General features: G+C 59.1%; 54 protein-coding genes and 1 tRNA gene (1 of these 55 cut by a window edge). 30 read left to right on the top strand and 25 right to left on the bottom strand.

Annotated features, from left to right (window positions below; translation table 11 throughout):
- The 6 genes in view from AAE029_RS05245 to AAE029_RS05220 are tightly spaced (at most 60 nt apart) and all read right to left on the bottom strand, a layout consistent with a single transcriptional unit that may run on beyond the window.
- Window positions 1-968 carry the 5' portion of an aliphatic sulfonate ABC transporter substrate-binding protein gene (locus tag AAE029_RS05245; RefSeq protein WP_371071747.1) on the bottom strand. Its footprint begins 61 nt before the window's first position, so 968 of the gene's 1,029 nt are visible here — the first part of the coding sequence; the start codon lies at window positions 966-968; its stop codon lies beyond the left edge, outside the window.
- A 29-nt stretch (window positions 969-997) separates the two neighbouring features.
- The gene (locus tag AAE029_RS05240) at window positions 998-1,861 is read right to left on the bottom strand and encodes an ABC transporter permease (protein WP_371071746.1); all 864 of its coding nucleotides are present in this window, start codon (window positions 1,859-1,861) and stop codon (window positions 998-1,000) included.
- Between the two features lie 14 nt (window positions 1,862-1,875).
- Window positions 1,876-2,712, bottom strand: coding sequence for an ABC transporter ATP-binding protein (locus AAE029_RS05235; protein WP_371071745.1), 837 nt, complete (start codon window positions 2,710-2,712; stop codon window positions 1,876-1,878).
- A gap of 23 nt (window positions 2,713-2,735) precedes the next feature.
- Complete coding sequence (locus AAE029_RS05230) at window positions 2,736-3,062, bottom strand: 4Fe-4S dicluster domain-containing protein (protein WP_371071744.1); 327 nt, start codon at window positions 3,060-3,062, stop codon at window positions 2,736-2,738.
- Complete coding sequence (locus AAE029_RS05225) at window positions 3,059-4,690, bottom strand: FAD-dependent oxidoreductase (protein WP_371071743.1); 1,632 nt, start codon at window positions 4,688-4,690, stop codon at window positions 3,059-3,061. Before AAE029_RS05225 ends, AAE029_RS05230 begins: the two co-directional genes overlap by 4 nt.
- Window positions 4,691-4,750: 60 nt before the next feature.
- A complete protein-coding gene (locus tag AAE029_RS05220) occupies window positions 4,751-5,338 on the bottom strand; it encodes a thioredoxin family protein (protein ID WP_371071742.1) in 588 nt (195 codons plus the stop codon).
- Window positions 5,339-5,657: 319 nt separating this feature from the next.
- Here AAE029_RS05220 and AAE029_RS05215 point away from each other — a divergent pair, with 319 nt between their 5' ends.
- The 15 genes from AAE029_RS05215 (at window position 5,658) to AAE029_RS05145 (ending at window position 20,196) form a co-directional block, all read left to right on the top strand.
- Window positions 5,658-5,933: a hypothetical protein gene (locus AAE029_RS05215; protein WP_371071741.1), complete on the top strand. Its 276-nt coding sequence runs from the start codon at window positions 5,658-5,660 to the stop codon at window positions 5,931-5,933.
- Between the two features lie 118 nt (window positions 5,934-6,051).
- Complete coding sequence (locus tag AAE029_RS05210) at window positions 6,052-6,426, top strand: VanZ family protein (protein ID WP_371071740.1); 375 nt, start codon at window positions 6,052-6,054, stop codon at window positions 6,424-6,426.
- Between the two features lie 107 nt (window positions 6,427-6,533).
- On the top strand, window positions 6,534-7,136 hold the full coding sequence (locus AAE029_RS05205; protein ID WP_371071739.1) for an ANTAR domain-containing response regulator: 603 nt from the start codon (window positions 6,534-6,536) through the stop codon (window positions 7,134-7,136).
- Complete coding sequence (locus tag AAE029_RS05200) at window positions 7,133-8,347, top strand: CmpA/NrtA family ABC transporter substrate-binding protein (RefSeq protein WP_371071738.1); 1,215 nt, start codon at window positions 7,133-7,135, stop codon at window positions 8,345-8,347. Before AAE029_RS05205 ends, AAE029_RS05200 begins: the two co-directional genes overlap by 4 nt.
- A 305-nt stretch (window positions 8,348-8,652) precedes the next feature.
- Window positions 8,653-9,903 (top strand): nitrate/nitrite transporter, encoded by a 1,251-nt coding sequence (locus AAE029_RS05195; protein ID WP_371071737.1) that lies wholly within the window; start codon window positions 8,653-8,655, stop codon window positions 9,901-9,903.
- 19 nt (window positions 9,904-9,922) lie between these two features.
- Window positions 9,923-12,373 carry a nitrite reductase large subunit NirB gene (gene nirB / locus AAE029_RS05190; RefSeq protein ID WP_371071736.1) on the top strand — a complete coding sequence of 817 codons (2,451 nt, stop codon included), beginning with the start codon at window positions 9,923-9,925 and terminating at the stop codon, window positions 12,371-12,373.
- A 4-nt stretch (window positions 12,374-12,377) separates the two neighbouring features.
- Entirely contained in the window at window positions 12,378-12,713 is a 336-nt protein-coding gene (gene nirD / locus AAE029_RS05185) for a nitrite reductase small subunit NirD (RefSeq protein ID WP_371071735.1), read from the top strand.
- A complete protein-coding gene (locus tag AAE029_RS05180; RefSeq protein ID WP_371071734.1) occupies window positions 12,714-15,371 on the top strand; it encodes a molybdopterin-dependent oxidoreductase in 2,658 nt (885 codons plus the stop codon).
- Window positions 15,372-15,517: 146 nt separating this feature from the next.
- Entirely contained in the window at window positions 15,518-16,219 is a 702-nt protein-coding gene (locus AAE029_RS05175) for an RNA polymerase sigma factor (RefSeq protein WP_371071733.1), read from the top strand.
- A gap of 71 nt (window positions 16,220-16,290) precedes the next feature.
- Entirely contained in the window at window positions 16,291-16,812 is a 522-nt protein-coding gene (locus AAE029_RS05170; protein WP_371072101.1) for a DUF4142 domain-containing protein, read from the top strand.
- Window positions 16,813-16,865: 53 nt separating this feature from the next.
- Window positions 16,866-17,144 (top strand): cupredoxin domain-containing protein, encoded by a 279-nt coding sequence (locus AAE029_RS05165; RefSeq protein WP_371071732.1) that lies wholly within the window; start codon window positions 16,866-16,868, stop codon window positions 17,142-17,144.
- Window positions 17,145-17,261: 117 nt separating this feature from the next.
- Entirely contained in the window at window positions 17,262-17,897 is a 636-nt protein-coding gene (locus AAE029_RS05160) for a TerC family protein (protein ID WP_371071731.1), read from the top strand.
- A 325-nt stretch (window positions 17,898-18,222) separates the two neighbouring features.
- The gene (locus AAE029_RS05155) at window positions 18,223-18,543 is read left to right on the top strand and encodes a hypothetical protein (protein WP_371071730.1); all 321 of its coding nucleotides are present in this window, start codon (window positions 18,223-18,225) and stop codon (window positions 18,541-18,543) included.
- A 518-nt stretch (window positions 18,544-19,061) separates the two neighbouring features.
- On the top strand, window positions 19,062-19,349 hold the full coding sequence (locus tag AAE029_RS05150) for a GCG_CRPN prefix-to-repeats domain-containing protein (RefSeq protein WP_371071729.1): 288 nt from the start codon (window positions 19,062-19,064) through the stop codon (window positions 19,347-19,349).
- Window positions 19,350-19,644: 295 nt separating this feature from the next.
- Window positions 19,645-20,196, top strand: a complete 552-nt coding sequence (locus tag AAE029_RS05145) for an NUDIX domain-containing protein (protein ID WP_371071728.1) — start codon at window positions 19,645-19,647, stop codon at window positions 20,194-20,196.
- A gap of 62 nt (window positions 20,197-20,258) precedes the next feature.
- Here AAE029_RS05145 and AAE029_RS05140 read toward each other — a convergent pair whose 3' ends face one another.
- Window positions 20,259-20,507: a hypothetical protein gene (locus AAE029_RS05140; RefSeq protein WP_371071727.1), complete on the bottom strand. Its 249-nt coding sequence runs from the start codon at window positions 20,505-20,507 to the stop codon at window positions 20,259-20,261.
- A gap of 290 nt (window positions 20,508-20,797) precedes the next feature.
- Between AAE029_RS05140 and AAE029_RS05135 the strand changes: the two genes are divergently transcribed.
- The gene (locus AAE029_RS05135) at window positions 20,798-22,633 is read left to right on the top strand and encodes a methyl-accepting chemotaxis protein (RefSeq protein ID WP_371071726.1); all 1,836 of its coding nucleotides are present in this window, start codon (window positions 20,798-20,800) and stop codon (window positions 22,631-22,633) included.
- 129 nt (window positions 22,634-22,762) lie between these two features.
- Here the strand turns inward: AAE029_RS05135 and AAE029_RS05130 are convergent, their stop codons facing one another.
- From AAE029_RS05130 to AAE029_RS05115, 4 genes are all read right to left on the bottom strand, one after another.
- Window positions 22,763-23,812, bottom strand: a complete 1,050-nt coding sequence (locus AAE029_RS05130; RefSeq protein WP_371071725.1) for an HlyD family secretion protein — start codon at window positions 23,810-23,812, stop codon at window positions 22,763-22,765.
- Between the two features lie 48 nt (window positions 23,813-23,860).
- Window positions 23,861-25,042: an ABC transporter permease gene (locus tag AAE029_RS05125; RefSeq protein ID WP_371071724.1), complete on the bottom strand. Its 1,182-nt coding sequence runs from the start codon at window positions 25,040-25,042 to the stop codon at window positions 23,861-23,863.
- A gap of 1 nt (window position 25,043) precedes the next feature.
- Window positions 25,044-27,797 (bottom strand): ribosome-associated ATPase/putative transporter RbbA, encoded by a 2,754-nt coding sequence (rbbA, locus tag AAE029_RS05120; protein WP_371071723.1) that lies wholly within the window; start codon window positions 27,795-27,797, stop codon window positions 25,044-25,046.
- 250 nt (window positions 27,798-28,047) lie between these two features.
- Window positions 28,048-28,857 carry a MerR family transcriptional regulator gene (locus AAE029_RS05115; protein WP_371071722.1) on the bottom strand — a complete coding sequence of 270 codons (810 nt, stop codon included), beginning with the start codon at window positions 28,855-28,857 and terminating at the stop codon, window positions 28,048-28,050.
- 165 nt (window positions 28,858-29,022) lie between these two features.
- Between AAE029_RS05115 and AAE029_RS05110 the strand changes: the two genes are divergently transcribed.
- The 6 genes from AAE029_RS05110 to AAE029_RS05085 all read left to right on the top strand — a co-directional run bounded on the left by AAE029_RS05110 (window position 29,023) and on the right by AAE029_RS05085 (window position 35,477).
- Window positions 29,023-30,303, top strand: coding sequence for a 4-aminobutyrate--2-oxoglutarate transaminase (locus AAE029_RS05110; protein WP_371071721.1), 1,281 nt, complete (start codon window positions 29,023-29,025; stop codon window positions 30,301-30,303).
- 66 nt (window positions 30,304-30,369) lie between these two features.
- Window positions 30,370-31,851 carry an NAD-dependent succinate-semialdehyde dehydrogenase gene (locus tag AAE029_RS05105; protein ID WP_371071720.1) on the top strand — a complete coding sequence of 494 codons (1,482 nt, stop codon included), beginning with the start codon at window positions 30,370-30,372 and terminating at the stop codon, window positions 31,849-31,851.
- A gap of 287 nt (window positions 31,852-32,138) precedes the next feature.
- Window positions 32,139-32,558 carry a hypothetical protein gene (locus tag AAE029_RS05100; protein WP_371071719.1) on the top strand — a complete coding sequence of 140 codons (420 nt, stop codon included), beginning with the start codon at window positions 32,139-32,141 and terminating at the stop codon, window positions 32,556-32,558.
- A 43-nt stretch (window positions 32,559-32,601) separates the two neighbouring features.
- Window positions 32,602-33,036: a hypothetical protein gene (locus tag AAE029_RS05095; RefSeq protein WP_371071718.1), complete on the top strand. Its 435-nt coding sequence runs from the start codon at window positions 32,602-32,604 to the stop codon at window positions 33,034-33,036.
- An 863-nt stretch (window positions 33,037-33,899) separates the two neighbouring features.
- Window positions 33,900-35,111, top strand: coding sequence for a transporter substrate-binding domain-containing protein (locus AAE029_RS05090; protein ID WP_371071717.1), 1,212 nt, complete (start codon window positions 33,900-33,902; stop codon window positions 35,109-35,111).
- Window positions 35,112-35,234: 123 nt separating this feature from the next.
- Window positions 35,235-35,477, top strand: coding sequence for a hypothetical protein (locus AAE029_RS05085; protein WP_371071716.1), 243 nt, complete (start codon window positions 35,235-35,237; stop codon window positions 35,475-35,477).
- A 245-nt stretch (window positions 35,478-35,722) separates the two neighbouring features.
- On the opposite strand, the gene AAE029_RS05080 is transcribed toward AAE029_RS05085, so the two are convergent.
- The 7 genes from AAE029_RS05080 to AAE029_RS05050 form a co-directional block, all read right to left on the bottom strand.
- Window positions 35,723-35,798: transfer RNA gene (locus AAE029_RS05080), tRNA-Lys, on the bottom strand.
- Window positions 35,799-35,924: 126 nt separating this feature from the next.
- The gene (locus AAE029_RS05075) at window positions 35,925-36,842 is read right to left on the bottom strand and encodes a PhzF family phenazine biosynthesis protein (RefSeq protein WP_371071715.1); all 918 of its coding nucleotides are present in this window, start codon (window positions 36,840-36,842) and stop codon (window positions 35,925-35,927) included.
- Window positions 36,843-36,914: 72 nt separating this feature from the next.
- Window positions 36,915-37,655 (bottom strand): NUDIX hydrolase, encoded by a 741-nt coding sequence (locus AAE029_RS05070; protein ID WP_371071714.1) that lies wholly within the window; start codon window positions 37,653-37,655, stop codon window positions 36,915-36,917.
- On the bottom strand, window positions 37,652-38,761 hold the full coding sequence (locus tag AAE029_RS05065) for an endonuclease/exonuclease/phosphatase family protein (RefSeq protein WP_371071713.1): 1,110 nt from the start codon (window positions 38,759-38,761) through the stop codon (window positions 37,652-37,654). Before AAE029_RS05065 ends, AAE029_RS05070 begins: the two co-directional genes overlap by 4 nt.
- 67 nt (window positions 38,762-38,828) lie before the next feature.
- A complete protein-coding gene (locus AAE029_RS05060; RefSeq protein WP_371071712.1) occupies window positions 38,829-39,857 on the bottom strand; it encodes an ABC transporter ATP-binding protein in 1,029 nt (342 codons plus the stop codon).
- Entirely contained in the window at window positions 39,845-41,539 is a 1,695-nt protein-coding gene (locus AAE029_RS05055) for an ABC transporter permease (RefSeq protein WP_371071711.1), read from the bottom strand. Before AAE029_RS05055 ends, AAE029_RS05060 begins: the two co-directional genes overlap by 13 nt.
- 6 nt (window positions 41,540-41,545) lie before the next feature.
- A complete protein-coding gene (locus AAE029_RS05050; RefSeq protein ID WP_371071710.1) occupies window positions 41,546-42,526 on the bottom strand; it encodes an ABC transporter substrate-binding protein in 981 nt (326 codons plus the stop codon).
- A 273-nt stretch (window positions 42,527-42,799) separates the two neighbouring features.
- Here AAE029_RS05050 and AAE029_RS05045 point away from each other — a divergent pair, with 273 nt between their 5' ends.
- Together AAE029_RS05045 and AAE029_RS05040 are read left to right on the top strand one after the other, a co-directional pair.
- The gene (locus AAE029_RS05045) at window positions 42,800-43,849 is read left to right on the top strand and encodes an aldo/keto reductase (RefSeq protein WP_371071709.1); all 1,050 of its coding nucleotides are present in this window, start codon (window positions 42,800-42,802) and stop codon (window positions 43,847-43,849) included.
- 150 nt (window positions 43,850-43,999) lie between these two features.
- A complete protein-coding gene (locus AAE029_RS05040) occupies window positions 44,000-44,383 on the top strand; it encodes a cupin domain-containing protein (RefSeq protein ID WP_371071708.1) in 384 nt (127 codons plus the stop codon).
- Window positions 44,384-44,405: 22 nt separating this feature from the next.
- On the opposite strand, the gene AAE029_RS05035 is transcribed toward AAE029_RS05040, so the two are convergent.
- Window positions 44,406-45,629 (bottom strand): PLP-dependent aminotransferase family protein, encoded by a 1,224-nt coding sequence (locus tag AAE029_RS05035; RefSeq protein WP_371071707.1) that lies wholly within the window; start codon window positions 45,627-45,629, stop codon window positions 44,406-44,408.
- A 150-nt stretch (window positions 45,630-45,779) separates the two neighbouring features.
- Here AAE029_RS05035 and AAE029_RS05030 point away from each other — a divergent pair, with 150 nt between their 5' ends.
- On the top strand, window positions 45,780-46,367 hold the full coding sequence (locus AAE029_RS05030) for a class I SAM-dependent methyltransferase (RefSeq protein ID WP_371072100.1): 588 nt from the start codon (window positions 45,780-45,782) through the stop codon (window positions 46,365-46,367).
- Between the two features lie 50 nt (window positions 46,368-46,417).
- Here AAE029_RS05030 and ilvC read toward each other — a convergent pair whose 3' ends face one another.
- The 3 genes from ilvC to AAE029_RS05015 form a co-directional block, all read right to left on the bottom strand.
- Entirely contained in the window at window positions 46,418-47,437 is a 1,020-nt protein-coding gene (ilvC, locus tag AAE029_RS05025; RefSeq protein ID WP_371071706.1) for a ketol-acid reductoisomerase, read from the bottom strand.
- Between the two features lie 43 nt (window positions 47,438-47,480).
- The gene (locus AAE029_RS05020) at window positions 47,481-48,131 is read right to left on the bottom strand and encodes a TetR/AcrR family transcriptional regulator C-terminal domain-containing protein (protein WP_371071705.1); all 651 of its coding nucleotides are present in this window, start codon (window positions 48,129-48,131) and stop codon (window positions 47,481-47,483) included.
- Between the two features lie 125 nt (window positions 48,132-48,256).
- Window positions 48,257-49,153, bottom strand: a complete 897-nt coding sequence (locus AAE029_RS05015) for an AraC family transcriptional regulator N-terminal domain-containing protein (protein WP_371072099.1) — start codon at window positions 49,151-49,153, stop codon at window positions 48,257-48,259.
- A gap of 182 nt (window positions 49,154-49,335) precedes the next feature.
- Here AAE029_RS05015 and AAE029_RS05010 point away from each other — a divergent pair, with 182 nt between their 5' ends.
- Window positions 49,336-50,382 (top strand): NAD(P)-dependent alcohol dehydrogenase, encoded by a 1,047-nt coding sequence (locus tag AAE029_RS05010; protein ID WP_371071704.1) that lies wholly within the window; start codon window positions 49,336-49,338, stop codon window positions 50,380-50,382.
- Between the two features lie 31 nt (window positions 50,383-50,413).
- On the opposite strand, the gene AAE029_RS05005 is transcribed toward AAE029_RS05010, so the two are convergent.
- A complete protein-coding gene (locus AAE029_RS05005) occupies window positions 50,414-51,679 on the bottom strand; it encodes an NAD(P)/FAD-dependent oxidoreductase (RefSeq protein WP_371071703.1) in 1,266 nt (421 codons plus the stop codon).
- A 108-nt stretch (window positions 51,680-51,787) separates the two neighbouring features.
- Window positions 51,788-52,252 (bottom strand): Lrp/AsnC family transcriptional regulator, encoded by a 465-nt coding sequence (locus tag AAE029_RS05000; RefSeq protein WP_371072098.1) that lies wholly within the window; start codon window positions 52,250-52,252, stop codon window positions 51,788-51,790.
- A gap of 161 nt (window positions 52,253-52,413) precedes the next feature.
- On the opposite strand from AAE029_RS05000, the gene AAE029_RS04995 reads away from it, so the two are divergent.
- The 4 genes from AAE029_RS04995 to AAE029_RS04980 all read left to right on the top strand — a co-directional run bounded on the left by AAE029_RS04995 (window position 52,414) and on the right by AAE029_RS04980 (window position 56,181).
- Window positions 52,414-53,133, top strand: coding sequence for an aspartate/glutamate racemase family protein (locus AAE029_RS04995; protein ID WP_371071702.1), 720 nt, complete (start codon window positions 52,414-52,416; stop codon window positions 53,131-53,133).
- A gap of 60 nt (window positions 53,134-53,193) precedes the next feature.
- Window positions 53,194-54,126 carry a GNAT family N-acetyltransferase gene (locus tag AAE029_RS04990; RefSeq protein ID WP_371071701.1) on the top strand — a complete coding sequence of 311 codons (933 nt, stop codon included), beginning with the start codon at window positions 53,194-53,196 and terminating at the stop codon, window positions 54,124-54,126.
- A gap of 180 nt (window positions 54,127-54,306) precedes the next feature.
- Complete coding sequence (locus AAE029_RS04985) at window positions 54,307-54,921, top strand: TetR/AcrR family transcriptional regulator (protein ID WP_371071700.1); 615 nt, start codon at window positions 54,307-54,309, stop codon at window positions 54,919-54,921.
- 51 nt (window positions 54,922-54,972) lie between these two features.
- Window positions 54,973-56,181, top strand: a complete 1,209-nt coding sequence (locus AAE029_RS04980; protein ID WP_371071699.1) for an MFS transporter — start codon at window positions 54,973-54,975, stop codon at window positions 56,179-56,181.
- Window positions 56,182-56,236: 55 nt separating this feature from the next.
- Here AAE029_RS04980 and AAE029_RS04975 read toward each other — a convergent pair whose 3' ends face one another.
- Window positions 56,237-56,653, bottom strand: a complete 417-nt coding sequence (locus tag AAE029_RS04975; RefSeq protein WP_371071698.1) for a winged helix-turn-helix transcriptional regulator — start codon at window positions 56,651-56,653, stop codon at window positions 56,237-56,239.
- Window positions 56,654-56,734: the final 81 nt, after the last annotated feature.

The raw sequence follows: 56,734 nt of genomic DNA, 5'->3' as shown, positions 1-56,734 counted from the left end.
TCGTAGTCGACCGAACCCTTCAACAGCTTGGCTTCCGCCATGAACTGTTCTTCGCCCCTCAGCGATCGCAGCGCCTCCGGCGTGATCCGTGGGTCCTGATGGAAGACGTTGTCCTTATAGCTCTGACGCACCGATTTTTCCGAGGACTTGGTTTCGTCGACGAAGATCCTGATCGTCTCCTCCGGGTGCGCGTCGGCCCACCGCGCGGTCTCGATATCGACCTTCAGAATACGCTTGACGATATCAGGATATTTACGGGCGAATTCGCCGTTGACGGAGATCAGGAACGGTGCAGACCATTCGGGATGCGAGCTCGCGTCAAGGATGACACGGGCCTGTCCGGTTTCCACCAGCTTTGCGGCCACGTCGCCGCTTTCGACCACGGCGTCGACGTCACCGCGCACAAGGGCCGGGCCGGATGCGTCGAAGGCAAGGTTCAGGGATTCGACGTCGGCGAGCGTCAGGCCTATCGATTTCAGCGCCTTGGCGAAGGTTGAATGGCGGACGGTCCCAGTCAGATAGGCGACCTTCTTGCCTTTCAGATCCTCCAGCGTCTCGATCGGAGAATCTGCGCGCACGATGACTGCCGAGCCATTCTCCTTGACGAAGCTGGAGAGACCGATCGCCTTTACGTCCGCGCCGGCAGCCGCCACGCGCAGGGCCGGATTATTGCCGGTATAGATGACCTCGACGGCGCCCGTCGCAAGCGCCGTGGTTGCTTCCGAGCCGCCATTGGTAAACGCGATGAACTCGACCTTGATACCGTCCTTCTCGAATTCCTTTGCGAGCGTGCCGTTATGACGCTCGAGGATGAACTTGAGGTGGCCGGGAGCGGTACTGCCGACGCGAATGACATCCGGCTTCTCTTCCGCAAAAGCCGAAGCAGAGAAAATCGCCGTACCTATTGCGGCCACCGCAAGGCCCTTGACCAAAGAACGTCGTAGCAAGGTGAGGTTGATGTTTGTCATGAATGGTCCCCTTGGAGAAGATGAATGGATCAGGCGTGCGAGATTTCGGAATGGCCCTTCCAGGCCGTGGCCCAGCGCTCGAACCAGACGAGCATGTAGTTCACCAGGAGGCCGATTGCCGTCATGGTGAGGATGCCGGCATACATGTCCGCTGCTTCCATCATGAGTTGCGATTGCTGGATCAGGAATCCGAGACCGGATTTGGCGGCGAGCATTTCAGCGCCGATGACGGCGAAGATCGAGGATTTGACCGCCAGCCGGGCGCCGGAGACGATCGAGGGAATGCTCGCCGGAAGGATGACCTTGCGGAAGAGATCGAGATCGGACGTACCCATCGAACGAGCAGCCTTGAGCAACAGCGGATCGACGGATTTGACGCCGCTGATCGTATTGATCAGCAGGAAGAAAACCGAGGAATAAAAGGTGATGGCGATTTTGGATGCCTCACCGATGCCGAGCAAGAGGATGAACACCGGAAGCAGCGCGAATTGCGATGTGTTGCGCAATGTCTGGACCAGAAGATCGGAAACCTTTTCGAAGAGTGTATAGCGCCCCATCAGAAACCCGAGCGGCACCGCGACGACGGTCGCGAGCAGAAAGCCAATCGCCGCGCGCTGCAGGCTGATGCCGATATTGGCCGAGAGCGTCCCGTCGAGAAGCATCGCGTACCAGGCCTCGCAGACTTCGGTGAGCGGCGGAAAGAAGATACGGTTCAGCCAGCCTGAACGCGGCGCGATTTCCCAGAGCGCAAAGAAGATCACGAGCAGCGGCAAGCCATAGGTAAAGGTGCCGAATTCAAGGCTATGCCCGCCCCTGCTTCTGGCGGGCGCACGCCTGCGCCAAAGCGGCCAAAACCCTGCGCCGAGGCCTGTTTTGTCACTGACATATGCCATGGTCTACTCCGATTTCAGTGAGCGTAGGCGGGCGAAAGCGCCCAGTCCTTCTGCGCCTTGTTGACTTCGTCCCGCAGCGCTTCCCAGACGCGGCCGCGATGGGCATTGAATTCCGTGCTGGCGCGAATGTCGCCGTCTCGTGGGCGTGGGAGGTCGATATCGATGATTTCCTTGACTGTGCCTGGACGAGCGGTCATGACCACGATCCGATCGGCAAGATAGATCGCCTCGTCGATCGAATGGGTGACGAAGATCACCGTCGTGTTGATCTTCTCCCATATCCGCAGCAGCTCGGCCTGAAGGATCTCGCGCGTCTGCGCGTCCAACGCTGCGAAGGGCTCATCCATCAGCAGCACTTCCGGATCGGTTGCAAGCGCGCGGGCGATCGCCACGCGCTGCTGCATGCCGCCGGAAAGCTGGTTGGGAAAGCGATCCTCGAAGCCGGAAAGGCCGAAGAGCGAAAGGAAATAGCGCGCCTTCTCCGTGCGCTCACGCTTCTGCACGCCACGCACTTCCAGCGCATATTCGATATTGGCAAGCGCCGTGCGCCATGGAAATAGCGCATATTGCTGGAAGACATAACCGGTTTTCGGATCAGGCCGGACGATCTTTGCGCCGTCGATATGAACGACGCCCTCCGACGCCTGGGTCAGTCCGCCGATGATGTCCAGAAGCACCGACTTGCCGCTTCCACTTGGACCGACAAGGGTAATGAATTCGCCCTTGCGGATCGTCAGGTCAACGCCATCCAGGACGGTGATTTGATTGGATTCACGGCCATCGATGTTGACGTATTGGCCAGGTTTGAGCTGAAACGTCTTGTGGACGTCAGTGACTGTGATGCGGTCCATTTCCTGCTCCATGCTTTCCGGCTTTAGACCTGTGCGACGCGAATGCGATGGGTCGGATCCCGCTCTGAACCACCGGGTTTGCCACGCTTCCACCCAAGCGCTCTCGAATAACTGCCGAAGAGCCCGCGCCTCTCGACTTCCTCCTCGCTGATCGCAATCGGGCCGTCCGCCCGTTCGGCCACGTAAAGCGCGTCCGTCGGACAGTAGATTTCGCAAAGGAAGCAGGTCTGGCAGTCGTCCTGCCGCGCGATAACGGGCACGCCATCGGCAAAATCGAAGACATTCGCAGGACAGACTTTGACGCAGATATCGCACTCGATGCAGCGCCCTGCGGAAATGATCTCGATCATGATGCGAGCTCCTCGCGGCGCTCGGCCTCGCCGCCCACACGCACGTCGTCGACGCCGGTCAGAACGATACGGCGCGTGAAGGCGGGGTCGTTGCCCTTGAAATCGGAACGGCGATGCATACCGCGGCTTTCTTTGCGCGCGAGTGCGGCCATTAGCGACCAGCGTCCGGAGGCGGCTATGGCGGCAGCCTCACGGCTACGCAGCCGATCAGCACCATCGCCGGCCAGATGGTTTCTTACATCGCTCCAGAGAGCATCGAGACGATCGTAGCTCGCCTGAAGCCGTGAACCTTCGCGGAAATAGTTCCTTTCAAGTGGAATAACCTCGGCACGAACGGCATCGATGACATCCCCGGCCGTGAGATCTTTCCTAACGGCGCCGGAGGCGCGCAATCCGGCTTCGCCGAGCGGTCTGGATAACGCACGGAAAGCCTTGTCTTCGCGCCGCTTCGCATGGCTCGATGCACCCTGCCCGGCCCACCAGCCGCTGGCGATCGCCCAGGAGGAATTGACCGCGCCGCCACCGGACACCGCACCCGTCATATTCTCCCGGCTGGCCGCATCACCCGACACGTAAAGACCCGCGACACCGGTACCGCAATCGGAAGTCGCTACGCGAATGCCGCCGGTACCACGCACCGTGCCTTCAGCCTTGAAGGTGACGCGGAACATCTCCTTGAACGGATCGATCGGGGCGCGATCATAGGGAACGAAACAGTTCGGCTGGCCCCGACGAAGCCATTCCTGCAGGGCCGGTTCAGCCTGGTCGAGGATGGCATAAACCGGAGCCTCGATCATCGCCCTGGCGATCTCTTTTTCCCGCTCGCCAATGCCGTTCGAAAGATGATTGCCGTCGCTGTCGAGGATCGGTGTACCATCCTGGCGATAAAAGGATGCCCAACGGAACGGCAACCCTTTGTTTAGCGACGAACCATAGGGCGCCAGCGTGTACTTGCCGGTGAATTCCATGCCGGAAAGGCTGGCACCGGCCTCCGCCGCCATCAGATAGCCGTCACCGGTCAGTGACGTTGCGCCGAGAATGCGCTCATGAAAGGCGCAGCCACCCGTTGCAAGCACGACAGCATGGGCATCGACGCGCCAATCGCGATTGCGCTGGCGGTCGATGCCTGCCGCCCCAGTCACAGCCTCTCCGTCGGAATAAAGTTCAAGAGCCGGATGATGATCGAGGACGGTAACACCCGCGAGCAGCACGCGACGACGCATAAAGGCCATGTAGTCTGGTCCACGCAGATTGGCGATATAAAGCTTGCTTTCGTCGTCGCTCGGGAAGGGATAGCCCCATTCGGCGAGCTTCAGCAGGTTCTCGTAGGCGCGGTCGACACAACGCAGCATCCAGCGTTGGTCGCCAAGATTGCCGGTACGCTGCCAGCGCCGCTCGACGATCTGCTGCCGGTTCTCGCCGGACGGTACGCACCATGTGCCGGTATTGGAAGGGGCGGTTGCGCCACTGGTTCCAAGATAGCCCTTATCCGCAAGGATAACACGCGCGCCGTTCTCGGCCGCCGCAAGCGCCGCCCAGGCGCCTGAGGGGCCACCCCCGATCACAAGCACGTCCGCCTGAAGATGCAGGGGATCGCTGCCCGCCGAGTCTCTACGCTTCAGCGACATTCGATGTCTCACAAAAATGCAAGGGAAAAGGCGGCTGCAGTCAGCCGCCGCGACAGCCCGTCACGCAGCCTTGGAGGACCAGGACGGTTCGTTGCCGGGCTCCCACTTGATGTTGCAGCCGATCGAGGGGATCTGATCTTCGGCGGGCTTCGCACCGGCGATAACGGCGTCCGCGGCAGCACGGAGATCCGCTCCCGTCACTTCCTTGCCGTTGCCCGGACGGGCATCATCGAACTGTCCGTGATAGACAAGCCGGCGATTGCCGTCGAAGAGGAAGAAGTCCGGTGTGCAGGCAGCGCCATAGGCCTTGGCGACGCTTTGAGACGCATCCTTGAGATAAGGGAAGGAATAACCGACCTTTTCGACCTCTTCGCCGATTTTGGCAAGCGATTCCTCGGGATGCGCCTTTGCGTCGTTGCTATTGATTGCCACAATCCGCAGGCCTTTTGGGGCATATTCACGGGCAAATGCTGCAAGCTGTTCACGGATCAGGAGAACGAAGGGGCAGCGGTTCGAGATGAAGGCGACGAGCAAAGCCGGTGTCCCATCGAAATTGGAAAGCTTATGAAGCGCACCGTGAGCATCGGACAGGATGAAATCCGCGGCCTGGGTTCCCAGGGAAATTGCATTGGATTCGGTCTTTGGCATTTAAATCCCCTACGTGGAGCAATTCGCCGGCCGGAGGCCGGTTGTGGAATGATGAACTCCTTAAATCTATAAATTTTATCGTTTATTTACAGGAAGATTTTTCTGCCATTTGGCGAAATGGTGAAATTTTCGCCTGATCTAGGGGTAAAACAGAATTGACGCAGTTGTTGGCATCGGAGCTTGGCGAAATCGATAGAACCGTGATGTCGCGTGAGCGATCGGATCTATCCTCACGATCACTTGATAGTTTCGCGATGGAACCGTGATGAGCCGATGGAAGTTTTCGCGCCGTTAGCAACATGCTCACAGAGAGGATCAAATGTTTACCCGCATTCTCGCAATCTCCACACTTTCCCTCCTCATGGCCTCCGGTGCTTTCGCTGCAGGCACCAAACTGTCAGCCGACATGTCGGACCCGAATGCGCATGAAGCCACCGGCCCCTGGACCACGCTTCACAAGACTTCCGCTGGCGTGGATCGGACCGTCACCAACAGCATAACCCCTGACCATCGCAACTGCAGGGATATGCCCGGCCCGCAGAACGTCACGAGCCTCGCTGACTCGCATACAACCCAGAGTCGCAACTGCGACTGATACGGAACGACGCAGTAAACGAAGGCCGGGGTCCCCCCTCCCCGGCCTTTTGATTTATCGGTTGCATTGCAACCGATTCCCTCATGTCTTCCTCAAAGACACGTGATAAGAGGAACCCATGAGAACAGCGCCCGCCCTCAAATTCGTCGCCTGGATTATTCTTGCGGCGATCTTCATCGTTTCAATCGCTCCGGTATGGGTCGAGCCCACACTGGTGATCTCCGAAAATACCGATCGCGCCCTGGGCTTCCTGATGGCGGCCTTCGCATTCATTCTGGCCTATCCCCAAAGACCTATCCGGCTCGCGGCTCTTCTGATCTGCGCAGCCGTCATCTCGGAGCTGCCTGAATTTTTGTGGCCAGGAAAGCATGCGCTCGTCGAGGACGCTATGGCAAAGTCTGGCGGTGTCGTCCTGGGCGTCACCTTCGGTTGGCTCTTCAACCATATAAGGCCAGGCCTCAAGCGCCACTTTCCCAGCCCCTACGACCAATGAGCTTACAACCTGCCTCAAAGCCGGTTGGCGGGGTCGCATTTGCGCTATAAGGATGTCTCGCGAGTCTTAACCCGGTCCGTTCATCCATGGTTATCCTGCGACGTTAAATGAGACCAAATCCCCTTGCCGTTTTGGTCATCGATGAAAACCGCCTCCGCGCCTCGATCATTGAGGCGGGCCTGCGTGAGGCCGGTTATGAAAACGTCACTCTCATCCATGACATCAACGGAATCGCCCGCAAGATCGGAGAGATCAATCCCGATGTGATCGTCATCGATCTGGAAAACCCCAATCGCGACATGCTCGAAAACATGTTTCAACTGTCGCGCGCCGTAAAGCGGCCGATCGCCATGTTCGTCGACAGGTCCGACGAGGCGTCGATCGAGGCGGCCGTGGAGGCAGGTGTTTCCGCCTATATCGTCGATGGTTTGAAACAGGAGCGGGTCCGGCCGATCCTGCGCATGGCGATCAGTCGCTTCAACGCCTTCGCCCGCCTTAACCGCGAGCTCGAGGAGACACGCGGCGAACTGGAAAACCGGAAGGTGATCGATCGCGCCAAGGGACTGCTGATGAAATCAAGGGGACTTTCGGAAGAGGAAGCCTACGCCCTGATGCGCAAGACGGCCATGAACCAGAACCGCAAAGTCATTGAAATCGCGCAGAGCCTCCTCACCGCTGCCAGCCTGCTCGATCCGGGAGGGAACACATGACGACGCACGCGATCACGGCCGGGTTTCTTCCCCTGCTCGACAGCGCCCTCCTGGTCGTAGCCAGAGAAAAGGGCTTTGCCGCGGAGGAGACGGTCGATCTCGTGCTGGTCCGCGAAACCTCCTGGGCCAATATTCGCGATCGCATTGCCGTCGGCCATTTCAACGCCGCCCATATGCTGGCGCCCATGCCGATTGCCGGGAATCTCGGGCTGACGCCTCTTGCATCACGCATGATCGCGCCTCTGGCGCTCGGCCTCGGCGGGAATGCCGTCACGGTCTCGAACGGCCTTTGGTCCCAGATGGCAGCCCATGGTGCGAGCGATGATCTCGACGCTGCCCGAAATGGCGCAGCGCTCAAGGCAGTTGTCAGCGACCGCAGACGGGCGCCCTTGCAATTCGCTGTCGTCCATCCGCATTCAGGACATAACTACGAGCTGCGCTATTGGCTCGCCGCATGCGGCATTGATCCCGACCGCGACATCGAGATCATCATCTTGCCGCCGTCCGAAATGGCCGATGCGCTCGGTGCCGGAAAGATCGACGGCTACTGCGTCGGCGAACCCTGGAACACGGCTGCTGTTGCCGGCGATCACGGGCACATAGCGACAGTGAAGGCAGCGATCTGGAAATCCAGTCCGGAGAAAGTGCTCGGCACCCACGCCGATTGGGCCGATAGCCATCCTGAGGCGCTGGCCGCCCTCCTGCGGGCGCTCTATCGCGCAGCCCTCTGGTGCGCGAACCCCGGCAATCGCGAGGCTTTGGCCGAAATTCTGGCCAAACCTGCCTATATCGGACGTCCTGTCGAGTGGCTGCTGCCGGCGCTTTCGGGCGAGTTGCGGGTCGGTGGAGGCAAGATCGTCAAGATCACCGATTTCTTCGTTCCCCAGGCCAAGGCGGCGACCTTTCCCTGGAAGAGCCATGCGCTGTGGTTCTATACCCAGATGGTGCGGTGGGGACAGGTCGCACACAATGCACGAAACGAAGCTATTGCGCGCGATACCTATCGGCCCGACCTGTATCGCTCGGCGCTGAAGCCGCTCGGCGTGCCCCTTCCGGGCGCCAGCGCCAAGGTGGAGGGCGCATTGCGGACGGAGACTCCTGTCGGTTCCTCGGACGCCAGCTTGACACTTGGCCCGGACGGCTTCTTTGACGATGGCCTGTTCGATCCGGACAAGGTCGATGACTATATCACAGCGCAGACCAACACTTGAGCACTCTGGATTGCTGCACGATTATTGTGCATAGCAGCAACACCAGCTCATTGTTTGGTCAGCCGACGTGTCTGCTACAAGCCTATCCCTTAATATTGCTATCTATTTTCATTTGGCACGGACCTTGCTTCCATTAATCTGAGGCCAAGAGGGCCGCATAATTCGACGTCCAACGCCGGGCGTCCCAAGCAAAGCCGCTGATCAGGACGAACGAGCACAGTGCTGTGCGCGAACCCTGAGCAGCGGCTTCTTTGTTTCATCGCCAACGACTGAATGGCGCGGCCAGGATCGCGCACGGAGAACCTATGTCTGCTTACCAGCCATCACAGCCGATATCGGCGGAGGCGCCAAACCGGGCCCTCTGGATTTCAACCGTCGCCTTCACGATCTGTTTTGCGGTCTGGACGATCTTCTCGATCATCGGCATCCGCATCAAGCAGGAGCTCAATCTGAATGAATCGGAGTTTGGCCTGCTCATCGGGATGCCGGTGCTGACAGGATCACTCATCCGTATCGTGCTCGGCGTATGGACCAGCCGATATGGTGGGAGGCTCGTTTATACGGTGACGATGCTTGCCGCCGCGCTGGCCACATTTCTTCTCGCCTACGCCAGAACGTATCCGGAAATGTTGATCGCAGGGCTTGGCGTGGGCATTGCAGGTGGGTCCTTTGCCGTCGGGGTCGCCTATGTTTCACCCTTCTTCCCTGCAAGCAAGCAGGGTACCGCGCTAGGCATCTTCGGCGCCGGCAATGTGGGAGCCGCACTGACCAAATTCGTGGCACCATTGGTGATGGTCGCACTCGGCTGGCAGGCGGTTGCGCAGATATGGGCTGCCGCGCTTGTCATCATGGCGATCGTCTTCTGGTTCTCGACCACCGACGATCCGGATTTTCGCGAACGGCGCCTCCGTCAGGCAGCACCGAAAAGCTTCCTGCGCGAGCTGGAACCGCTGAAGAATCTCCAGGTCTGGCGCTTCTCGCTTTACTATTTCTTCGCTTTCGGCGGCTTCGTTGCCCTTTCGCTGTGGCTGCCGCGCTATCTCGTCGGCGTCTATGACTTCCGCATAGAAACGGCCGGGATGCTGGCTGCAGCCTATTCGATCCCCGGCAGCATTTTCCGTGCCTATGGCGGCGTACTCTCCGACAGAATCGGTGCACGGAAGGTCATGTACGCGACCCTGATCGTTGCGGCCCTGACAACGCTCATTCTGTCCTTTCCCCCGCACCTGATCACCCCGACGATCTTCGTGGCCGTGATCTTCATCCTCGGCTTCTTCATGAGCCTCGGCAAGGCGGCCGTCTACAAGCACATCCCCGCCTATTATCCCGGCAGTGTCGGCGCTGTCGGCGGCGTAGTCGGCATGATGGGCGGTCTCGGTGGCTTCGTTCTTCCGATCGCCTTTGGCATTCTCAAGGACGTGACCGGCCTCCCGTCGAGCTGCTTCATGCTGCTTTTTCTGATCGTCGCCCTGTCCCTGGCATGGATGCATGTCTCCATCCTGCAGTTGCAGAAACGCAACCCTGCCCCAGCCGGCGAAAACGTCTTTGCGCAATAATCGAGATCGGAGCGAGATAATGCCCCAGAAACTTGTCATCATCGGCAACGGCATGGCGCCAGGACGGATGCTCGAGCATCTGTTTGAAAAGGCGCCGGGACTTTACCAGGTCACGATCTTCAATGCCGAACCGCGTGTGAATTACGACCGAATCATGCTCTCCCCGGTTCTGTCCGGAGAAAAGGACTATGAGCAGATCATCATCCACGGAGACGGCTGGTACATCAAGAATGGCATCACGCTCTACAAGGGCCACAGGATCGTCTCGATCGATCGTGTGGCCAAGACGGTCACTTCCGACCACGGCGTCGTCGAAAGCTACGACAAGCTGGTGATCGCCACAGGTTCCGTGCCTTTCATCATTCCCGTTCCGGGCACGGATCTGCCAGGCGTATTGACCTACCGCGATCTCGACGATGTCAACGCCATGCTCCTTGCCGCGCAATCGCGGGCAAAGGCCGTGGTCATCGGCGGCGGCCTGCTCGGCCTGGAAGCGGCGGCTGGCCTTAGTTCACAGGGCATGGATGTGACCGTCCTTCACGTCATGCCGACGTTGATGGAACGCCAGCTCGACCCCGCCGCCGGCTATCTGCTGCAGAAGGCCGTCGAGGAACGCGGCATCAAGGTCATGACCAAGGCCAACACCAAGGCGATTGTCGGGAATGGCAAGGTTGAAGGCGTCGAGCTTGCCGATGGAACAATTGTGCCTGCTACGCTCGTCGTCATGGCCGTTGGTATCCGGCCGAGCGCTTCGCTGGCGAAGGATGCCGGTCTCGCCGTCAATCGCGGCATTGTCGTCGATGACGGCATGGGCACGTCCGATGGCGATATTCTCGCGCTCGGCGAATGCGCGGAGGTTGGCGGTCAAGTCTACGGCCTGGTAGCGCCGCTCTATGAAATGGCTCGCGTTGCGGCTGCGCAGCTTGCCGGCGACAGCACCGCGGCATTCGTCCATTCGGATACGCCGACGAAACTCAAGGTCACGGGCATCGATCTCTTCTCGCTCGGCGATTTCGCCGATGGCGACGATCGCGAGGAAATCGTGCTGCGAGATGCCAGCGCCGGCGTCTACAAGCGCCTGGTCCTGAAGGATAATCGCATCATAGGAACCGTGCTCTATGGTGAGACCGGCGACGGTGCCTGGTTCAACGACCTCAAGAAGAAGGCGACCGACATTTCCGAGATGCGCGAGACGCTGATCTTCGGCCAGGCCTACCAGGGAGGATCGCCGCTGGACCCTATGGCGGCCGTTGCAGCCTTGCCGGATGATGCGGAAATCTGCGGCTGCAACGGCGTCTGTAAGGGCAAGATCGTTTCGACGATCACCAGCAAGGGGCTGACGTCGCTGGACGACGTCCGCGCGCACACCAAGGCGTCTGCCTCCTGTGGTTCCTGCACCGGGCTCGTCGAGCAGCTGATGTCGCTGACACTCGGCGACAGCTACAATCCGAAAGCTGTCCAGCCGATGTGCACCTGTACCGAACTCGGCCACGATGACGTTCGCCGCCTGATCAAGGCCAAGGGCCTGAAGACCATACCGGCCGTCATGCAGGAGCTCGAATGGAAGACGTCCTGCGGCTGCGCCAAATGCCGACCTGCCCTCAACTACTACCTCGTCTGCGACTGGCCGGACGAATATGCCGATGACTATCAGTCGCGCTTCATCAACGAGCGTGTCCACGCCAATATCCAGAAGGACGGTACCTATTCCGTCGTGCCTCGCATGTGGGGCGGCGTCACCAACTCGAAGGAATTGCGAGCCATCGCAGATGTTGTCGACAAGTTCGACATTCCGATGGTGAAGGTGACCGGCGGCCAGCGCATCGACCTTCTGGGGGTCGAGAAGGAAGATCTTCCCGCCGTCTGGGCCGATCTCGGCCAGGCCGGCTTCATTTCCGGCCAGGCCTATGCCAAGGGGTTGCGCACCGTGAAGACCTGTGTCGGCTCCGACTGGTGCCGTTTCGGCACACAGGATTCGACCGGCCTCGGCATCCGCATCGAGAAATTTATGTGGGGTTCCTGGACGCCCGCGAAGCTGAAAATGGCGGTCTCCGGCTGTCCGCGCAATTGCGCGGAGGCGACCTGCAAGGATATCGGCGTCATCTGCGTCGATTCAGGTTTCGAGATTCATTTCGCCGGTGCGGCCGGCCTCGACATCAAGGGCACGGAAGTCCTTGGTCTCGTCAAGACGGAGGACGAGGCGCTGGAGCATATCGTGGCGCTGACGCAGATGTACCGCGAGCAGGCCCGCTATCTCGAGCGCATCTACAAATGGGCCAAACGCATCGGCCTCGACGAGATCCGCCGCCAGATTATGGAGGATGCGGACAAGCGCAAGGCCTATTTCGACCGCTTCGTCTTCAGCCAGAAATTCGCCCAGGTGGACCCCTGGTCGGAGCGCGTTTCCGGCAAGGACAAGCATGAATTCCGGCCGATGGCGACTGTCGGCTTTCCCGAGGCGGCAGAGTGAGATCATGGATATGAACTGGATTGCGATCGGCAATATCTCCGACATCCCGCTGCGCGGCGCGCGTTGCGTAAAAACCCCTCAGGGCAAGATCGCCGTTTTCCGGACGGCCGAAAACGAGGTTTTCGCCATTGAGGATCACTGCCCGCATAAGGGCGGGCCGCTCAGCCAGGGCATCGTTCACGGTACGGCCGTCACCTGCCCGCTGCACAACTGGGTGATATCGCTGGAGACCGGCAAGGCCCTCGGCGCCGACAGCGGCGAGGTCCGCACAATCCCGGTTCGCAATGAGAACGGCGCCCTGTCCATCGCCCTCGAAAGTCTGTTGATGGCAGCGGAATAGATGGCACGCGAGGTCAAGACCACCTGTCCCTACTGTGGCGTCGGCTGTGGCGTCATCTCAAAGACCAGCGATGACGGCACGATTACGGTCAGAGGCGACCCGGATCATCCGTCGAATTTCGGCCGGTTGTGCTCCAAAGGATCGGCGCTTGCCGAAACAGTCGATCTCGACGGGCGGCTCCTCTACCCCGAGATCGGCGGCCGCCGGGCAAGCTGGAATGATGCTCTCGATCTCGTCGCCAGGCGCTTTTCGGAAGCCATCGCCGAGCATGGCCCGGATTCCGTCGCCTTCTATGTTTCCGGTCAGCTTTTGACCGAAGATTATTATCTCGCCAACAAGCTGATGAAAGGCTTTATCGGATCGGCCAATATCGACACCAATTCCAGGCTCTGCATGTCGTCCTCGGTGGCCGGGCACCGCCGCGCTTTCGGCTCCGATACCGTACCGGGGGTCTATGAGGATCTTGAGCTTGCCGATCTGATAATTTTGACCGGGTCCAATCTCGCCTGGTGCCACCCGGTCCTCTACCAGCGCATTGCGGCCGCCAAAGCAGCTCGCCCGGACATGAAGGTGGTCGTCATCGATCCCCGGCGAACGATGACGGCCGATATAGCGGACCTGCATCTGGCAATCCGTCCCGATGGTGACGTCGCCCTGTTCATGGGCCTGCTCAGCCATCTCTCGGGCGCGGATGCAATCGACCGGCAGTATGTGTCCCGACATACTCATGGGTTTGCCGAAGCTCTCGAAACTGCGAGCACATTGAACTTCGACGACCTGCTGGAGCGCACCGGCCTGCCGGCTGCGCAATTGCGTGAATTCTTCCGTCTGTTCGAAACGACCGAGAAGGTCGTGACCTGCTACAGCCAGGGCGTCAACCAGTCGACCTCGGGCACCGACAAGGTGAATGCAATCATCAATTGCCACCTGGCCACCGGCCGCATCGGCCGGGCGGGTATGGGGCCGTTTTCCCTGACCGGACAGCCGAATGCAATGGGAGGCCGCGAAGTCGGCGGTCTCGCAAACATGCTTGCCGCCCATATGGCAATCGAAAGTTCTGAGGACCGGGATCGGGTGCAACGTTTCTGGCAATCGCCGCGGATCGCCGAGAAGCCGGGCCTGAAGGCCGTTGACATATTCCGAGCCGCAGCTGACGGCCGTATCAAGGCCCTCTGGATCATGGCGACCAATCCCGTCGTCTCGCTGCCGGACGCGGACGCCGTTGAAGCGGCAATCAGGGCCTGCCCTTTCGTTGTCGTCTCCGACATCCAGAAGGAGACCGACACTACGCGTCATGCCCATGTCCTCCTGCCATCGCTCGGTTGGGGAGAGAAGGACGGGACGGTTACCAACTCGGAGCGTCGGATCTCCCGCCAGCGCCCGTTCCTCGGTAATCCCGGAGAGGCAAAGCCCGATTGGTGGCAGATAGCGGAAGTCGCCCGCCGCATGGGATTTGCCACGGCCTTCGATTTCGACTCTCCGGCCGATATCTTCCTGGAACACGCGGCCCTCTCCGGTTTTGAAAACAACGGTAGCCGTGATTTCGATATCGGCGGCCTCGCGGCAATGGATGAGGCCGCCTACGAGGCTATATCCCCTTTCCAGTGGCCGCAGCCGGCAGGACCGGTGCCAGGCGCCCGCCGTTTCTTCGCTGATGGTGGCTATTTCCACCCGGATCGCAAGGCACGTTTCGTGCCTGTTCTACCGCCCTTGTCGAATCGCACCAACCCGGATATCCCGTACACGCTGAATACCGGTCGTATCCGTGATCAATGGCATACCATGACCCGGACCGGCAAAAGCGCCCGGCTGTCCGCCCACATCGCCGAACCCTTCGCAGAAATCCATCCGCGCGACGCCGCAGCAATTGGTGTTGGCGATGCGGATCTCGTCGAAATCGAAAGCCCGCATGGCAAGGCAATCGTCCGCACACTGGTGACCGAGCGCCAGGCGCGCGGCAGCATCTTTGCCCCAATGCATTGGAATGATCAGTTTGCCGCCAAGGCCCGCATTGATGCGGTCGTGGCCCCATTGACGGACCCGATTTCCGGCCAGCCTGCATCGAAGAATGTCGCCGTTGCCGCACGGCCTTTCCAGGCAACGCATTACGGCTTTGCCGTCTCGATCGCCAAGCCCGACCGGTTAAGCGCGGCCTATTGGGCCCTGGCGAAAGCCGCAGGCGGCTGGCGCGTCGAACTGGCATTCGAACGCTCGATGGATGATTGGGCAGCCTGGTGTCGGAACGCCTTCGATATTCCGGAACATATCGAGCCGCTCGGTTATGCCGATCCGCAATCCGGCGATCTGCGGCTGGCCTTTTTCGATGGGGACAAACTGCTAGGCGCCCTGTTTCTTGCACGGCAGCCTGTGGCCGTCGCCCGCAACTGGGCGATCTCACAGCTTTCCGTGCCCCATACGGATCTCAGAAAGCGCTTCGCAATCGTTGCGGGCCGCCCCGGCGCTGGCAGACCGGACCCGGGCGCAACCGTCTGTTCCTGCTTCGGCGTCGGCGTCAACCAGATCGTCGCCGCCGTTCGTGGAGGTTGCCGCAGCGTCGAAGCGATAGGCAAGGAGTTGAATGCGGGGACAAATTGCGGCTCTTGCCGAGCCGAGATCAGGGGGATTATCGAGGGCTGTGTTGTCGCTGCAGCGGAATGAAGTGAGCCTGCAGAACACAGTCTGAATCCATTCTTCGTATCCAATGGTCCTTGTCTTGCCAACGGCAGAGACCAGCCATTGCTTTTTTCGAATTTCCGGGAACGTTATCCGTCTATCGTCATCCAATCATGGATTGGAGGTGAAACGTGAAGACAACGCTCCCCGGCAAACAGGCGAAACATGCGTCTGCCGATCTCGCGAGTGATGCCGAGCTGGTTGAACGCGCCCGCGGCAATGATCCAGACGCGTTTCGGTCGATCATGCGAAGGCACAACCAGCGCCTGTTTCGCATAGCGCGCGGCATCGTTCGCAACGACGATTCCGCTGAAGACATCGTTCAGGAAGCCTATTTTCGTGCGTTTACCCATCTGGATCATTTCCGGGGCGAATCGTCTCTTTCAACATGGCTATGCCGCATTGTCATGAACGAAGCACTTGGGAGACTTCGCGCGTCATCGAGAATATCGGAAATCTCTTTTTCCGCGGATGAACGCGGCGCGGAGATATTGCGATTTCCGGGCGGCGCAGCACTGGACGACCCGGAAAAAACAATGGCGCAACGACAGATACTACAGCTTGTCGAGCAGGCGACGGATGCCTTGCCCGATGATTTTCGTCTCGTTTTCATTGCACGGATCATCGAAGGGATGAGCGTCGAGGAGACGGCAGAACTTCTCGCAATCAAACCCGAGACCGTCCGAACAAGGCTCCATCGGGCTCGAGCGTTATTGCGAAAGCAAATCGACAGCCAGATCGGTCCGGTGCTGCTCAATGCCTTTCCATTCGCGGGACGACGCTGCGAAGGACTGTCAGCCCGTGTCATGCTTCGGCTGGGCTTCGAGAAATGATTGACAGTTCCGGGAACGTTTCGGCCGGATTGGCATCCAACGGGTGTCAGTTCTCAAAAGGAGACCGTTCCATGTTCGCCCGTTTAAGCACCGTAGTCGCCGCCATCTGCCTTTTAAGCCCTGCTGCTTATGCCGCGGGTACAGCTCCAACAGATCCGCAGATTGCTCATATCGCCTATACCGCCGGCGAAATCGATATCGAGGCGGCCAAACAGGCAATCAAGATTTCGAAAAATGAGGATGTTGTCGCCTTTGCAAAGGACATGATCCGCGACCACGAAGCGGTCAACAAGCAGGCGCTGGATCTCGTGAAGAAACTCAAGGTGAAGCCTGAAGACAATGATACCAGCAAATCCCTGGTCAAGGCTGCAAAGGCAGAACACGATCGTCTCTCCAAACTCAAGGGAGCGGCGTTCGACAAGGCCTATGTGGATAACGAGGTCGCTTATCATAAACAGGTGAACAAAGCGCTCGAAACCCAGCTCATACCGTCCGCACAGAATCCGGATTTGAAGGATCTGCTCGAAACCGGACTTAAGGTGTTCCAGGGCCATGAGCAGCACGCCGAACACGTCGCGGCCGAGCTGAAATAGGCACCTGCGCGATGCCGGTAAAACGCTTTTTGTTAAAGCTGTGCGGGGTGGCAATGACATTGGTCGCCCTGCCCGCTCAATCCGCCACGATTCAGGTCACGATGGAAAAACTGGAGTTCAAACCCGCCCAGATCGTCGCCGCAGTGGGAGACACGATCGAATGGGTAAACAAGGATATCATGATCCATTCCGCGACCGCCGATGGCGTTTTCGATGTCGTGACGCAGCCGCATAAGACGGCTTCGATTCAGATCACGAAGGCGGGAACCTATAACTACTATTGTCGGTTTCATCCCAACATGCGCGCGCGAATCGAGATACAGCCGAAGTGAGCAGAGCTAAACGATTCTTCCGTTGCCGCAGAAATGAATAAAGGGATCCCGTCGGCGGTTGACGCCGACCTTCCGAGACGTTAGCAGACGTTCGTCCGCAGGGGGGATCGTTCTCGCATGGAAATATTTACGGCCGCAGGTTTTTCAGCTTTTCTACAAGTTGTTGCCATCGATCTTGTCCTTGCCGGTGACAACGCCGTAGTCATCGGTTTGGCGGCCGCAGGTCTTCGCCCGGATCAGCGCAAGAAAGCAATTTTGGTCGGCATCCTTGCCGCGACGATCCTGCGCATTCTCTTCGCCACTGTCGCCGTTCATCTTCTCAATATCATTGGCCTGCTCTTGGCAGGCGGTCTGCTGCTCTTGTGGGTGTGCTGGAAAATGTGGATCGAGATTCGAGCGACCCATGCAACGGCCCCCGCCACCGCTTCGGATGCCGGCTCCACCGAACCCGCGTTTAAAAAGACCTTTTTCCAGGCGGCAACCCAGATCGTCGTTGCCGACGTGTCGATGTCGCTCGACAACGTTCTGGCTGTGGCCGGCGCGGCTCGGGAGCACCCAGCCGTTCTGATTATCGGCCTTGCACTGTCTATCGCGATGATGGGGTTCGCAGCGAATTTTATCGCGCGGCTGCTCAGCCGTCACCATTGGATTGCCTATATCGGCCTGGCGATCATTGTCTATGTCTCGCTCAACATGATTTATCATGGCTGGCTCGAGGTCTGGCCGCAAATGGCTTCGCTGGCTGCGGCCTGACGTCTCGGCAGTACGTTCAAGCCCACCGAATTCTCGATAGGTCGGAATATTTCGGTTGAATTTAATGTGAGATTCAATCAACCATTCCGCGTAGAAGCGGAGTGGGTGACCCATGCGATGTAACGATCATATCAGTACTACGTTGTCTAGAAAATTCTTGTTTTCGCTCTCATTAATAGTGAGCATATGCTCGAATTCGCATGCGGAGGAGAAGTATCCCGCCTTCTGGCGCAAAACCATGACCAATGATCCTGCAACCAATATCTACTTGGCAAAGTTTACGCGATCACTGGGTAACCCCGCAGCTGAAACTCTTCGAAATGTGATGCTTTCCCTTGTGATCGGACATCTTTGCGAGGGCGCGTCGGTGAACAAGCAGGTCGCCAACGCCTATCTTCAACAAACGGGATACTTCGCACTCAAGGGCAAGGCGTGGGATGACGCCACCTTCCTCGCCCAAAGTGAATTCTCCTATTTCGACGTCAGAGCACTCGCGCATCTTTGCGCTGGAACCGACTATCTCTTTGGAAAATACGGGAAGCTGGCCACGAACCTTCTGAAATCCGGGTCGGGCGAGCCCAAATTGCCCTACGATCCGGCCAATCCCTATATAAAGGTTCCCCCGCTACCAAAGCCAAAGAGCTAATCACGGGGCTTGCTCGAATCAGCTGTCCCGATTTGCGATTAGATCGTGGATTAACCACGTCTATTAGGCTCCCATTAAGCCTCAGCCCTCAGTTTGCGTCGCCGTGGCTGGGAACCACTCATTGAGGATCGAACCGATGACCTATGGTGCCGTTTTCATTGCCGGCTTATTTGCATTCGTGATCACGATCATGGCGATCGGCAGCAAGCCGGCATCCGATTTTGAATCCGCTGCCTCTTCACCTTGGCCTCAGGTCGAGGCCACGAAAACCGATCGAATCATAACGGGAAGTGTACCCGCACGTTGAAGGCCGCTTGCGGACGACAGGCCGTCGGCGCTTGCGTTGACGGGCGGGTCTCGTCCTATAATTCCGCTCGTCATGCAAATGACAGTGAATCGCCCTGCCCTGCAAGGAAAGCATAGGCCAGCCAAGATGAACAAATGGCTTCTGCCGAGTTCATCGTCGGTTCAGTCTCAATACATCATCCTGATCTTGGCTGGGCTTCAGGAGGCTCTTTATGAGAATGATGATCATCGCGGCAGCGCTTATCGGCGGCTTTGTCGCAACAAACGCAAATGCGATGCCGATTGCTCCCGTCAACGTCCAATCGCAAGTGATCAAGGTAGATTATGAATGCGGCCGAGGCTGGCATCTGACGCGCTGGGGCGAGTGCAGGCCCAACAGATGGGATCGGCGGCCACCACCCAGATATTCCTGGCACCGCCCGCCGCCTCCGCGCTGGGCCTGGGATGGCCCGAGGTGGCGGGACCGCGAACGGGGCTACTACGACGGATACAGATACTGACAGCACTTGAAGCCGATGTCAGACGCCATATCTTCTGTGTGGATCGCTTCTGATCGTTGACCACGGAGGAACTGGCAGCGGTTGTCGAGGTGAGTCAAGAAAGGCCGGAACGAATGTCGTCCCGGCCTTTTCCTTTGCTCTGAGCAAGAGCCTGTGCATATCATCTATCGTTGAGCGATACGGCCGGATTTGGTTTGTCGCGAACCAGGTTCGATAGTGATGTATATGATTTGAAAACCGGTTGACGTGCATGGGCAGCGCCAGTCATGGTCGAGGCATTTTATTGGGATTTGCAATGACGAAAGACAATGCGGACATCGTGACGGTGGCCAGCCGGGTGGTATATGAGAACCGCTGGATGAGAGTGCGCGAGGACAATATTCAGCGAAGCGACGGCTCGCCTGGCATCTACGGTGTTATAGAGAAGCCGGATTTCGTCATTATCCTACCGGTCCAGGACGGCATCGTGCACCTGGTGGAGCAATTTCGCTATCCGATCAAACGCCGGCTATGGGAACTGCCGCAAGGTAGCTGGCAGGGCATCCCCAATGCCGATCCCGAGGATCTGGCACGCGGCGAACTTGAGGAGGAAACCGGCCTGATCGCCGGCAGGATTCACGCGATAGGCGAACTCTATCCGCTCTATGGGATGGTTACCCAGAAAGGCCGTGTTTTCTTTGCAACCGAACTGCAGTCGGGCAAGCGCCGACCGGACCCTGAGGAACAGGATCTTGTAACGCAGGCCTTCGAGCTATCCGCTGTCGAGGCAATGATTCTCAACGGTGAAATTCAGGACGCGGGCACAGTAGCCGCAATAGGACTGGCACGCCTAAGGAAATTGATCTGAGAAAAGACATATGAAGCGCTTACGCGAAGAAGCGCTCGTGGCTACTCGAGGATAATTCGGTCTCAGCTGCGGTGGTGGTGGTCTCGGTGGCTGCGCAGCCGGATGACACGCTGATCACGCTGGCCTTGGTTACAGACACCATCTCCATAGTCGCAGCCATTAAAATAACGCGGGTCCGTGTTGAGGCAGCCGCTCAGCAGCACACTGGCGAGCAGAATGACAGCGGTTGAAAAAACGGCTTTTGGCATGACCAGTTTTTCTCCTTCGGAGGGATATGTTGCCGACAAGCCGATTGGGCAAGCCATCTTCATGAAATCGCCTCGGGAAGTTGGTCCGCCATTTTGCCCATATCGACTTCGCTCACCGACGCACTGAGGACTGCTGTCCGCATTCGGACGCGTCTCGATTTCGCATTTAGATCCTCGGATACAAACCCCTGATAGAAGGCCGCGCAGGCCTTGCTATGTATCGTTTGTAAGCAGCACAGATAATCCAAGTATCGAAGGCGGGATCAAATAACGTTAAATATAAATTAGCAAATCAGGCGAATTCTTGCAGTTATCCGACCGGCGCGATCGCTCTTGTGGAAGAGGAGACCCGAATGAAACGCCCGAGTGTCAAGCAGGCACTAATTGCAGTTTTGTCCGTAATCTGTGTCTTCCTCGTCGTCTTGTCCTACACTTCGCTCAGCACGATTTCGACGCTGAATGGCAATACTCAGCAGATTGGTGGCTTTTGGACGAAGCGCCTCGTCACCGCCAGGGATATCAAGGGAAATTTCTCTGATCTGAAACTGGCTTATGCGCGCTCCCTGTTGGAGGCGACGCCAGAAAAGCGAGCTGCAGAAGCGAAGCTGGTCGACGATGCGAACACAGCCCTTGATCGCGCGATCGATGAATATGTGAAAGGCGTGCGCACTGAGCGAGGCCGCGAGTTGATCAACGAGGTCAAGTCTGAACTCGAAAAATACGGGAAGCTTGCCGCGCAAATGATCCGATTGCAGGATAGCGGAAAGAGCGCCGAGGCGATTAGCTTCTTTCGGCAGAATATGGAGCCGCAAGCTGATCTTATGAACAAGCAGATTGCGGACTTGGTGGCTTTCATTCTGGGGCAGACCGAAACATATGTGGCCACAAGCAGCGCCGCGGCCAGCTACGCGTTCACCGTGACAGCAGTGATTGCAACGCTCGCAATTCTCGTCGCTATAGCCGGGACCATGTTCACCGTTGTCGGTATCGCAAATCCGATCCGCCGGATCGCCTCGGCGATGAAGATCTTGTCCGACGGTGACCTGCAAAGCGAGATTCCCTATGCTGGCCGCGCCGACGAAATCGGCGCGATGGCGGGAGCTGTGGAAGTGTTCAGACAGAACGCCATCAACGTGCTTCGATTGGAGCAGGAAGCATCGATGTCACGGAGCCAGTCGGAAGCGGCTCGTGCGGCAGCACAGGAGCGTGCCGAGCGAGAAGCACAACAATTGCGGTTTGCGACGACAACGCTCGGCGATGGATTGAGACGCTTGGCCGGCGGCGACGTCTCTTTCCAGCTGGCGGAGCCATTCGCTGCGGAGTACGAGCGATTGCGTGAGGATTTCAATGCCTCGCTCAAACAGCTCGGTACGACGATCGGCGCTGTACTGCAGACGGTGCGCAGCATCGACAACGGAACAAGCGAAATCGCTTTGGGCGCGCAAGATCTGTCTAAACGTACGGAGCAGCAGGCCGCCTCTCTGGAGGAGACGGCGGCAGCCCTCGATGAGATCACCGCCAATGTTGCGACGGCCTCCAAGCGCACCGACGAGGCTCGCAATGTCGCACAGGTGGCCAATGTCAATGCAGAGCGCTCCGCTTCGGTCGTATCTCAGACCGAACAGGCGATGCGGCGAATTGAGGAAAGCTCAGAGCAGATCTCCAACATCATTGGCGTAATCGACGAAATCGCTTTCCAGACCAACCTTCTGGCGCTGAACGCTGGCGTCGAGGCCGCCCGAGCAGGAGAAGCCGGCAAAGGCTTTGCGGTTGTCGCTCAGGAGGTTCGCGAGCTTGCTCAACGCGCTGCAAAAGCGGCGAAGGAGATCAAGGGGCTCATTGAAAAGTCCTCTGCCGAAGTCGGCACCGGCGTGAAGCTGGTTCTTGAGACTGGCCAGTCGCTGAAGTCGATCGGCGAGCACGTGTCCCAGATCAATCAGCTGATGGTGGCGATTGCGACGTCTGCGCGTGAGCAGTCTACCGGCCTTGCCGAGATCAACGCCGCCGTCAATCAGATGGATCAATCAACTCAGCAGAATGCAGCGATGGTCGAGCAATCCACGGCGGCGGCCGCGTCCTTGTCGACTGAGGCGAGCAGGCTGCGCGATCTAGTCAACCAGTTTCGTCTCGACAGCCAAACCGCGCAATTGGATGCACTTAGAGGTACCATGCGGATCATGGCGGCATAGTTGACGATCAAATGTGCGCGGCGTTGTGGATGAGCAGCTTCGACCTAAAAGCCGGATGATCGGGAGGACCTACCGGCTATTGATCAGAAAGTGCGAGGCGATTTTCGTTCGAGATTGATCTGCGGCGACCTACTTCGCCGGAAGCTTGACGACGAGATCGCTGGGCCATGATCTTGTTGCATCTGTTCGCACGAAGCCCATGCCGCGCACACCAGTCTTGACCTGCCTGTGATACGCCTCCAGCACGTCGGGATCGATCTGCAGCCTGACGCGGAACATCAATTTTTCGCGCTCGTCAGCCGTCTCAACGCTTTTCGGAGTGAATTGTGCATCGGCAGAGACGAAGCTGATCGTCGCTGGAACGACATATTGCGGCGCAGGATCGAAAATGACGCGGGCCTCATCCCCAAGCGCGAGCATTCCGGCCTGCGCTGCCGGGAGAAAGATCGTCATATAGACATCGGTCAGGTCCAGAATGGTCAGAATCCGGGCACCTGCGGAGACCACTTCGCCCTCTCTCAGGAGTAGGTATTGCACGCGTCCGCTTCGCGGCGCCACGAGTACTAGGTCCACAAGGATTGCTTCGATCCTGTCCACCTCGGCCTCGGATGTCTTGATGGCGAACTGTGCGCTGTCGCGCTGTGCTGCCGCAGCCTTGAGAGCAGCCTCCGCCGAGGCGACGGCCGCGATGCGCTGATCCAGGACCTGCTTCGCGAGAACACCGCGCGCCGAAAGCTGCTTGCCGCGGTCGAGATCGATATTGGCAAGCTGCAGATCGCTGATGCGCTGCGCGATCAGGGCTTCGGCTTCCGCCAAAGACTGCTTGGCGACGAGCACCTGCGCCTGGGCGCTCCGCAATTGCGCCTCGGTCTCTGGCGAAGAAAGGCGTCCGATGACCTGGCCGGCCGTGACCTCGTCGCCTTCCCGGACTTTCATTTCGACCACCCTGCCCGCATATTTGGCGGCGACGTCCACCTGGGTGGCCTCTACCCTGCCGTTGGATTTCACAATGCCGTCGGGCATCGCGGTTCCGCGCAAGCGGTCGATGAGAGAGCGGAGCCGTGACTGGGCATAGGCCTCGGAGACAAAGACCCCTCGCGGCGAGAAGCCGTTCGGCGAAAGGCCGCTGAAAAGGAAGACTGCAGTGGCAAGGATCAACGCGCCTGGACGAACGTGCATCTCAATCTCCTTTATCGATAGAGCGGGTTCCAGATGGAACGCATGGGGTCAGTCTCCGAAGATGACACGTCGGAAACGCCCGAGCGCGAAAGTGAAGTATACGGCAGCGATGGTTGCAACCGCCAGCAGTTGCGGCCACACGATCTGGAAGCCCGAACCGCGATAAAGCACCGCCTGCGAGAAGGCGACAAAATGCGGTGTGGGGCTTATGATGAGCATCACGTACTGAAGCCAGACCGGCATACTCTCCATGGGTGTACTGCTGCCGGAGAGAAGCTGCATGATGACAAGGACCGGAATGGCGAGAAGCCCGAACTGTCCCATGGTGGCCGCAACGGTTCCCAGCATGATGCCGAGCGTCGCGACCGAGAAGGCATAGAGGGTGGTGCCGGCGAGAAAGAGCAGCAGCGAGCCTGCGATCGGCACATTGAGCAGTCCCTCCACGATCAACACGAGCGACAGCGCCGCGCCGACGAGAATGACGAGCCCATTGGCGAAGATTTTCGCGAGCATGATCTCAGCCGGCACAATGGGCATGACGAGAAGATGCTCGACAGTGCCTTGCTCCCGTTCGCGAATGAGCGCGGCTCCCGTCAGGATCACCGTAAGAAGCGTGATGCTGTTGATGACCTGCATCACCGAGGTGAACCAGGTGGAGGTCAGGTTGGGATTGAATTTCGAGCGTATGACCACGTTCACCGGCAGGGTCGACGCCGCCTCGGACCGCGCCACGAAATTCGCCACCTCCTGAGCGACGATGTTCTGGATGTAGCCCGCGCCGTTGCCCGCCTGCGTCATCGCGGTCGCATCGACGTTCAATTGCACCGAAGTCTGCCGGCCCGACAGGATGTCGGACTGGAAGGAAGGTGGGATCTCCAGCACGAAAACGAGCCTTCCATGGTCCATTTCCGGATCGATGTCGGACGCAGCTATCGTGATGACGCGCTTGAACAGCGGTGGATTGAAAGCGTTAAAAATCTGGCGCGACAGACTGGAATGATCTTCGTCCACGATTCCGACGGTAAGATCCTTCGCCTCCGTCGAAGCGCCTGTGGAGACCGTGTAAACGGCGACGGTGAAGGAATAGACGACCAGGATGAGCATGACGGGATCGCCGCGGATGCTTCTCAGTTCCTTGACGAACAGCCGGTAGATGTTGACGAGATGGAGGAACAGCCCCGAATGCCTCCGGGAAGAGACGTCGGCGGGCGCGGAAGGTTCCTGTGGCATCTCAGACCTCCTGCTTCCGGACGATGAGCTGCGAAACGATCATGAAGAGCACGGCGAAGCCGGCAAGAACCAGAAGATTGCCGTAGAGCTCCGCAAAACCCAGGCCCTTGGTGAAGGCGCCGACGCTGATCGGCTGATACCACGCCGGCGGAAAGCCGAGGCCGATAAGGCGGGCGCCTCCGGAAAGCGAGGACACCGGCACCAGGAGGCCGGAGAAGTTCACCGCCGGCACGATCGAGAGAATCGCGGTCGCAAAGACTGCTGAAACCTGCGTGCGCGTGAAAGTCGATATGAACTGCCCGAACCCGGTCGTCGCAGCGGTGTAGAGGAGTGTCCCGAGGACGAGGACGCCGACGGAACCCCGGATGGGCACTCCGAAGACGAAGATCGACAGCGCCACCAGAAGGATGAAACTGATCATTGCAACGCCGATATAGGGAAGCTGCTTGCCGAGCAGGAATTCGAACTTGGTGATCGGAGTCGACCGGAAATTGGCGATCGAGCCTGTCTCCTTTTCCCGCACGACTGCAACGGCAGACATGATGGCCGGAATGAGGATCAGCATCAGCATGATCACGCCGGGCACCATGGCATTGACGCTTTGAAAGGACTGGTTGTAGCGAAACCGCGTTTCGAAATCGACAGTGGTGGCGGCATTGACGGTTGCGGCCGAGCTCTCCCGGGAAGCAATCTCCTGTCCAAATTGCGTCATCAGCTGGGTTACATAGCCTCTTGTCGTTTCCGCGCGAAACGGCATGGCGCCGTCGAGCTGCACGGAAATCTCAGGAACCCGGCCGCCCTTGAGATCGCGTCCGAAGCCCGGGGGAATTTCGATTGCGAGTTGCAGTTCGCCGCTCCTGAAGCGCTGATCGAGCTCCGCCGTCGTCGTGATCGGCTGCCGCTCTTCGAAATATCGCGAGCTGGAGAAAGCCTCGATGACCTGCCGGCTCTCCGGCGTATCGTCCTGATCGAAGGCGGCAAAGCGCAGGTTCTCCACATCGAAGGAAATACCGAAGCCGAAGGCGATCATCAGGATGAGCGGACCGAGAAAGGCGAAGGTAAGACGGATCGGATCGCGAAGCAGTTCCATCGTTTCGCGCCGCGCATAGGCCCAGAGCCGGCGTGGATCGAAGCGGCGCACTGGCTGCAGTGGTTCTACTGCCAGACCGGTCTGCTCGCCGGCGGCCGGTGCGGGGGCCTCCACCCTCTCGGTGCGCTCTATGCCCGCCGCCTCCGCCAGATAATCCACGAAGGTGTCTTCCAGCGAGGAGCTCCTGCGTTCGCGGACGAGATCTTCAGGGGTGCCGAGAGCGAGCACCTTGCCGGCATGCATCAGCGAAATGCGATCGCAGCGCTCCGCCTCGTTCATGAAGTGAGTAGAAATGAAGATAGTCACGCCGTCGTCGCGCGAAAGATCGATCAGCGTCTGCCAGAAGGCGTCGCGGGCGATCGGATCGACGCCCGAGGTCGGCTCGTCCAGGATGAGCATGGACGGCCGATGAAGAACAGCGACCGCAAGCTGCAGACGCTGCTTGATTCCAAGGGCCAGGCTCTCCGGCCGGGCATCTACCACATCTTCGAGATCGTAGCGCTTGAGCAACTCCGCGATGCGGGGCTCGACCTCGTCGCTCGGCAGATGATAGAGCTGCGCGTGCAGATCCAGGTTCTGCCGGACAGTGAGCTCGTTGTAGAGCGAGAACGCCTGCGACATGTAGCCGACGTTGCGGCGCATCTCCATATCATTCTTACCCATCGGCGTCCCGAAGAGCTTCGCCCAGCCCTCAGTGGCAGGCAGCAGGCCGGTGAGCATCTTCATCGTCGTCGACTTGCCGCAGCCGTTGGAGCCGAGAAATCCGAAAATCTCGCCGCGTCCGATGCGCATGCTTACATGGTCGACGGCGACGAAATCGCCGAACTTTCGGGTGAGCCCCTCGGCTTCGATGGCAGGCACATCGTCACCGCTCGTCGTGCGTGGGCGGACAATAACCTTCTGGTGCCGGGCGCGCTTCTCTTCGGGCAGCAGCGCGATGAAGGCCGCTTCGAGCGAGGTTTCGCCCGCCTTCGCCAGCACTTCGGATGTTGGCCCGGCGGCGATGATCTTTCCGTCATCCATCGCGGCGAGCCAGTCGAATCCCTGTGCCTCGTCCATATATGCGGTGGCAATCAGCACGCTCATATTGGGGCGGCGCCCGCGAATGGTGTTGATGAGGTCCCAAAACTGGCCGCGCGACAGCGGGTCGACGCCGGTCGTCGGCTCGTCCAGGATGAGAAGGTCCGGATCATGGATCAAGGCGCAGCAGAGGCTAAGCTTCTGCTTCATCCCGCCGGAGAGCTTGCCGGCCGGCCGGTCCTCGAACGGATCGAGGCTGGTCGCCTTCAGAAGCTCGTCAATCCGTCGGCGACGCTCCGCCTCGCCCTGCCCGAACAGGCGCCCGTGGAAATCGATATTCTCAAACACGCTGAGCGTCGGGTAGAGATTGCGGCCGAGCCCCTGAGGCATATAGGCAATGCGTCCGCTGTGAAGGGTGCGATGGGCCTTGTCGGCCATATCGCCGCCGAATACCGTGACCTTGCCCTGCTGAATGATCCGCACGCCGGCGATGAGAGCAAGGAGCGTGGATTTTCCGACGCCGTCCGGCCCGATGATGCCGACCATGCGACCGGCCGGAAGCGCGATCGACACATTGTTGAGCGCATTGATTTTTCCGTAGCGATGGGACAGGTCTTCTATCGTGGCGATAATCTCTTCGGCCATCAGTCAACCTCTGCCAACAGTCAGCAGAGGGCCTTCGAGGCTTGAAGCTGAAAGAGCACACCCGTTGCTCCCCGTGCCGCCCCGGACGACCCGTCCGCTTTGCTTACTCTACCCTTCGTTTTAACACGCAAAGGTTTTCAATGCATGCGTCAGGGAACGACCTGCGGGACTTTCAACCGATAGTCATCTTGTGTCATTGACCCTTGTCAAAGACGAGCCAGGCTATAGGCGCAGATCACAATCGTCCGCGTCAGAACGTCGGTGGCGTGTTGATCCAGAGAAGCACCGTCTCTCCATCATGACGATTGCGCCATGAATGATAACGACGGCTTTCGAAATAGAGAGAGTCGCCGGGGCCAAGGTCGAAGAACTGGTCGTTGTCGAGCACCAGTTCCAACCGGCCGGACAGCACATGCATGAACTCCTCGCCCTCATGACGATAGGCGCCTTCGCTTGCCGCACCCGGCGCGAGCACAAAACGGTGGCAATCCATCATGCGCCGGCCTTCAGCCAAAAGCTGTACGGTGACTCCAGGCGTCGTTTCGGGCCATGTGCGCCATTCGCCAGAGCGGACGAGCGCTGGCACATATTCATCCTCCTCGCCGGAGAGGCGGGAAACCGTGGTGCCATAATATTCGGCCAGCTCGTGCAGGGTCTTGAAGCTCACGCCCTGCGAGGTCCGCTCCAGCGTGGAGAGAGTCGACGCCGTGATCCCGACATCACCGGCAACCTGATCCAGCGTCTTTCCGGCGGCATGCCGCAGGCTGCGCAGCTTGCGGCCGACGCCGGAATCAGCGCTTGCCTCCGGGCCGTCGGCCGCCGGCTCTTCACTTTCCAATGCCTCGCGGATCGCCGCCGGATTTAGGCCGCGTTCGATACGATACCAGGAAATGCGTTTCAGCCGCGCCACGTCATCGGCGCTATATTGCCGATGTCCCGTTTCAGACCGGCCTGGAACGACGAGGCCCTGGCTTTCCCAAAGGCGCAACGTCGAGGCCGAAACACCGGCCAGACGCGCCGCTTCAGCCACCTTGTAGCGTACCGGGCCGTGATCACTCATTCGCCAATCAATCCCTGATTCAGTCTTTGGAAGATCCATCAAAAGCAGTGATGTTTGAAGCAAAAAATCAAACTTGATTTCCTACAGGAAAAATGTAGGACTTTTATAAATATCCTACAGAAGTTCTGCAAGATATTTCCAATCCTTTCAGCGCAGGAGCGCAAGATGAACGCGATTACCCTTACGGACAGGAAGAATGCGGCAATTTCCCGCGGCGTCGGCATGACGACGCAGATTTACGCTGAACGTGCGGAAAATGCCGAGATCTGGGACAAAGAGGGTCGTCGCTATATCGATTTCGCGGCTGGTATCGCCGTCCTGAACACTGGCCATCGCCACCCGAAGATTATTGCCGCGGTCAAGGACCAGCTCGACCATTTTACCCATACCTGCCATCAGGTCGTGCCCTATGAGAGCTACGTTCATCTCGCCGAGCGACTGAACCGGGTCACGCCCGGCAATTTCGCGAAGAAGACCATCTTCGTGACGACAGGTGCGGAAGCGGTCGAGAATGCGGTGAAGATCGCCCGCGCCGCCACGGGCCGTTCCGCCGTGATCGCCTTCGGTGGCGGCTTTCACGGCCGCACCTTCATGGGCATGGCGCTGACCGGCAAGGTCGTGCCTTACAAAGTCGGCTTCGGGGCCATGCCGGGCGATGTCTTCCATGTTCCCTTCCCGGTCGAACTGCATGGCACAACCCCGGATCAGTCCCTTGCGGCGCTAAAGAAGCTCTTTGCCGCGGACGTCGATCCGCAGCGTGTCGCGGCGATCATCATCGAGCCGGTGCAGGGTGAAGGCGGCTTCTATCCGGCGCCGATCTCCTTCATGAAGTCGCTTCGCGAAATCTGCGACCAGCACGGCATCCTATTGATCGCCGACGAAGTGCAGACCGGCTTTGCCCGCACCGGTCAGATGTTTGCGATGGACCATCACGAGGTCGCGCCGGATCTGATGACGATGGCGAAAAGCCTTGCCGGCGGTTTCCCGCTTGCCGCCGTCACCGGTCGCGCCGAAGTCATGGACGCCCCCGGCCCCGGCGGGCTCGGCGGCACCTATGGCGGCAATCCGCTCGGCATCGCCGCCGCCCATGCCGTCCTCGACGTCATCGAGGAGGAAGGCCTCTGCGACCGCGCCAACCAGCTCGGCAACCGCCTCAAGCAGCGGCTGCAATCGCTGCGCGACAGAGTGCCGGAAATCGTCGATATCCGCGGCCCCGGCTTCATGAATGCCGTCGAGTTCAACGACAGGGTCACCAAGCTGCCGAGCGCCGAATTCGCCAACAAGGTCCGCCTGATCGCGCTGGAAAAGGGGCTGATCCTGCTCACCTGCGGCGTTCACGGCAACGTCATCCGCTTCCTCTCGCCGATCACGATCCAGGACGACGTCTTCGGCGAGGCGCTCGATATCCTCGAAGCTTCGCTCGTCGAGGCAAGCGCCGGCAGGTAAGCAAAGCAATTCAAATCGTGATGACCGTCAGTCAATGGCGGCCGCTTCTTCCATGGAGAATAAGACATGGCATTCACCACTGCATTGACCAAACACGTCGCCTTCTCTTCGCCCTTCCTGCGCGATGTCGGCTATATCGACGGCGCCTGGACGGCGGGCAATGCGACGAAGACCTTCGACGTCGTCAATCCCGCGACCGGCGAAGTGCTCGCCTCGCTGCCCGATATGGGCGCCGATGAAACCCGCGTCGCGATCGACGCCGCCTATGCCGCTCAGCCCGCCTGGGCCGCTCGCCCGGCCAAGGAACGCAGCGCTATTCTGCGCAAGTGGGCCGATCTCATGGTCGCCAATGCCGACGACCTTGGGGCGATCCTGACGGCCGAAATGGGCAAGCCCTTCCCGGAAGCGCGCGGCGAGATCCTCTATGCCGCCGCCTACATCGAATGGTTTGCCGAAGAGGCCAAGCGCATCTACGGCGAGACGATCCCCGCAGCGACCACTGACAAGCGCATGGTCGTCATCAGGCAGCCGGTCGGCGTCGTCGGCACGATCACGCCCTGGAACTTTCCGGCGGCAATGATCACCCGCAAAATCGCCCCTGCCCTTGCCGTTGGTTGCACGGTCGTCTCCAAGCCCGCCGAGCAGACACCGCTTTCGGCGCTCGCCCTTGCAGTCCTCGCCGAGCAGGCGGGCGTACCGGCTGGCGCATTCAACGTCATCGTCGGGCTCGACGGTCCGGCGATCGGCAAGGAACTCTGCGGCAACGAGAAGGTGCGCAAGATCAGCTTCACCGGCTCGACCGAAGTCGGCCGCATCCTGATGCGCCAGTGCGCCGATCAGATCAAGAAGGTCAGCCTGGAACTCGGCGGCAACGCTCCCTTCATCGTCTTCGACGACGCCGATCTCGATGCCGCCGTTGAGGGAGCGATCGCTTCCAAGTATCGCAACGCCGGACAGACCTGCGTCTGCGCCAACCGGCTCTATGTGCAGTCGAACGTCTATGACGCCTTTGCCGCCAAACTTGCCGCCAAGGTGGAAAACATGAAGGTCGGCGATGGCTTCAAGGCCGATGTGACGATCGGACCGCTGATCGACGAACAGGGTCTCGCCAAGGTCTCCGACCACGTCAGCGATGCGCTCTCCAAGGGCGCCAGGATCCTGACTGGCGGCAAGCGCATCGACGGCGCCGGTACCTTCTTTGCGCCGACGGTTCTGACCGGCGTCGACCGGACAATGAAGGTCGCGCGCGAGGAAACCTTCGGCCCGGTCGCACCGCTCTTCCGCTTCGACACGGTCGAAGACGTAATCCGGCAGGCAAACGACACCGAATTCGGCCTCGCCGCCTACTTCTTTGCCGGCGACCTCAAGAAGGTCTGGCGCGTGGCGGAAGCGCTCGAATATGGGATGATCGGTATCAACACCGGCATCATCTCCGCCGAGACGGCACCCTTCGGCGGCATCAAACAATCCGGCCTCGGCCGCGAAGGCTCGCGCCACGGCGTCGACGACTACCTGGAAATGAAATACCTCTGCATGGGCAATGTCTGAGCAGACGTCGGCAATCACGGGCGACTGAAAGCTTGCCCGTTGGCCGGCCCTCGAATGGATCGGGGCCGGTCGCCCTCGGAAGTGCATCGAGCCATGGGGTCGCTCTGCCTCGTGCTGCTCAACAGCGCGGCTCAGAAGAATCGAAACCAAAAAGGCTCCGCTGAGTGGCAGAGAGGGCGGCATGAGCCCGCCCTTCCTCCCAGTTTTCATTTGAAACTTGCACCTCGACACAATTTTGGCGTGAAACTTCAAGAGAAAGAGCGCTCATATTGCCGGGAGCTCGGTCTTTGGTCAAAATATTCGCCCTCCTTGTTGCCGTTCTCACCTTGCTTTTCCAATATGTAACAGCAGCCTCGGCTGAGGAACCGCCGATAGAACGGACGGTGCGCTATGCTGTTCTCATGGAAAACGCCGATCCGTTCTTTGCCGAGGTGAGGTGCAGGACTGATCGCCGTTGCGAGCTGGTCGATCATAAAAATCCAGATATCCAGCTGTCACTTGAGGACGGATATATGAGCGGCAAATTGCGGCTGAGCGCATCTTGCAACGGCTTGTCCCATTGCTTTGTTTCGCCGGAGGCTAACACAATCGATCTTCGGCAAGGAGGGAACCTGCTCAAGTTTGGACTGTCGGAAGGCCCTCATCCAGGACGTCATGCCGTTTTGCTAAACAGTCGCCTCATAGGGCAAATCATCATCGCCTATTGAGATTCGAGAACCGCAGAGGTCCAATAGTTGGGAGGAAAGTGGCTTGTTTCGTTATCTCTGGGGCGCAATATTAGCTTGCGTGCCGCTCGTTGCCGCCAATGCTGAATCTCCAAATTTTTGCAGAAACAGTTTCAAGCCTAATGAACCAATCGAGTCGCGCTTCATGGGACTTGAGTACGCGCTGACCATGCATGTCCTCGCGGAGAGATATTGCAGGGCAGAGCCGAAGCCGATGCGTCCACGATTTTTGGGATATATCGAGAAGCAAGGGTGTGGTCCAGGTACTGAGATATACACAGATGTTGAGAAAGCTATCGCAAAAATGGAGGGCGCTAGCCTGAAGCTGCTCGCTCAAGATGGAAACCCAAAGTTAACAATGTCCAACAAACAGGTACAGAAATGGGCATCGACTGCTGCGAAAGAGTTTGGAGGATGCGACGCGCTGAAAAAGGCTCACGACGCCGAGCTTGAACAGTAACCGCCCAGCGTGACTGCGGTACTACTGACCGCTAAGGCCGAATGCTGCCCCTACGCTGTTGGCGTTTGCTCCCTAGCCTAGAAAAACATTTGTGAACTAATGACCATAGAGGGCGATTGATGGAGGCGGTTGAGTCTAGCCAGGTTTATGCATTTGGGATGGACGGAGGCGCGAGTACCTCTGGGGATTGGGTAATCTATTTTACCGAAGCTCAAACTGCACCAGGAGTTCTGCACCAGGAGTTCCCCTGGTTATTACGCTTATGGCGAATTAACATCAGTATGGCGTTCCAAAACCTGAGCATTACAAATCCCCAGTCACACCATCCAGAGGCAATAGGGCATAAATAAAGGTATTTTGAAATTGAAAAATTGGCCAAAGGAAGTGAAAGTCTCTGCTCTTATGGCTTATTTGCGCGCCTATTTCTGCGGCACTCATGATTTTCAGCATTAAGAACACCAGCTCGAATCACCTCGGATAGGATTTCATTATTCCGATGTTTGTATTTGGCGGTGCGTCAGGGTTTCTCGCGCTCGAGTTGCGCGCATATTACTCTGATGGCATTGGTTTTTGGAGTGAGTGGCGACATATTGTTGAAAAGCGCTATTTAGACGAACGCGATTAAGGTCTGAAAAATGGCTGAGCCAAATAAAGTTGGCGGAGGCACTTAGCAGATGGCCCGCTTTGCGGCGGGCTTTGCTGGTCATACGTGATCCTGCGCTGCGGAATGATGCGTACGCCGTCGAGCAAGGCAAGAAGCGCGGATTTCCGACGCCATCCGGCCCGATGCATTTATTCTACCATTCGTTTTATTAGATAAATTCTTTAAAGGCATGCGTCGGTTCGGCTTCGAAGGTTGGAGCATGATGGTGAGAGGGCATCGCACTGGAAACGGCCAGCATCAGGGAATGCCGATCCTTTGTTTCATTGTCGTCGCGTTCGGGATCATTGTCGCGGCTTCGCTTTTCTCCGGGGCCGCCGCGCAGGAAAGCAGTGCGGCTCAGGACCCGGCCGCCGCCGGGCAGGATGCCGCGAGCCCCACGCTCGCCCGTGATTTCTCCAAGGATTTTCCAGACCGCGAACTCGTCGTAGGCACCAAGGAGGCGCCGCCTTTCGCGATGAAGGAGCCGGACGGAACCTGGACCGGCATCTCGATTGATTTATGGCGGCAGATTGCAGACAAACTTGGGCTGAAATATCGGCTCGCGGAGGAGCCGACTGTACAGAGCCTCGTAGAGGCGACCGCGCGCAACAGCTACGACCTCTCAATCGCGGCGATTACGATTACCGCGGAGCGAGAGCGGAATATCGACTTCTCCCAACCCTTTTACGACACGGGCCTCGGCATCGCGGTGTCGACCAGGAGCTTTTCGGTGTGGCATGAGATCATCCGCACCTTGACGTCGTTCGGCTTCCTGCAGGCAGCACTCGCTCTCATCGGCATTTCGCTTTTGGTGGGCGTGCTCATTTGGATTTTCGAACACCGCCACAACGAAGATTTCGGCGGCGCCGCCGGCAGAGGGCTCGGCGCCAGCATCTGGTGGTCGGCAGAAGTAATGACTCAGGCCAGTACCGGACATAGAGGCCCGAAGACCCTGGCAGGGCGGATGCTTGCAATCATCTGGATGGTCGTCTCCATCATCACGCTCGCCGTGTTTACGGCAAGCGTCACTTCCGCGCTGACCACGCGCCAGATCCGTGGACTTGTGGAGGGCGTCGACGACCTGCCGAAAGTGCGCGTCGGCGCGCTTGCCGGTTCTGCGACGACGGGATTTCTCAACGGACAACGCATCAAGCACCGCGAATTTGCGAGCCTGCAGGATGGTTTGCGGGCGGTGGAAAATGGTAGCATCGACGCATTCGTCTACGATAAACCATTGCTCGCCTGGATTACCGCGCAGCAATTCTCCAGCACGATAAAGATCCTTGACGGGGTCTTCGATCCGCAAAGCTACGGCGTGGCGATGCCGAGAGGAAGTCCCTATCGCAAAGCAATCGACATCGCTCTGCTCGAGACGATACACGACAGAAGCTGGGACCAGGCGCTCTTCCGGTATCTCGGAGAGAAGAGGTGAAGGCGCGCCGATGGGCATGCGTTTCATTGCCCTGCTTGGGCACTTTGAACTCTTCACATTGCAATTGTATCCTGAGGTTCGACTCATTGCGTGTCTCAGGTAATTAGAGAAAAGGCGATACCAATGAAGCGCATGTTTTTTCTGGGCGCTGCGCTATGTGCGGTCGCGGCGCTAGCCGGCTGTCGCAGTGCGACTCCTGATGCCGACGTGAAACGGTCGGAAATTCCCGCGGGGAGTGCAACGGTGAGAGCCGGCATGCTCGACGCGAAGCGGCAGCAACAAAAACAAGAGCGGCCGCTCAACAATTTCCAGACCAGTTGCCGCCCAACGAACGGCACTTTTCATTGCCAGACCACGTCGAACTGAGCATCGATCATGGGTGGCTAACACGGGTATCAGCGGCCCGGCGCGCTTTTGGTGTAGGCGCACCGGCCACAGTCTGGAAGGACCTCGAGTCGATCCTTGATGCTCACTATCTGGGCGGCAAAATCGAGCTCGCCGAGCAAGCCATCTTAAAGCTGCAACAGCATCAGTCGTGAACAGATTTTGCAACCCCAAGGCAGATTTCTAAAAACTGCCTTTTCCAAACTGCCCGTAAGTCGCTGATTTTATGGTGGGTGATGTAGGGCTCGAACCTACGACCCGCTGATTAAGAGTCAGCTGCTCTACCAACTGAGCTAATCACCCGTTCGCGCTGTCTGCGCGGTGTGACCGGGCGTATAAACAGGATCGTCTTCATTGTCCAGCGGCATGGTGAAATTTCTTTGGTTAATCGTCAAAAAAATTTCAAAACCGCCGGAAAGGCCAATGAAATCAGAGATCCAGCTCGCCCGAGGCGATGCGAACCGCCTGCCCGCCGATGCGCGCGTTCGAGATCGTTCCGCCGTCGACATCGATATGGAGGTGGATCAGAGACGGCCGTCCCATCTCGACGCCCTGCTCCACTACGATCGGAAAATGGCCATCCGGCAGGCGGTCGAAATGGTGGATCGCGCCCGAGAGGGCCGCAACCGCCGAGCCCGTCGCCGGATCCTCGACGAGACCCATGCCGGATGCGAACATGCGGGCGTGAAACTTTGCCACGTGATTGATAGCGCCGCGACAGTAAATGTAGGCGGAGGCCAATGCGCCGTCGACGAAGGGGACGGTCTTTTCCCAGAGCTGCGGATCGAATTCCATCCGCTCGCAGCATCCGACATCGTGCACCGGCACAAGAAGGAAAGGAACGCCGGCGCTCCAGATCGAAGGGACGTGGTTTTCGAAGCCGATCTCGCTGACCTTCAGGCCCAGCGCATTGGCGATGTCCGCCTTGTCGAGCGGCAAGGTGATCTGATGCGACTTTCTTGGCAGGTCGAATTCGGCAAAGCTCGGATGCCGCTGACGCAGCCGCACGGCACAGCGCACCGGCCCTACTCTTTCCTCCAGAACGGAAACGAGATCGATGTCTCCGCCGCGCGTGCTGTGCGCGCGTTCCGCCAATGCGATCGCCGTCCCGACCGTCGGGTGACCGGCGAAGGGCAATTCGCGCCCTGGCGTGAAAATTCTGAGGCTCGCCGTATGGGCCGGATTTTGCGAGGGGACCACGAAGACTGTCTCCGACAGGTTCATCTCTTTCGCGATTGCCTGCATCGCATCATCGCTCAGGCCGTCGCCGTCGAAGATCACCGCGAGCGGGTTGCCCGCCAGTTTGCTGCCGGTGAACACATCATAGACCCCGTAGCTGCGTGCCACGCCCTACCCTCCTTGAATCGGTCATGGAAACGTCAACCTGCCCGACCGTGCGCTGGAGTGCAAGGCGATAAGTCAGCGCTCTCTGCCGAAGTACCAATCGATAACGGGCAGCATGGCCACATTGTAGGGATGGGCACTGTGGTCGGCTGAACGTATGGCGACCGCTCCGGCAATTTCCTTGTCTTCGGCAACAAGCATATGCCGCTCGATCCGTTCGATCAGTTCCTGCGCCGTCAGGTCGAAACGAAAAAGCCTGAAGATGGTGACAACGCGCTGATACTGGGTGGCGAAATAGCCTTCTCCCGCAACCGCATCCCGCAGATCGAGGCCCGTCTCTTCCAAAACCTCGCGGCGCATATTGCCCTCAATGTCGCATCGTCCGTCGACGACATCGATTTCCTCGAGCGAGCCTGCCGCGAAATAGACCTGCCCGGCATTGACTGTATGCGCGCCCATGCGGATTGCGACCAGCGCACCATCGCAGGCTTCAAGCACGGGATAGGCAAAGAGGTGAAAGCCGTCTCTTCGCTGGGCCTGTTTCCGCCACCACATGAAGGTGGAAAATGGAATGACATAGCCTTCGCCGAGGATACCCTTTTCACTTATCGAGAGCCGGTGCTGAAGGATCATGCGCCCGTCGAAGAGCGCGGGATTGGCAGCAATCTCCCTCGCCCAGTTCTCCCGCGCAGCGGGCTTCTGGGTCTCATGAAAGGGATGCTCGCCGTCCAGGATCCGCAAATCGATATGCGTGACGGGAAAGACGGTGCGCTCCGGCGGCCATCCGGCGGAATGATCGGAGAGTTCAAAAGTCATATGAGATCCAATGTCATGACAACGGGGCAATGGTCGGATGCTTTCGGACGATCCCACCCGGTCCGCGGATAGCGCTCGACTTCCTGCCCGGGCGGAAACACCGTGCGGTAAGGTTGCCCGCCACGGATGACGTCGGGCACCTGCGTCGCGTTGACGCGTGCGAGTGCCGGCGAAAGCCAGAGATAATCGAGCTGGCAGAGCCATTGTTCCTCCGGACCGCGCGCGTGGTAGAGCGTCCAGCGATCGAGAGGATCGCGGCGGCGCATGACGTTTTCCGCAAAACCGTCATGGCTGAAGACGTCGAGTGCGCTTTCCGTCTCGTCCTGGTGCTCGAAGCGATATCCGCTGCGGCGGTTGCCGATCACGTCGACGCGTTCCTGATAGTCGTTCATGTCGCCGCAGATGACGAAGTTCTTTTTGGCAGCATGTTCGACGCCGAAGCGCTGCTCGATGATGCGGCGCACTGCGCGCGCCTCGGCGATGCGAATGGCCATTGTGGACTGGCGTCCGTCGAGCCCTTCCCTCGGACTGCCCATCGATTTGAAATGCACCACATAGAGCGTCAGCGGCACGCCGCCGATGCGCAGGTCGATTTCCAGGCAATCGCGCTTGAAGATCTTGTCGTCCGGAAGAGCTGTCAAGGCCAGATCGTCGTTGAAAAGGTCAAGATCACGATAGGTCAGCGGCGCATGGCTCTTGATGTCCCGAAGTTCGATCTTCTGCCCGTCATGCGTCTCCTCACGCATGAGCACGGCAACATCGATACCGCGGCTGTCATTGCCCTCGACCAGATATTTCTGCCGATAGCCGCTGCCGACCATGCGGAAGAGATAGCCGTATTCGAAGGCCTGCAGGGCGGCCATGTTGTCGACTTCCTGCAGACAGAGGATATCGGCGGCCGCGTCGGCGATGGCAAGCGCCGTCATCTGACGGGTATCGTCGGTCGAGGCGATCACACGCGCCTGTTCGAGTTGCTGATAGACGCCCTCGCTCTGCACTTCGAAGAGCTTGATCACGCGATCCTGGCGCAATTGATTGCGGAAACCGGTGAAGTCAAAACGGGTCATCAGGTTTTCGACATTGAAGGTGGCGAGGCGAAGCGACATGCGGAATTTCCTGATGGCATCGATGATTCTATCTAGCTTCGAAATGAGCCCCGGAAAAGGCTTGCGGTCAAAGCCTCCAACCGGACCGGATGACGACCGGAAAGGCGTCGCCCGACTTCACGAAGTCGCGGCTGAAGGCCCTGAGTGCCTGCCCGTCCGGAAGCGCGACACGCACCGCGTATCGTTCGCCCTCGAAAAGAACGGATTCCACGGTGCAGGCAATTCCGTCCGGTGATGCAACGACATCCTCGGGACGCACGAGAACCTCCACGGGCGAACCGCCGGGCGCGTCGTCCGCGAACATTGTCTGCAGCGCCGGCCAGTCGAACTGTCGGCTGTCGCCGAAAGGTGATGTCAAGGACAGGATCGCCCCGCGGCCGATAAGGCCACCGACGAGGCTCCCCTCCGGGCGCGCATAAATTTCGGAGGGTGCTGCCACCTGGAGGAGATGCCCCTCGGACATGACCGCCACATCGGTCGCAAGCGCCATCGCTTCGCTCTGGTCGTGGGTGACATAGATCATCGTTGCCCCGGAACGCTGATGGAACTCGCGAAAAGTCTCTTCCATCTCCTGCTTCAGATGCCGGTCGAGATTGGCAAGTGGCTCGTCGAGCAGCACGACATCCGGTGAGGTCACCAGGCAGCGGGCGAGCGCCACGCGCTGGCGCTGCCCGCCGGATAGATCGGAAGGACGACGCTCGGCGTAATCGGCAAGGCGTACGGTGGAGAGTGCTGCCCGAACCTTCTCGCGATAGCGCTCGCCGGAGACGCCGCGCACTTTCAGCGGATAGCCGACATTGTCGGCGACACTCATATGCGGCCAGAGTGCATAGGACTGAAACACCATTGCCATGTTGCGCTTTTCCGGCGGAAGCGCCTGGGATGCATCGGCGAGCAGCCGTTCTCCCAGATGAATGGAACCATCCGTCGGATTTTCGAATCCCGCGATCATTCTGAGGACGGTCGTCTTGCCGCAGCCGGACGGCCCGAGCAGCGCCAGAAAGCCGCCCGGCCGCACATCGAGCGACAGTCCGCTCACGGCCGCACGGCCGGTGCCGAAATCCTTGGTGACGCGGTTCAAAGTCAGCTTCGCCACGGCACAACTCCTCTGGGCAGCCGTTTTGCCAGAAGCTCCAGCAGCAGCATCATGACGACGACCATGCAGACCACCAGCACGGAAAGCGCCGAGGCGAGATCCGAGCTGCCGCTGTCGTCGAGATTAAATGTCACCACGCCGAGCGTCTGAGTGCCCGCCACCCAGAGCAGCGCGGAAATGGTAAGTTCGTTGCAGGCGATCAGGAAGACGAGGATCACGGAGGCCCCCGCAGCCGGCGCGATCAGCGGGACCAGGATATCGAAAAGCCTGCGAAAGAAGCCCGCACCCGACAGCCGCGCCGCCTCCTCCAGCGCCGGATCGAACTGATGGAAGGCGCTGACCACCGGTTTCAGGCTGACGGCGAAGAAGCTCGAGAAATAGGCGATGAGAATGATCCAGATCGTGCCGTAGAGGGTGACGTTCAGAACCGGGATTGGCGCCGCGAAAACGAGAATGAAGGAAACCGCCATGACGATCCCCGGCAGGGAATAGGGAATTTCGATCAGGCTCGAAACAATGCGGCTGGCGAAGCCGCGACGGCGTGTGAGGGCATAGGCCGCAAGGATTGTCACCAGGAGGAGACCAATCGCGGTCGTGGCCGCGAGAAACAGCGAGTTGGCGAAGGCCGTTCGCGTGACCGACTGTCGAAACAGGATCTCGCCAAAGGCGTGAAGCGACATGGTCTTGAAGGTCAGGGGCACGCCATAGGCGGGCACCAGCGCTCCCGCGAGCAGGGCCAGAAAAGGTGCTACGAGCATGAAGAACAGGACGAGCCAAAGGAGCGGCACGGCAAGGAAGCGCCACGATCCGAGTTCGAAGATGGCCGTTGCGCCGCTGAGGCCGATCACCCGATAGTCCCTCCCGCGGAGCGCTCTTTCCTGGATGGCAAGCCCAGCCACGGAAATAATGGCGATGATTGCTGAAAGCAGCGCCACGTCGCCGAAGGTACGGCTCGTGAAAGCCGTGAATTTAGAAAAGATCAACGTCGGCAGCGTGAGGATGGACGCAGGGATCCCGAGGATCGCCGGGATGCCGAAATTGCCCGTGCAGGAGACGAAGGAGATCGCAGCGGCGGCAATGACGCCAGGCAGCGACAAGGGGAAAATCACATCACGAAAGACCTGAAGGCTCGAGGCGCCGGAAAGTCGCGCCGCCTCGACGCCATCCCGCGGCAGGGCCATCAGCCCGGCTCTGAGCGCCAGATAGACGAGCGGCGCATGCTGCACGCCGTAGAGCAGCGCGATACCTCCGACCGAATAGAGCGGCTGCGGCGAGCCGAGCGGCGGCGCCAGATGCAACGCCTTCAGAAGTGGACTGGAGGGACCCGACATCTGTACCCAGGCGAGCGCCGTCACCTGCGGCGGGATCATCATCGGCAGGACGAACAGGAAGCTGAGAGGTCCCTTCCCCCTAACGTCTGTCAGGGTCAGCAGGAAAGCAAACAGGCTACCGATCGCAAGCGAAATGATCGTACCGAGTATAGCGGTGACGACAGTGTACCATGTCGCGGACCAGAGCGCGGGATCGGCCAGGACCTGCGAGACCCCTCCCCGTGAAAACGCGACAATGCCGGTCCCGGCGAGACGCAGGAGCGGCAATACACTCAGGAACAGGACGACGGTAACGACAAAGGGAAACAGCCAGGCAGGCTGGCTGTTTCCCCGGCGGACATATCCGTGCATTGAGGATCAGTTCGATCCGTAGATGCCGGAGAAGGTTTTCAGGTCCTGATCGGTGTTCTTCAGTGCCGCGGCAGCGTTGACAGGCAGGACCTTGATCGTATCACGCGAAGGAAAGCCCTCTGGGACGGGCATGCCGTTGCGGGCCGGGATGTAACCGAGCTTGAGGAAGCCCTGCTGGCCCTTTTCGGAGAGCACGTAATCGACGAATTTTTTGGCGGCATCCACGTTCTTGGCGCTCGCCAGGATGCCGACCGGCTCGGTCACGGCAGATACGCCTTCCTTCGGGAAGACGAATTCGACCGGCGCGCCCTTGGCCTTTTCGCGGATCGGCAGATAGTCGACGACCATGCCATAGGCTTTCTCGCCCGAGGCGACCGACTTCAGAACGACGCCGTTGCCACCGGCAGCCGTTGCGCCGTTTTCAGCAAGAGCCTTGTAGTAATCCCAGCCGAGACCGTCGACCGCGGCAAGCGTCTGTGCATGGATCAGCGCGGCGCCCGAAGCAAGCGGGCTCGGCATGGTCACGAGGCCCTTTGCTTCCGGCTTCGTCAGGTCCTTCCAGCTCGTCGGCTTCATCGAAGCAGACGTGTTGTACATGATGCCGGTGGTGATCAGTTTCGTGGAGTAATAGTAACCGTCCGCGTCAAAAAGCGTGGCGTCGTAATTGGCGGCTTCCGGCGACTTGTAGGCGAGGAGCTTGCCCTCTTCCTTGAGGCGCTCCAGGGTGACGACATCGGCGATCAGGAGAACGTCTGCGAGCGGGTTGCCGGCCTGGATTTCGGCCTGAAGCTTGGCCATGATCTTGGGTGTGCCGTCACGCACCCAATCCACCTTGATGTCCGGGTTGGCGGCCATGAATCCGTCGACGGTCGCCTGCGCGTCCTCGTTCGGCTGACTGGTGTAAAGCACAAGATTGGCGGCATCAGCGGAAACGGAAACAAAACCGGCGGCAAGCAGGCCGGCAACGGCGGAAACGAGCTTGTTCATGAGAGGACCCTCGACGTGGATTGAAGGCTGTTCCTTAGCCATCGCGGTTAACATGAATGTGACACTCGGCTTGAACCGCGGTTACGCGCTTTCACCATCGAATTGACGTGCAAACCGGATCGAACCCGAAGGCGACAAACTGTCTGATATAACGCTCTTTTGAGGCCGCTAGGCTAAACAGTACCGAAGCTCCCTGATAGGATATTGCCCTGCGCCGCTGCGGGCGCCATCTTGTCTTTGTCGTTCTTCAACTCAAAATCAGGGATCACCGCCATGGAATATCGGCTGCTCGGTCGCTCCGGCCTCAAGATTTCGCCACTCACGATGGGAACCATGACCATCGGCGGCAAACCGCCCTTCTCAAAGGTGGGATCGGTCGGCCTCGATGAGGCACGGCGTTATGTCGACATGTGCCTCGATGCCGGCGTCAACCTCATCGATACCGCGAACGTTTATTCGCAGGGAGAATCGGAAAACATTGTCGGTGACGTACTCGGCGGCAAACGCAAAAATGGCGTGCTGATTGCCACCAAGGCCCGCTTCGGCATGGGCGACGGTCCCAACGACCGGGGCCTTTCGCGCTATCACCTGATCCGCGAATGCGAGGCGAGCCTCAAGCGTCTCAAGACCGATGTGATCGATCTCTATCAGGTCCATGAATGGGACGGCGAGACGCCGCTCGAGGAAACGATGGAAGCGCTCGACACGCTGATCCGTCAAGGCAAGGTCCGCTACATCGGTTGCTCGAACTATTCCGGATGGCACATCATGAAGGCGCTCGGTATCGCCAATGAATTCAAATACCAGCGCTTCGTCAGCCAGCAGATCCACTACACGCTCGAGGCGCGCGAGGCGGAATATGAGCTGCTGCCGATCTCGATCGACCAGGGCCTCGGCGTTCTGGTGTGGAGCCCCCTTGCCGGCGGCCTGCTATCCGGAAAGCATCAACGCAGCATGACGACACCACGCCAGCTCGCAGGCTGGGACGAGCCGCCGATCCGTGACGAGAACCGGTTGTGGAACATTGTCGACGTGTTGATTGCGATCGGCGCTGAACGCGGCGTTTCCGGAGCGCAGATAGCACTCGCCTGGCTGATGGGCCGCAAAGGGGTCACCTCGGTGATCATCGGCGGGCGAACCGACGCGCAGTTCAAGGACAATCTCGCCGCCGCCGAACTGACGCTCTCGGACGAGGAACGCAAGCGCCTCGATGATGTCAGTCTGCCGCCGCTGCTCTATCCCTACTGGCACCAGCGCGATTCCGCGAGCGAGCGGCTGAGCGAAGCCGATCTTTTGCTGATCGGTCCGCATCTCAAAGGGTAAGACTTTGACGCTGCGCCGGTCCTGCCAGGATTTGGCGCAGCACCATCCAAGGTTCGCACTCGTTCGCCGCCCACGGAATGCACAATCGTTCAAGACGGGAGGAGTTCATCCGTATACCGGGATCTGAGCTTGAACATTTGGAGGCGACACATGCAGAGCGAAATGCAGACATCCTATAGGTCGATCAATCTGGCAGACAAACTCGGGCGCCTGACTGAGCAATGGCAGCCGCGGGTCGTTGCCGAACTCAACGACTATCAGTTCAAGGTCGTCAGGATCGAAGGCGATTTCATCTGGCACGATCATCCGCAAACCGACGAAGCTTTCCTCGTGCTGGAAGGTGAACTTCGCATCGATTTCCGGGATGGATCCGTTCTGCTGCATCCGGGCGAATTGTTCGTCGTTCCCAAGGGCGTGCAGCATAAGCCATTCGCCGCAAAAGAGGTGAAGATGCTGCTGATAGAACCGCGCGGGACGCTGAATACTGGCGAGGAAGGCGGAATGCGAACGGCTCAGAACGACATCTGGATCTGAGCCGTCCACATGGAAAGGACCGTCAGATCCTTTCCATTTCGCTTTCGATCAGAGCACCTAAACGAGCGATACCGTTATCGATCATCTCGTCGTCGGCGCAGGAGAAGCTGACGCGGAACGTGTTCGGCCCCGAGCCGTCAGCAAAGAAGGCCTGACCAGGCACGAAGGCGACCTTTGCTGTCTCCAGCGATTTCGCCAGCAGCTTGGCGCCGTCCATTCCCTTGGGCAGCGTCACCCAGATGAACATGCCGCCCTCGGGTTTGGTCCAGGACGTGCCCTCCGGCATGTATTTGGCGAGTGCCGCCAGCATGCAATCGCGGCGATGACTGTAGGCCTTGCGAATCTTGGCGACCTGAACGTCGAAGCCCCGTCGGGCGACATGGTCGATCGCGATCTGGTTGATCGTCGAGGAATGCAGGTCGGCCGCCTGCTTCATCAGCACCAGCTTGCGGATGACGGGCGCATTCGCGACGATGAAACCGACGCGAAGACCCGGTGCGAGCGTCTTGGAAAAGCTGCCGCAATAGATCGTCCGCGTATTGTTGATCTCGCCCTTGCGCGCGATCTCCAGCGCCAGGATAGGCGGGATCGCCTCGCCGTCATAGCGCAGCGACTGGTAAGCCGCGTCCTCGATGATCGCGATATCGAGCTCATCGGCAAGATCGATCAGCTTTTCACGAGCGGGACGATCAATAGTCTCGCCCGTCGGATTGGCGAAATCGGCGGAAAGATAGGCAAACTTCACGCGCCCGCCTGCCTGCGCCGCCGTGGCACGGTAGGCCTCCGGCGTGCGGTTGCCGTTCGGTGTCAGCTGATCATAGGTCGGTTCATAAGCATTGAAGGCCTGCAGCGCACCAAGATATGTCGGCGCAGTGACGAGCGCGGTATCCTTCGGCGAGAGGAAAAGCTTGCCGAGATAATCCAGCCCCTGCTGCGACCCGGAGACGATGAACACGTTTTCGAGTTCACAGGGAATGCCAAGTGCTGCCATCTGCTGCACCAACCATTCGCGCAGCGGCTTGTAACCCTCGCTCACCGAATATTGCAGCGCCGAGCTGACTGCAGCGCTCGAGAAGATATCCGCATAGGCTTCTTTGAATGCTTCGTCCGGAAACAGCGCGGGATCGGGAATGCCGCCGGCGAAGGAAATGATATCCGGTCGTTCCAAAAGCTTCAGAAGTTCGCGGATCTCGGACGCGCGCATGCGCGACGAGCGGGTGGCAAAGATATTTTCCCAATTCAACATGGGGTTTCCTCGTAATATTTTTTCGTTTCGGGACAAAACCACGCAACAAAGAATAAGTCAATAATGCTGACCTATTTTGTTTAGGCAAAGCATGTTTCCGATTGCAATGTTTCGATATCCTGGCGCGCGACCAGACGAAGAAAGATGGATATGGCCACTGAAGGCACCTCATCCTTTTACGATGAAAACGCCGAGATTTACGCTGTCCGAAGGCGCACTGTTCCCACTCAGCGTCTCGATGCATTTCTTTCCGAGCTTTCTCCCGGCGCACCGGTTCTCGAACTCGGCTGCGGCGGCGGGCATGATTGCGCCTATATGCTTTCGAAGGGCTTTGACGTCATGCCGACGGATGGCTCCGTTGAACTGGCGAAACGCGCGGAAAAGCTCCTAGACAGGCCCGTCAAGGTGATGCGCTTCGAAAGCTTGGACGAAGAAAATGAATATAGCGGCGTCTGGGCCGAAGCGAGCCTGTTGCACATGCCGCGCGCCGTACTTCCCGATGTTCTGAAGCGCATCAACCGGGCGCTGAAATATGGCGGCATCCTGCATGCCAGCTTCAAGGCCGGAGACGCCGAAGGTTATGACGGCTTCGGTCGTTATTACAATTATCCCTCGGTCGCGTGGCTCACAGAGCGCCTGTCGGAAGGCGGCTGGCGGAACGTTTCGATCATCGAACGAGACGGCGGGGGCTATGACGGCAAGCCGACACGCTGGCTCTATCTTGCGGCGCGTAAGTGAAAAGGCCGGAGCTTCGCCCCGGCCTCTCATTTTCGATCTGATGCAATGGCTCAGTTGACGGTCTTGTCGACCAGCTTGTTCTTGCCGATCCAGGGCATCATGGCGCGCAGCTTGGCGCCGACTTCCTCGATCTGGTGGCTGTCGTTCATGCGGCGGATGCCCTTGAAGCGCGCGGCGCCGGAACGGTATTCCTGCATCCATTCGGAGGTGAACTTGCCCGTCTGGATGTCCTTCAGCACCCGCTTCATTTCTGCCTTGGTCTCGGCGGTAATGATGCGCGGACCGGAGACGTATTCGCCCCATTCGGCGGTGTTGGAGATCGAGTAGTTCATGTTGGCGATGCCGCCTTCATAGATCAGGTCGACGATCAGTTTTACCTCGTGCAGGCATTCGAAATAGGCCATTTCAGGCGCGTAGCCCGCTTCCACCAGCGTCTCGAAACCGGCGCGGATCAGCTCGACCAGGCCGCCGCAGAGCACTACCTGCTCACCGAACAGGTCGGTCTCGCATTCTTCGCGGAAATTCGTCTCGATGATGCCGGAGCGACCGCCGCCGACGCCACAGGCGTAGGAAAGCGCCAGCTCGAGTGCATTGCCGGAAGCGTTCTGATGTACGGCGACGAGGCAGGGAACGCCGCCGCCCTTCTGGTATTCGCCGCGCACGGTGTGGCCCGGCCCCTTCGGGGCGATCATGACGACGTCGACCGTGGCCTTAGGCTCGATCAGGCCAAAATGGACGTTGAGGCCGTGAGCAAAGGCGATCGCGGCGCCGTCGCGGATGTTCGGCGCGATTTCCTGCTTGTATATGTCGGCCTGCAGCTCGTCCGGAGTCGCCATCATCATCAGGTCGGCCCAGGCGGCTGCCTCCGCTACCGTCATCACCTTGAAGCCATCGGCTTCCGCCTTCTTGGCGGTGGCCGAGCCTTGCTTCAGCGCGATGGCGACGTTCTGCGCGCCGCTATCCTTGAGGTTCAGCGCATGGGCGCGGCCCTGGGAGCCATAACCGATGACGGCGACTTTCTTCGCCTTGATCAGGTTGAGATCGGCATCACGATCGTAATAGACGCGCATTGAATTATCCTTCCCTTCGCTTGTCTGTATCGATTTTAAGTAATCAAGCGGTCGCCATCGCTTCCGCCGCAATCCTTTCACTGCCGAAGAGCCGCAAGAAGGCGGTAACCGCCCTCTCCGCCTGACGACCGGTATCCTTCAAGCCCGGTTCGCCGAGCAGCATGCGCACATGCAGATCCGAGACAATGAGCCCGTAGAAACAATGATAAGCCATGTCGGCGTCGTCGAAGCGTAACAGCCCTGCCCGCCTGCCGGCCTCGATCAGCCCCATCGCGCGTCGATCGATCTGCCGCCTTCCGCGCTCCAGGAGCAGTTTGCCGAGCTTCGATCCCTCGCGGCTCGACTGACCGATCGCCAGCCGATTCAGAGCGAGCGACACGTCACCCGCCAACACCTCGAGCAGATCGCGCGCGAAGATGACAAGATGATCGTGCAGGCTCGCAGCCGTCAGCCGTTCGCCGTTGCGCTCGAAGGTGCGCACCTTGCTCGCCTGATAGGCGATCATGGCAGAGAGGAGGCCGTCGCGGTCTCCGAACCACTTGTAGAGGCTTTCCTTGGAGCAGTTGGCGGCACGGGCGACGCCGGAGGTCGTCAAAGCCTTCTCGCCACCGTCCACAAGCAACCGGAGCGCCTGCTCCAGAACAGCGTTCTGGCGCGGTGAAAACTCGCTCGATTGTCCTGCATCGTTCCACAAGGCGCCCCACTCCTTCTGCGTACCGTACGGTACGGTTCGCTAGGTGTTATGGCTCAGCAACGGGCAAGCGTCAAGAGTTTCTTCACGCGACCACAGATTTCCGCCTGAAAAATGACGATTGCGGTTTATTCCGCAGGCTTGCCCTCGACGTCACGCAATGGTGATATGCCGTACAGCCTGCTGTATTCCCGGCTGAACTGCGAGGGGCTTTGATAGCCGACACGATGCCCAGCAGTACCGACATCGAGCCGCTCCACAAGCATCAGCCGCCGTGCCTCGTGCAGCCGAAGCTGCTTCTGATACTGCATCGGCGTCATCATGGTCACCGCTTTGAAGTGATGATGGAACGACGACACGCTCATGCTCACATGATCCGCCAATTCCTCGATACGAAGCGGGCGAGTGAAATTGCCGCGAAGCCATGCAACGGCACGGGCTATCCGGTTGCCATTGCTCTCGGCCGTGGCGATTTGCAGCAGCCGCGGCCCATCGGGACCGGTCAGCAGTCTATAGAGTATTTCCTGCTCGATGAGCGGTCCCATCGCGGCGATGTCCTCCGGTCGATCAAGCAGCCGCAAAAGCCTGACACAGGCATCGAGCAACTCAGGCGGCGCGGCATTGACCGCCAGTCCACGCACTCCATCCGCCATTGCCGACCGCCGCGGAATCGAAACCCGGGCAAGCAATTCATGGAGGCGCTCGGGCTCGATAATCATGCTGAGGCAGAGATGTGGCGCTTCCACGCTGGCCTCGGTCACCCGCGAAGCGATCGGAAGATCAAGAGATGCCAAAAGGTAATGGCCAGTGCCGTAGCGGAAAGTCTCTTCTCCGAGCGTCACGCTTTTCGCTCCCTGCAGCACCAGCGCAAAAAGCGGCCGGCATGCCGCATGCATCGGCATCGTCGGCATTGAGCGATAGTGCACATACAGGCTGCCGATCGGTGTCGCGTAGTCGCCGTCGCTGCCGGCGAACCGTGCAATGATTGAGGCAAGCTCCTGATAGGGAGAAAAGGGCAGAGTCATTACGGAACCAGTTATTTTCCAGGATTTGAGTTCGTCCACATCATAGCCGAGACCGCTCTGAGGGAAATGGGCTGCGATGAAATTTTGCAGGATCGTGCATAAAGATAGCAGGATCGCTCTAACGCTTTGGCCGCCATGTGCGGCATAGTCCGGCCGTTCCTCCCACACAAAAGGAAGTCTCCATGGCTATTGCAAAAGGCTATGCCGCGACCGATGCGTCGCAGCCGCTGACCCCCTTCACCTTCGAGCGCCGCGAACCGAATGAGGACGATGTCGTCATTTCCGTCAAATATTGCGGCGTCTGCCATTCGGATATCCACCAGGCCCGCAACGAATGGGGCAACTCCCGCTATCCGATGGTGCCGGGCCATGAAGTGGCAGGTGTCGTCAGCGCCGTCGGCTCGAAGGTCACGAAGTTCAAGGTCGGCGATCGCGTCGGCGTTGGCTGCTTCGTCAATTCCTGCACGACCTGCGCCACCCGAGATCTGGACTATGAGCATTTCCTGCCGGGCCTCGTTCAGACCTATAACGATGTCGAGGCGGACGGCACGACGCCGACCTATGGCGGATATTCCGATTCGATCGTCGTCAAGGAAGGCTACGTCCTTTCCTTCCCGGATAACATTCCGCTGGATTCAGGCGCTCCGCTTCTTTGCGCCGGCATCACGCTCTACTCGCCGCTGCGCCACTGGAAGGCCGGTTCCGGCAAGAAGGTCGCGATCGTCGGCATGGGCGGCCTTGGCCATATGGGCGTCAAGCTCGGCCACGCGATGGGCGCTGAGATCACCGTGCTCAGCCAGACATTGTCCAAGAAGGAAGATGGCCTGAAGCTCGGTGCCAGCCATTACTATGCGACGAGCGACGCCGAAACCTTCACCAAGCTTGCCGGTACCTTCGATCTCATCATCAACACGGTCGGCACCGCGATCGACTGGAACGCCTACCTGAACCTCCTGAAATATGACGGCAGCATGGTGCTTGTCGGCGTTCCCGAGCATGCGGTTCCCGTTCATGCCTTTTCGGTCATTGCCGGTCGCAAGAGCCTTTCGGGCTCGATGATCGGCTCAATCAAGGAAACGCAGGAAATGCTCGACTTCTGCGGCGAGCACAGCATTGTTTCGGAAATCGAGAAGATCAACATCCAGGATATCAATGAGGCTTACGAGCGCGTCGTGAAGAGCGACGTCCGATACCGCTTCGTCATCGATATCGCGTCTCTGGCAGCTTAAGTGAAAATGGTAGGCGGCTCTCTGGAGCCGCCTACCCCTTCTCCTGCATCGCTTCCTTCTGCGTGATCAGCCGGGAGCTATGCTGGCGGCTCAAATAGATCCAGAGCCAGCTCCAGGCGACCGCGAAACGCGAACGCGTGCCGATCAGAAAATAGATATGGGCGATGCCCCATATCCACCAAGCGATCCAGCCCTTGAGCTTGAGCCAGCCAAAATCGATGATCGCCGCGCTCTTGCCGATCGTCGCAAGACTACCCTCATGGTGATAGCGGAAGGGACCTGGATCGGGCTGGTTGCTCATCCGCGCACGAATGACCTTAGCAACGTAGGCGCCCTGCTGTTTGGCTGCCGGAGCAATGCCCGGTACCGGCTTGCCATCCTCGCCCATGACCAGCGCCGTGTCGCCTATGACGAAGATGTCCCGTTCACCCGGCGCCCTCAGATCCTTTTCCACGACCACACGCCCTGCCCGGTCGGCAGGAGCGTCGAGCCATTTCGCAGCCGCCGATGCCTGAACGCCGGCGGCCCAGACAATGGTGCGGCTCGGCACGAAAGTATCGCCGATCGTCACTCCCTCGGCGCTGCAGGCGGTCACAGCCTGACCCGTTCGGACTTCGACCCCGAGCTTTTCCAGAGCTTTGTGAGCATAGGCGGAAAGATCCTCGGTAAAAGCTGCGAGGATTCGTGGTCCCGCCTCCACGAGAATGATACGGGTCTTGCGCGTATCGATATTGCGGAATTCCCGCGGCAGTGTTTGATGCGCCAGTTCCGCAATGATGCCGGCGAGTTCGACGCCTGTCGGCCCCGCACCCACGATCGTAAACGTCAAGAGCGCATCTCGCGCCGCGGGATCCGTTTCCAGTTCCGCATGTTCGAAGGCGAGCAGCACCCGCCGGCGGATCGTGGTCGCATCTTCGAGCGTCTTCAGACCAGGCGCCACGGGCTCCCATTCGTCGTGACCGAAATAAGCATGCGTCGCGCCGGTCGCCAGCACCAGCGTATCGTAGCCGATCGTCCCGCCGCTTTTCAGCATCACCGTCCGCGCGTTGCGATCAACGGAAGAAACCTCGCCGAGGACAGTCGTGACCTCCGGCCGATCGCGATAGAGGCTGCGGATCGGCCAGGCTATTTCCGAGGTGGCGAGAAGTGTCGTCGCCACCTGATAGAGCAGTGGTTGAAACAGGTGGTGGTTGCGTCGATCGATCAGCGTGATGCGAACCGGCACCCCTTTGAGATCATTGACAAGCTGCAATCCGCCAAAGCCACCCCCAACCACGACGACATGATGTTCCGGCATCGAAAATTCCTCGCATTGTCATCCTACCCGGCCCTAATTTCGGGATTATCCACCGCCTGGACAACGGGCTTTTCCGCATGGCTCCCGTGCCGAGACGGCTCACCGCCTTTACTGAGCATAGGATACCGGTATGGTAACGCCGCTCTTCATTTCTTCCATGGAAATCGAGGCGGCAACGTCAAACAATTCGACCTGGCGGATGATCTTCTTATAGATGACGTCGTAGTGCTCGACGCGCGGCAGCGCGATCTTGAGGATGTAATCGTAATTGCCGGTCAGCCGATGTGCCTCGACGATCTCGGGAATATCGCAGATCGCTTTGCGGAAGATGTCGATCCATTCGTCGGAATGACGCGCGGTCTTGACGAGCGCGAAGACGGTCGTCGGTACCGCCATCCTCTCGCGATCCAGCACCACGATCCGGCGGGCGATGTGACCGCTTTCTTCAAGTCGTTGGATGCGCCGCGAACAGGCTGAGACGGAAAGGGCTACCTTCTCGGCCAAGTCAGTTACAGATATGCCGGCGTCGACCTGGAGCAACTCGAGAATCTTTCTGTCACGATCATCCAGCATCAGCGGGGAGCCTTTCATTGTGGCGCGAATTTTTTGCAACATATGGGCTATTCTTGCAAAAATACATCGCAGACATATCTTTTGTGACAAGCAATTGCACACACCTTGCGCAGCTGCTGGTGCATGGTTGCTGGCTTACAGAGGCACCGGAGGATGCGGAAATGCGGACAATCGGCCTGATCGGCGGCATGAGCTTCGAAAGTTCTGCAGTCTACTATCGCCTGATCAATGAAATGGTACGGAAAAACCGCGGCGGACTGGCCTCGGCGGAACTCGTCATGCATTCCGTGAACTTCGAGGAAATCGTCGCCCTGCAAAAGGCCGGCGACTGGCACATGGCCGCAGCACGACTGGGTGACGTGGCGCTCCGTCTGCAGATTGCCGGTGCGCGTTGCATTCTCATCTGCGCAAACACCATGCATCTGATTGCCGACAAGGTTGCATCGCGCATTTCCATTCCGTTGATCCACATAGTCGATGAAACCGCGAAATGCTTGCATGCAACAGGCTGCAGGCGCCCACTCCTGCTCGCCACGCGATATACGATGGAGCACGGTTTCTACCAGGATCGCATGGAGAGCCTCGGCATCGATGTCGTGGTTCCGGATGCCGCCGACCGCACCACCTTGCACGATATCATCTTCAATGAACTTTGCGCCGGAAGGGTACTGGACAGCTCGCGCGACAAACTCATGACGATGATAGAGCGCGGCATCCTTCAGGGAGCCGACAGCGTCATATTCGGCTGTACCGAGATCGGCCTGATCCTTGATCCGGGAAAGCTGCCGCTCCCTGGCTTCGACACGGCGGAAATTCATGCGGCGGCCGCAGTGAATTTCGCTCTCGGCGAACCGAAAGCGATCGATATCTGTGCCGCTTAAAAATACTTGACTCAGTCAATTAATTGCAGGACAGAGTCTCCAAATATTGGAGGCCCTGCCATGTCCGCTACTGCCAGTCTCGCCACTATCGAAGCCGTCCGCGACTTCAATCGCTTCTATACGAATTTCCTCGGCGTCCTGACCAAGGCCTATCTCGACAGCCCCTATACGCTGACCGACGCACGCGTGCTCTATGAAATCGGCGCTCATAACGGCATCGCCGCCGCGGCATTGACACGCGACCTGCATATCGATCCGGCCTATTTGAGCCGCATCGTGAAGCGATTCCGTAACGAGGGCCTGGTCGAGACACGGTCAGACCCGGCTGACCTTAGAAGCCAGATCATCATGGTCACCGAAAAGGGAAAGGCCCAGTTCGAGGAGCTCGGACAGCGCTCCAACGCGCAGATTGCCGGCCATTTCGAAAATCTTGAGAGCGGCGAGCCGGAGCGCGTCGTCGTGGCCATGCGGGCGATCCGCGCCATTCTCGATCCGAAGGAGCGGAAATCCGATGCGCCGGCCATCATTCGCGCCCATCGTCCGGGCGACATCGGCTGGATCGTCCAGAGCCAGGGTCGCTTCTATGCGGAGGAATATGGTTGGGACATGCGCTTCGAGGGTCTGGTTGCGGACGTTGCCGGACGCTTTCTGGCCGGCTTCGACCCGGCAAAGGAATATTGCTGGATCGCCGAGCGGGGCGGCATCAATGTCGGCTCAGTCCTTGTCACCAATGGTGGCGATGGCGTTGCGAAACTGCGCCTCCTCTATGTCGACAAGGCCGCGCGTGGCCTCGGGCTCGGCAAACTCCTCGTCGAAGAATGCATCCGGTTTTCGAGGCAGGCCGGTTATCGGCAGCTCTCGCTTTGGACCAACGACATTCTCGAAGCGGCCCGCGGCATCTATATCCAGAAGGGCTTCCGACTTGTCTCCGAGGAGAGACATAACATGTTCGGTCCGCAGTTGAACGGACAAACCTGGGTTCTCGATCTATAGAAGGCTGCGCCAAGCAATTACAGGAAAAGGCGAAGCGGTTTTCCGTTCGGAATTGCGTAAGACAAAGCTTCGAACGATTCAGCGCTTCCATGAAAAGCTGAACCGCTCGAAGGGCACCAAATTGCTGCAATGCAGAAAAAATCACTTGATTTGGAAACGATCGTTTCCTAAAAGAGCGGCATGACAACCGCGACACTTACCTCTTCCCGACTCCGCGGGCGACCGCGTGAATTCGATCTCGATGACGCGCTCGACAAGGCATTGCGCGTCTTCTCGGAGCGTGGCTACTACGCCGCGTCGATCAGCGAACTTACCGAAGCCATGAAACTGACTTCAGGCAGCGTCTACAAGGCATTCGGTGACAAGCGTGGTATTTTCATTGCCGTCCTTGACCGTTATCGGCTCGTTCGTCGTCAGTTGATGGAGGAAGGCATAGCCGCGGTACACACCGGGCACGACAAGGTCCGGCAGATGCTGATCTTCTACGCCGATTCCTCGCACGGCGTCGTCGGCCGCCAAGGTTGCCTCGTCGTCGGAAGTGCCACGGAACTCGCCCTTTTCGACGCGGAAGTCGCCGAGCGTGTCGCTGCCGCCTTCGATAAGGACGAGCAATTGCTCGATGATCTCATCCGGCTCGGCCAGGCCGATGGCTCCATCCCGGCTGCTATCGACAGTCGCGATGCGGCGCGCACTCTTCTGTGCCTCATGAAGGGCATGCGCCTTGCCGGTAAGACAGGCCGCTCTCGCGAGGAAATGACGGCCGTCGCCGAGACTGCAATGAAAATACTGGCATGAGCTTCATGCGATTTGACGGGAAATTCCTTTATTCCAGAATTGGAGTTTGAAATGATTGTATCGACCGCCACAGAGCAGACCGCGATCCCGCGCTCGATCTCACCGTGGATGACATTCCTTTTTGCCGCCGCCTGTGGGCTGGTGGCTGCCAACCTCTATTACGGCCAGCCGCTCGCCGGTCCCATCAGCGCAGCACTCGGCTTCACACCGGCCGCCACCGGTCTCATCGTAACATTGACCCAGATCGGCTACGGGCTCGGCCTGCTGCTGATCGTGCCGCTCGGCGACCTGCTGGAAAACCGCCGGCTCGTTTTGACGTTGATTATCATCTCCGCGGTTGCCCTCGTCGGCGGCGCGCTGTCATCGACGCCGACCGCCTTTCTAATCGCATCGCTCTGTATCGGCCTCGCCTCCGTCGCGGTACAGGTGCTCGTACCCTTTGCCGCGCACATGGCGCCGGATGCGATCCGCGGCCAAGTCGTCGGCAATGTCATGAGCGGGCTCCTTTGCGGCATCATGCTGGCGCGGCCGTTCGCGAGCTTCCTCGCTGAAGCTTCCTCCTGGCACGTTGTATACCTTGCCTCTGCCGCCATCATGATCGTTCTGGCAGTCATATTGCGGGCCAACCTGCCGGTTCGCGTACCCCATACCAGGCTGCGTTACGGCCAGCTTCTCGCCTCCATGGGTCACCTCGCCTTGCATACGCCTGTGCTGCAGCGCAGGGCGCTCTATCAGGCCTGCATGTTCGGCGCCTTCAGCCTGTTCTGGACGACAACGCCGTTGCTGCTTGCAGGACCGGCCTTCGGCCTGTCCCAGAATGGCATTGCCCTCTTTGCACTCGCGGGTGCTGCCGGCGCTATTGCCTCTCCGATTGCCGGAAGGCTGGCGGATCGAGGCCATACGAAGCGCGCAACGACGCTTGCCATGGGACTCGGCATCGTTGCCTTTCTCATAAGCCATTTTGCGCAGGATGGATCGATGCTGGCGCTTGGGCTGCTGACGCTTTCTGCCATTCTTCTCGATTTCGGCGTCACCACCAGCATGGTCTGCGGTCAGCGCTCCATCTACGCGCTGAGCGCCGAGCACCGCAGCCGCCTGAACGGTCTCTATATGGCGACCTTCTTCGCAGGCGGTGCCTTTGCCTCGGCGATCGGCGGATGGGCCTATGCCACCGGCGGCTGGAACCTCACAGCCTGGATCGGCCTGTGCTTCCCGCTTGTCGCGTTGCTGTATTTTGCGACAGAGCGCGACGGCAAATGATGATCAAGCGTCGGCCCTCAGCAATTCAAAGTGCTGCAGGCCGACGCTTCTCTCATCAATGTTCGGCGGAGTCGAAACGGGTACGTGCCGCGCGCACGGCATCATGATTGGCTTCCGCCCAGTTCAGCAGCTGTGCCAGCGGTTGATAAAGCGACCGACCGAGATCGGTCATTCGATATTCCACGCTTGGCGGCTTCGTCGGAAAGACTTCACGCTCGATATAGCCGTCCCGCTGCAGATCCCGCAGCGTCTGCGTCAGCATACGCTGGGAGATATCCGGTATCATGCGGCGCAACTCGCCAAAGCGATAAGGCTGTTGTGCCAGTGCCTCCAGCAGCAATGTCGACCATTTGCCGCCGATCTGCTGCAGCATGTCCCGCACCGGACAGTTGGTAAAGTCGAGCTTGCTGAGATCGACCTGGCGGATGCGCTCCGAGCTCTTGCCTTTGATATTGACGACGGCTCCGCTCATGGTGGTTCCCTTTTGGTAACGTAGGGCGGAAAAACTGCCTTCTTTACAGCCTCAAGTCAATTCCTATTCTAGTGTTACTCT

This window comes from Sinorhizobium sp. CB7 (assembly GCF_041357635.1).
In the GTDB taxonomy this organism is placed as follows: domain Bacteria; phylum Pseudomonadota; class Alphaproteobacteria; order Rhizobiales; family Rhizobiaceae; genus Rhizobium.
Note: the sequence above shows the minus strand (reverse complement) of the source record. Positions and strands in the feature narration are given on the sequence as shown.

Bases quoted from the DNA above. Each gene is read 5' to 3' on its own strand.
- AAE029_RS05240 (WP_371071746.1), bottom strand. From the start codon at position 1,861: ATGGCATATGTCAGTGACAAAACAGGCCTCGGCGCAGGGTTTTGGCCG.
- AAE029_RS05235 (WP_371071745.1), bottom strand. From the start codon at position 2,712: ATGGACCGCATCACAGTCACTGACGTCCACAAGACGTTTCAGCTCAAA.
- AAE029_RS05230 (WP_371071744.1), bottom strand. From the start codon at position 3,062: ATGATCGAGATCATTTCCGCAGGGCGCTGCATCGAGTGCGATATCTGC.
- AAE029_RS05225 (WP_371071743.1), bottom strand. From the start codon at position 4,690: ATGTCGCTGAAGCGTAGAGACTCGGCGGGCAGCGATCCCCTGCATCTT.
- AAE029_RS05220 (WP_371071742.1), bottom strand. From the start codon at position 5,338: ATGCCAAAGACCGAATCCAATGCAATTTCCCTGGGAACCCAGGCCGCG.
- AAE029_RS05215 (WP_371071741.1), top strand. From the start codon at position 5,658: ATGTTTACCCGCATTCTCGCAATCTCCACACTTTCCCTCCTCATGGCC.
- AAE029_RS05210 (WP_371071740.1), top strand. From the start codon at position 6,052: ATGAGAACAGCGCCCGCCCTCAAATTCGTCGCCTGGATTATTCTTGCG.
- AAE029_RS05205 (WP_371071739.1), top strand. From the start codon at position 6,534: ATGAGACCAAATCCCCTTGCCGTTTTGGTCATCGATGAAAACCGCCTC.
- AAE029_RS05200 (WP_371071738.1), top strand. From the start codon at position 7,133: ATGACGACGCACGCGATCACGGCCGGGTTTCTTCCCCTGCTCGACAGC.
- AAE029_RS05195 (WP_371071737.1), top strand. From the start codon at position 8,653: ATGTCTGCTTACCAGCCATCACAGCCGATATCGGCGGAGGCGCCAAAC.
- nirB (WP_371071736.1), top strand. From the start codon at position 9,923: ATGCCCCAGAAACTTGTCATCATCGGCAACGGCATGGCGCCAGGACGG.
- nirD (WP_371071735.1), top strand. From the start codon at position 12,378: ATGGATATGAACTGGATTGCGATCGGCAATATCTCCGACATCCCGCTG.
- AAE029_RS05180 (WP_371071734.1), top strand. From the start codon at position 12,714: ATGGCACGCGAGGTCAAGACCACCTGTCCCTACTGTGGCGTCGGCTGT.
- AAE029_RS05170 (WP_371072101.1), top strand. From the start codon at position 16,291: ATGTTCGCCCGTTTAAGCACCGTAGTCGCCGCCATCTGCCTTTTAAGC.
- AAE029_RS05165 (WP_371071732.1), top strand. From the start codon at position 16,866: ATGACATTGGTCGCCCTGCCCGCTCAATCCGCCACGATTCAGGTCACG.
- AAE029_RS05160 (WP_371071731.1), top strand. From the start codon at position 17,262: ATGGAAATATTTACGGCCGCAGGTTTTTCAGCTTTTCTACAAGTTGTT.
- AAE029_RS05155 (WP_371071730.1), top strand. From the start codon at position 18,223: ATGCTTTCCCTTGTGATCGGACATCTTTGCGAGGGCGCGTCGGTGAAC.
- AAE029_RS05150 (WP_371071729.1), top strand. From the start codon at position 19,062: ATGAGAATGATGATCATCGCGGCAGCGCTTATCGGCGGCTTTGTCGCA.
- AAE029_RS05145 (WP_371071728.1), top strand. From the start codon at position 19,645: ATGACGAAAGACAATGCGGACATCGTGACGGTGGCCAGCCGGGTGGTA.
- AAE029_RS05140 (WP_371071727.1), bottom strand. From the start codon at position 20,507: ATGAAGATGGCTTGCCCAATCGGCTTGTCGGCAACATATCCCTCCGAA.
- AAE029_RS05135 (WP_371071726.1), top strand. From the start codon at position 20,798: ATGAAACGCCCGAGTGTCAAGCAGGCACTAATTGCAGTTTTGTCCGTA.
- AAE029_RS05130 (WP_371071725.1), bottom strand. From the start codon at position 23,812: ATGCACGTTCGTCCAGGCGCGTTGATCCTTGCCACTGCAGTCTTCCTT.
- AAE029_RS05125 (WP_371071724.1), bottom strand. From the start codon at position 25,042: ATGCCACAGGAACCTTCCGCGCCCGCCGACGTCTCTTCCCGGAGGCAT.
- rbbA (WP_371071723.1), bottom strand. From the start codon at position 27,797: ATGGCCGAAGAGATTATCGCCACGATAGAAGACCTGTCCCATCGCTAC.
- AAE029_RS05115 (WP_371071722.1), bottom strand. From the start codon at position 28,857: ATGAGTGATCACGGCCCGGTACGCTACAAGGTGGCTGAAGCGGCGCGT.
- AAE029_RS05110 (WP_371071721.1), top strand. From the start codon at position 29,023: ATGAACGCGATTACCCTTACGGACAGGAAGAATGCGGCAATTTCCCGC.
- AAE029_RS05105 (WP_371071720.1), top strand. From the start codon at position 30,370: ATGGCATTCACCACTGCATTGACCAAACACGTCGCCTTCTCTTCGCCC.
- AAE029_RS05090 (WP_371071717.1), top strand. From the start codon at position 33,900: ATGATGGTGAGAGGGCATCGCACTGGAAACGGCCAGCATCAGGGAATG.
- AAE029_RS05085 (WP_371071716.1), top strand. From the start codon at position 35,235: ATGAAGCGCATGTTTTTTCTGGGCGCTGCGCTATGTGCGGTCGCGGCG.
- AAE029_RS05070 (WP_371071714.1), bottom strand. From the start codon at position 37,655: ATGACTTTTGAACTCTCCGATCATTCCGCCGGATGGCCGCCGGAGCGC.
- AAE029_RS05065 (WP_371071713.1), bottom strand. From the start codon at position 38,761: ATGTCGCTTCGCCTCGCCACCTTCAATGTCGAAAACCTGATGACCCGT.
- AAE029_RS05055 (WP_371071711.1), bottom strand. From the start codon at position 41,539: ATGCACGGATATGTCCGCCGGGGAAACAGCCAGCCTGCCTGGCTGTTT.
- AAE029_RS05050 (WP_371071710.1), bottom strand. From the start codon at position 42,526: ATGAACAAGCTCGTTTCCGCCGTTGCCGGCCTGCTTGCCGCCGGTTTT.
- AAE029_RS05045 (WP_371071709.1), top strand. From the start codon at position 42,800: ATGGAATATCGGCTGCTCGGTCGCTCCGGCCTCAAGATTTCGCCACTC.
- AAE029_RS05040 (WP_371071708.1), top strand. From the start codon at position 44,000: ATGCAGAGCGAAATGCAGACATCCTATAGGTCGATCAATCTGGCAGAC.
- AAE029_RS05035 (WP_371071707.1), bottom strand. From the start codon at position 45,629: ATGTTGAATTGGGAAAATATCTTTGCCACCCGCTCGTCGCGCATGCGC.
- AAE029_RS05030 (WP_371072100.1), top strand. From the start codon at position 45,780: ATGGCCACTGAAGGCACCTCATCCTTTTACGATGAAAACGCCGAGATT.
- ilvC (WP_371071706.1), bottom strand. From the start codon at position 47,437: ATGCGCGTCTATTACGATCGTGATGCCGATCTCAACCTGATCAAGGCG.
- AAE029_RS05015 (WP_371072099.1), bottom strand. From the start codon at position 49,153: ATGACTCTGCCCTTTTCTCCCTATCAGGAGCTTGCCTCAATCATTGCA.
- AAE029_RS05010 (WP_371071704.1), top strand. From the start codon at position 49,336: ATGGCTATTGCAAAAGGCTATGCCGCGACCGATGCGTCGCAGCCGCTG.
- AAE029_RS05005 (WP_371071703.1), bottom strand. From the start codon at position 51,679: ATGCCGGAACATCATGTCGTCGTGGTTGGGGGTGGCTTTGGCGGATTG.
- AAE029_RS05000 (WP_371072098.1), bottom strand. From the start codon at position 52,252: ATGCTGGATGATCGTGACAGAAAGATTCTCGAGTTGCTCCAGGTCGAC.
- AAE029_RS04995 (WP_371071702.1), top strand. From the start codon at position 52,414: ATGCGGACAATCGGCCTGATCGGCGGCATGAGCTTCGAAAGTTCTGCA.
- AAE029_RS04990 (WP_371071701.1), top strand. From the start codon at position 53,194: ATGTCCGCTACTGCCAGTCTCGCCACTATCGAAGCCGTCCGCGACTTC.
- AAE029_RS04985 (WP_371071700.1), top strand. From the start codon at position 54,307: ATGACAACCGCGACACTTACCTCTTCCCGACTCCGCGGGCGACCGCGT.
- AAE029_RS04980 (WP_371071699.1), top strand. From the start codon at position 54,973: ATGATTGTATCGACCGCCACAGAGCAGACCGCGATCCCGCGCTCGATC.
- AAE029_RS04975 (WP_371071698.1), bottom strand. From the start codon at position 56,653: ATGAGCGGAGCCGTCGTCAATATCAAAGGCAAGAGCTCGGAGCGCATC.